This is a genomic window from Jutongia sp. (genome assembly GCF_057878315.1).
Window position 1 is genome coordinate 1 of record NZ_DBLXSO010000009.1, and the last position, 57671, is coordinate 57671.

The 57671-nt window shown below is 47.7% G+C and carries 54 protein-coding genes (1 of these 54 running past the window's edge); 43 read left to right on the top strand and 11 right to left on the bottom strand.

The features are described from left to right. Window positions 1-244: 244 nt before the first annotated feature. Window positions 245-3214, bottom strand: coding sequence for a DUF8487 domain-containing protein (locus ACZLMD_RS03275; protein WP_489495116.1), 2970 nt, complete (start codon window positions 3212-3214; stop codon window positions 245-247). 236 nt (window positions 3215-3450) lie between these two features. On the opposite strand from ACZLMD_RS03275, the gene ACZLMD_RS03280 reads away from it, so the two are divergent. The 12 genes from ACZLMD_RS03280 to proB all read left to right on the top strand — a co-directional run bounded on the left by ACZLMD_RS03280 (window position 3451) and on the right by proB (window position 16143). Continuing rightward, entirely contained in the window at window positions 3451-4248 is a 798-nt protein-coding gene (locus tag ACZLMD_RS03280) for an N-acetylmuramoyl-L-alanine amidase (protein ID WP_489495117.1), read from the top strand. A 55-nt stretch (window positions 4249-4303) separates the two neighbouring features. Further along, the gene (locus ACZLMD_RS03285) at window positions 4304-4906 is read left to right on the top strand and encodes an XTP/dITP diphosphatase (protein WP_482523324.1); all 603 of its coding nucleotides are present in this window, start codon (window positions 4304-4306) and stop codon (window positions 4904-4906) included. Between the two features lie 38 nt (window positions 4907-4944). Next, window positions 4945-5454: a metallophosphoesterase family protein gene (locus tag ACZLMD_RS03290; RefSeq protein WP_158577210.1), complete on the top strand. Its 510-nt coding sequence runs from the start codon at window positions 4945-4947 to the stop codon at window positions 5452-5454. A gap of 93 nt (window positions 5455-5547) precedes the next feature. Further along, a complete protein-coding gene (locus ACZLMD_RS03295; protein WP_482523325.1) occupies window positions 5548-5982 on the top strand; it encodes a MarR family winged helix-turn-helix transcriptional regulator in 435 nt (144 codons plus the stop codon). Between the two features lie 83 nt (window positions 5983-6065). Further along, on the top strand, window positions 6066-7475 hold the full coding sequence (locus ACZLMD_RS03300) for a citrate/2-methylcitrate synthase (RefSeq protein WP_022305411.1): 1410 nt from the start codon (window positions 6066-6068) through the stop codon (window positions 7473-7475). A 15-nt stretch (window positions 7476-7490) separates the two neighbouring features. Next, window positions 7491-8321, top strand: a complete 831-nt coding sequence (locus ACZLMD_RS03305; protein WP_486817980.1) for a deoxyribonuclease IV — start codon at window positions 7491-7493, stop codon at window positions 8319-8321. Between the two features lie 220 nt (window positions 8322-8541). After that, a complete protein-coding gene (locus tag ACZLMD_RS03310) occupies window positions 8542-9234 on the top strand; it encodes a response regulator transcription factor (protein WP_489495133.1) in 693 nt (230 codons plus the stop codon). Beyond that, the gene (locus tag ACZLMD_RS03315; protein ID WP_484107573.1) at window positions 9224-10405 is read left to right on the top strand and encodes a sensor histidine kinase; all 1182 of its coding nucleotides are present in this window, start codon (window positions 9224-9226) and stop codon (window positions 10403-10405) included. The genes ACZLMD_RS03310 and ACZLMD_RS03315 overlap by 11 nt, the downstream gene beginning before the upstream one ends. Then, window positions 10402-12756, top strand: coding sequence for a DUF8726 domain-containing protein (locus tag ACZLMD_RS03320; protein ID WP_489495118.1), 2355 nt, complete (start codon window positions 10402-10404; stop codon window positions 12754-12756). Before ACZLMD_RS03315 ends, ACZLMD_RS03320 begins: the two co-directional genes overlap by 4 nt. A 2-nt stretch (window positions 12757-12758) precedes the next feature. Continuing rightward, window positions 12759-13679: an ATP-binding cassette domain-containing protein gene (locus ACZLMD_RS03325; protein WP_489495119.1), complete on the top strand. Its 921-nt coding sequence runs from the start codon at window positions 12759-12761 to the stop codon at window positions 13677-13679. 55 nt (window positions 13680-13734) lie between these two features. Next, window positions 13735-14604 (top strand): ABC transporter permease, encoded by an 870-nt coding sequence (locus tag ACZLMD_RS03330; protein ID WP_484107576.1) that lies wholly within the window; start codon window positions 13735-13737, stop codon window positions 14602-14604. Window positions 14605-15354: 750 nt separating this feature from the next. Beyond that, on the top strand, window positions 15355-16143 hold the full coding sequence (gene proB, locus ACZLMD_RS03335) for a glutamate 5-kinase (RefSeq protein ID WP_022305651.1): 789 nt from the start codon (window positions 15355-15357) through the stop codon (window positions 16141-16143). 520 nt (window positions 16144-16663) lie between these two features. Here the strand turns inward: proB and ACZLMD_RS03340 are convergent. Further along, the gene (locus ACZLMD_RS03340) at window positions 16664-17764 is read right to left on the bottom strand and encodes a pyridoxal phosphate-dependent aminotransferase (RefSeq protein WP_022307246.1); all 1101 of its coding nucleotides are present in this window, start codon (window positions 17762-17764) and stop codon (window positions 16664-16666) included. 176 nt (window positions 17765-17940) lie between these two features. Between ACZLMD_RS03340 and ACZLMD_RS03345 the strand changes: the two genes are divergently transcribed. Both ACZLMD_RS03345 and ACZLMD_RS03350 read left to right on the top strand, forming a co-directional pair. Then, entirely contained in the window at window positions 17941-18909 is a 969-nt protein-coding gene (locus ACZLMD_RS03345; protein ID WP_455058270.1) for an AraC family transcriptional regulator, read from the top strand. A 24-nt stretch (window positions 18910-18933) separates the two neighbouring features. Then, window positions 18934-19611, top strand: a complete 678-nt coding sequence (locus ACZLMD_RS03350) for an HAD family hydrolase (protein ID WP_022307244.1) — start codon at window positions 18934-18936, stop codon at window positions 19609-19611. Window positions 19612-19624: 13 nt separating this feature from the next. Here the strand turns inward: ACZLMD_RS03350 and ACZLMD_RS03355 are convergent, their stop codons facing one another. Next, complete coding sequence (locus ACZLMD_RS03355; RefSeq protein WP_489495120.1) at window positions 19625-19903, bottom strand: hypothetical protein; 279 nt, start codon at window positions 19901-19903, stop codon at window positions 19625-19627. Then, the gene (locus ACZLMD_RS03360; RefSeq protein WP_482521920.1) at window positions 19881-20423 is read right to left on the bottom strand and encodes a hypothetical protein; all 543 of its coding nucleotides are present in this window, start codon (window positions 20421-20423) and stop codon (window positions 19881-19883) included. Before ACZLMD_RS03360 ends, ACZLMD_RS03355 begins: the two co-directional genes overlap by 23 nt. A 168-nt stretch (window positions 20424-20591) precedes the next feature. Between ACZLMD_RS03360 and ACZLMD_RS03365 the strand changes: the two genes are divergently transcribed. The 6 genes from ACZLMD_RS03365 (at window position 20592) to aroC (ending at window position 27430) form a co-directional block, all read left to right on the top strand. After that, entirely contained in the window at window positions 20592-21665 is a 1074-nt protein-coding gene (locus ACZLMD_RS03365) for an ABC transporter ATP-binding protein (protein ID WP_022307241.1), read from the top strand. A gap of 20 nt (window positions 21666-21685) precedes the next feature. Continuing rightward, window positions 21686-22513 carry an ABC transporter permease gene (locus tag ACZLMD_RS03370; protein WP_455058267.1) on the top strand — a complete coding sequence of 276 codons (828 nt, stop codon included), beginning with the start codon at window positions 21686-21688 and terminating at the stop codon, window positions 22511-22513. Beyond that, window positions 22507-23322, top strand: coding sequence for an ABC transporter permease (locus ACZLMD_RS03375; protein ID WP_482523398.1), 816 nt, complete (start codon window positions 22507-22509; stop codon window positions 23320-23322). Before ACZLMD_RS03370 ends, ACZLMD_RS03375 begins: the two co-directional genes overlap by 7 nt. Then, window positions 23319-24398, top strand: coding sequence for an ABC transporter substrate-binding protein (locus ACZLMD_RS03380; RefSeq protein ID WP_243100583.1), 1080 nt, complete (start codon window positions 23319-23321; stop codon window positions 24396-24398). The genes ACZLMD_RS03375 and ACZLMD_RS03380 overlap by 4 nt, the downstream gene beginning before the upstream one ends. An 89-nt stretch (window positions 24399-24487) precedes the next feature. Then, a complete protein-coding gene (locus ACZLMD_RS03385) occupies window positions 24488-26218 on the top strand; it encodes a methyl-accepting chemotaxis protein (RefSeq protein ID WP_118560071.1) in 1731 nt (576 codons plus the stop codon). 105 nt (window positions 26219-26323) lie between these two features. Continuing rightward, entirely contained in the window at window positions 26324-27430 is a 1107-nt protein-coding gene (aroC, locus tag ACZLMD_RS03390) for a chorismate synthase (protein ID WP_022307236.1), read from the top strand. 71 nt (window positions 27431-27501) lie between these two features. Here the strand turns inward: aroC and ACZLMD_RS03395 are convergent, their stop codons facing one another. After that, window positions 27502-27705 (bottom strand): chorion class high-cysteine HCB protein 13, encoded by a 204-nt coding sequence (locus tag ACZLMD_RS03395; protein WP_118560069.1) that lies wholly within the window; start codon window positions 27703-27705, stop codon window positions 27502-27504. Window positions 27706-27897: 192 nt separating this feature from the next. On the opposite strand from ACZLMD_RS03395, the gene ACZLMD_RS03400 reads away from it, so the two are divergent. Continuing rightward, a complete protein-coding gene (locus tag ACZLMD_RS03400) occupies window positions 27898-28071 on the top strand; it encodes a hypothetical protein (protein ID WP_022307235.1) in 174 nt (57 codons plus the stop codon). Between the two features lie 111 nt (window positions 28072-28182). Here the strand turns inward: ACZLMD_RS03400 and ACZLMD_RS03405 are convergent, their stop codons facing one another. Beyond that, on the bottom strand, window positions 28183-28389 hold the full coding sequence (locus ACZLMD_RS03405) for a chorion class high-cysteine HCB protein 13 (protein ID WP_118560067.1): 207 nt from the start codon (window positions 28387-28389) through the stop codon (window positions 28183-28185). A gap of 160 nt (window positions 28390-28549) precedes the next feature. Between ACZLMD_RS03405 and ACZLMD_RS03410 the strand changes: the two genes are divergently transcribed. From ACZLMD_RS03410 to cysK, 6 genes are all read left to right on the top strand, one after another. After that, complete coding sequence (locus tag ACZLMD_RS03410; protein ID WP_482523395.1) at window positions 28550-29860, top strand: glycoside hydrolase family 3 protein; 1311 nt, start codon at window positions 28550-28552, stop codon at window positions 29858-29860. Between the two features lie 105 nt (window positions 29861-29965). Further along, window positions 29966-31456 (top strand): amidophosphoribosyltransferase, encoded by a 1491-nt coding sequence (purF, locus tag ACZLMD_RS03415; RefSeq protein ID WP_022307232.1) that lies wholly within the window; start codon window positions 29966-29968, stop codon window positions 31454-31456. Window positions 31457-31559: 103 nt separating this feature from the next. Further along, window positions 31560-33014: an adenylosuccinate lyase gene (gene purB / locus ACZLMD_RS03420; protein ID WP_489495121.1), complete on the top strand. Its 1455-nt coding sequence runs from the start codon at window positions 31560-31562 to the stop codon at window positions 33012-33014. Window positions 33015-33137: 123 nt separating this feature from the next. Further along, window positions 33138-34415 (top strand): adenylosuccinate synthase, encoded by a 1278-nt coding sequence (locus ACZLMD_RS03425; RefSeq protein ID WP_118560061.1) that lies wholly within the window; start codon window positions 33138-33140, stop codon window positions 34413-34415. A gap of 549 nt (window positions 34416-34964) precedes the next feature. Further along, window positions 34965-35465 carry a transcription elongation factor GreA gene (gene greA, locus ACZLMD_RS03430; RefSeq protein ID WP_022307228.1) on the top strand — a complete coding sequence of 167 codons (501 nt, stop codon included), beginning with the start codon at window positions 34965-34967 and terminating at the stop codon, window positions 35463-35465. Window positions 35466-35760: 295 nt separating this feature from the next. After that, complete coding sequence (gene cysK / locus ACZLMD_RS03435) at window positions 35761-36696, top strand: cysteine synthase A (protein ID WP_022307227.1); 936 nt, start codon at window positions 35761-35763, stop codon at window positions 36694-36696. 184 nt (window positions 36697-36880) lie between these two features. On the opposite strand, the gene ACZLMD_RS03440 is transcribed toward cysK, so the two are convergent. From ACZLMD_RS03440 to ACZLMD_RS03450, 3 genes are all read right to left on the bottom strand, one after another. After that, window positions 36881-37129, bottom strand: coding sequence for a hypothetical protein (locus ACZLMD_RS03440; protein ID WP_118560059.1), 249 nt, complete (start codon window positions 37127-37129; stop codon window positions 36881-36883). 133 nt (window positions 37130-37262) lie between these two features. After that, window positions 37263-37988 (bottom strand): YoaK family protein, encoded by a 726-nt coding sequence (locus ACZLMD_RS03445; protein WP_243100582.1) that lies wholly within the window; start codon window positions 37986-37988, stop codon window positions 37263-37265. A gap of 441 nt (window positions 37989-38429) precedes the next feature. After that, a complete protein-coding gene (locus ACZLMD_RS03450) occupies window positions 38430-39887 on the bottom strand; it encodes a T9SS type A sorting domain-containing protein (RefSeq protein ID WP_482522882.1) in 1458 nt (485 codons plus the stop codon). Between the two features lie 193 nt (window positions 39888-40080). On the opposite strand from ACZLMD_RS03450, the gene ACZLMD_RS03455 reads away from it, so the two are divergent. The 3 genes from ACZLMD_RS03455 (at window position 40081) to ACZLMD_RS03465 (ending at window position 46124) form a co-directional block, all read left to right on the top strand. Further along, window positions 40081-43209 (top strand): leucine-rich repeat domain-containing protein, encoded by a 3129-nt coding sequence (locus tag ACZLMD_RS03455; protein ID WP_482522226.1) that lies wholly within the window; start codon window positions 40081-40083, stop codon window positions 43207-43209. 26 nt (window positions 43210-43235) lie between these two features. After that, window positions 43236-44963: a protein kinase domain-containing protein gene (locus tag ACZLMD_RS03460; protein ID WP_482522883.1), complete on the top strand. Its 1728-nt coding sequence runs from the start codon at window positions 43236-43238 to the stop codon at window positions 44961-44963. Window positions 44964-45026: 63 nt separating this feature from the next. After that, entirely contained in the window at window positions 45027-46124 is a 1098-nt protein-coding gene (locus ACZLMD_RS03465) for a hypothetical protein (RefSeq protein WP_243100581.1), read from the top strand. A gap of 140 nt (window positions 46125-46264) precedes the next feature. On the opposite strand, the gene xylB is transcribed toward ACZLMD_RS03465, so the two are convergent. Together xylB and ACZLMD_RS03475 are read right to left on the bottom strand one after the other, a co-directional pair. Next, window positions 46265-47794, bottom strand: a complete 1530-nt coding sequence (xylB, locus tag ACZLMD_RS03470; protein ID WP_484109031.1) for a xylulokinase — start codon at window positions 47792-47794, stop codon at window positions 46265-46267. Window positions 47795-47966: 172 nt separating this feature from the next. Continuing rightward, window positions 47967-49457 carry an L-fucose/L-arabinose isomerase family protein gene (locus ACZLMD_RS03475; RefSeq protein ID WP_118560049.1) on the bottom strand — a complete coding sequence of 497 codons (1491 nt, stop codon included), beginning with the start codon at window positions 49455-49457 and terminating at the stop codon, window positions 47967-47969. A 210-nt stretch (window positions 49458-49667) separates the two neighbouring features. On the opposite strand from ACZLMD_RS03475, the gene spoIIIAA reads away from it, so the two are divergent. From spoIIIAA to ACZLMD_RS03540, 13 genes are all read left to right on the top strand, one after another. Next, a complete protein-coding gene (gene spoIIIAA / locus ACZLMD_RS03480) occupies window positions 49668-50645 on the top strand; it encodes a stage III sporulation protein AA (RefSeq protein ID WP_022307217.1) in 978 nt (325 codons plus the stop codon). Continuing rightward, entirely contained in the window at window positions 50642-51175 is a 534-nt protein-coding gene (locus ACZLMD_RS03485; RefSeq protein WP_118560047.1) for a stage III sporulation protein AB, read from the top strand. Before spoIIIAA ends, ACZLMD_RS03485 begins: the two co-directional genes overlap by 4 nt. Window positions 51176-51193: 18 nt before the next feature. Further along, a complete protein-coding gene (gene spoIIIAC / locus ACZLMD_RS03490) occupies window positions 51194-51388 on the top strand; it encodes a stage III sporulation protein AC (protein ID WP_022307215.1) in 195 nt (64 codons plus the stop codon). 22 nt (window positions 51389-51410) lie between these two features. Beyond that, window positions 51411-51800 (top strand): SpoIIIAC/SpoIIIAD family protein, encoded by a 390-nt coding sequence (locus tag ACZLMD_RS03495; RefSeq protein WP_022307214.1) that lies wholly within the window; start codon window positions 51411-51413, stop codon window positions 51798-51800. 13 nt (window positions 51801-51813) lie between these two features. After that, window positions 51814-52887, top strand: coding sequence for a stage III sporulation protein AE (locus ACZLMD_RS03500; protein WP_489495123.1), 1074 nt, complete (start codon window positions 51814-51816; stop codon window positions 52885-52887). 18 nt (window positions 52888-52905) lie between these two features. Next, the gene (locus ACZLMD_RS03505) at window positions 52906-53505 is read left to right on the top strand and encodes a stage III sporulation protein AF (protein WP_484109028.1); all 600 of its coding nucleotides are present in this window, start codon (window positions 52906-52908) and stop codon (window positions 53503-53505) included. Continuing rightward, on the top strand, window positions 53481-54107 hold the full coding sequence (locus ACZLMD_RS03510; protein WP_489495124.1) for a hypothetical protein: 627 nt from the start codon (window positions 53481-53483) through the stop codon (window positions 54105-54107). Before ACZLMD_RS03505 ends, ACZLMD_RS03510 begins: the two co-directional genes overlap by 25 nt. Window positions 54108-54156: 49 nt before the next feature. Then, window positions 54157-54882 (top strand): SpoIIIAH-like family protein, encoded by a 726-nt coding sequence (locus ACZLMD_RS03515; protein WP_022307210.1) that lies wholly within the window; start codon window positions 54157-54159, stop codon window positions 54880-54882. Window positions 54883-55026: 144 nt separating this feature from the next. Then, complete coding sequence (locus tag ACZLMD_RS03520; protein WP_022307209.1) at window positions 55027-55407, top strand: Asp23/Gls24 family envelope stress response protein; 381 nt, start codon at window positions 55027-55029, stop codon at window positions 55405-55407. A 20-nt stretch (window positions 55408-55427) separates the two neighbouring features. Then, window positions 55428-55874: a transcription antitermination factor NusB gene (gene nusB, locus ACZLMD_RS03525; RefSeq protein ID WP_118560033.1), complete on the top strand. Its 447-nt coding sequence runs from the start codon at window positions 55428-55430 to the stop codon at window positions 55872-55874. Between the two features lie 2 nt (window positions 55875-55876). Continuing rightward, window positions 55877-57073: an exodeoxyribonuclease VII large subunit gene (gene xseA / locus ACZLMD_RS03530; RefSeq protein WP_022307207.1), complete on the top strand. Its 1197-nt coding sequence runs from the start codon at window positions 55877-55879 to the stop codon at window positions 57071-57073. A gap of 52 nt (window positions 57074-57125) precedes the next feature. Beyond that, window positions 57126-57320, top strand: a complete 195-nt coding sequence (gene xseB / locus ACZLMD_RS03535) for an exodeoxyribonuclease VII small subunit (protein WP_022307206.1) — start codon at window positions 57126-57128, stop codon at window positions 57318-57320. A gap of 63 nt (window positions 57321-57383) precedes the next feature. Beyond that, window positions 57384-57671: the beginning of a polyprenyl synthetase family protein gene (locus tag ACZLMD_RS03540; protein WP_489495125.1), read on the top strand. 612 nt of this gene lie beyond the right edge of the window; 288 of the gene's 900 nt are visible here — the first part of the coding sequence; it begins with the start codon at window positions 57384-57386; its stop codon lies off the right edge, out of view.

Consider the following 57671-nt stretch of genomic DNA (forward strand, 5'->3'; position numbering starts at 1 on the left):
CACTCCCCTGTTCGGATGATTCTTTGAAAAGCACCTGTGATGTTTCATCGCGGGTGCTTTTTTGTGCCGATTTTTGCGGAATGAAGATATTTTACAAGACTTTCTGTATTATAGCAGCTATTATACATATTATTCCGGAAAAAATGCCGAAAAGCTTTGAAACATAAGGCTTTTCGGCATTTAAGTTTTTTAAGAATATAGTCGGTTTTTATATATAGATTTTAATAAATAATATAAAAAGTCATCATTCCCCTATAAATGTTTTCCGCAGCTTCTTCATATCCAGTGTCTGGCTTGGCTTAAACGCATCGGAGCTGACATAGGATATGATGGAGCGGATAAACTGATCGACCTCCGGAAGCTTTGTGACATCGCGGTATGTGATCACTTCGTCTGTTGCGGTGATTGATTCATCGCGGGTCGGTTCTGTCAGGTTGACAAGCTCGCTGAGACGGATCGTACAAACCATCAGAGAACCGTTTCCGACCTGTCCCTCAAACAGGATGCCAAGCTTGTGGTTGCGGTCGAAGTTATCGATCATCTGAACGATCGGACGGAAGCTTTTGTCTGTCGTATCATCCAGAATCGCACAGTCACAGTGTGAAACAAGCTGATACCACTGTGGTGTTGCGTAGGAGTGGGATGGAAACTGCTTTAACGCAGGATGTTCATTCTGGATCAGCAGACCCATTGTGCCGACAGCGACCGGTTTTTTCATCCATTCGCAGATATCGCGGAACATTGGGTAGCACCAGAACTCTGTACAGTAGAAGCCCCTGAGGCTCTCCTTTGTCTCCTCCGGCAGATAAAGAACACGGCTTCCATTGGCAAGAAGTGTCTCTGCCTGATCGAAATTGTTGGTGATATATGTGGTATACTCGCCCTCGCCTACGGTTGCGACCGTCGCAGGATCGATCCGGTCGGTGACTGCAGGATACAGGAACAGTTCATATTCGTTATGAATATCTGTGCCATCAATGTCCAGAGTCAGTGTTGCCGTTCCTGCTTCAGAAACAGCCGGAACATCGATCGTGACCGCTCCGAGTTCGTTAAGACCAAGGAGCTCGTCCGGCAGGGCAACTGTATTTTCGCTTGACACCGTACCGTCTGCTAATGTGAAGCGGCAGGTTACGGACTTACCGGCAAGGCTTTCCTGACGGTAGTAGCGGATGGCGAGTGAAACATTAAAGGATGTTCCTGCGGTTAAAACATAGCTGTCAAATTCGGCAAGCAGGATCGCATCGGAACAGTACTGTGCCCACTCCTTGGTTGTGACAAGTCCTTTGCTGTCCATAAATGCATCAAGAATACCGACAAGAGCGGTGCCCTGACCGGAGAAATCCTGAATGTCGAGAATCTGATATCCGGCAAGGCTTTTGGTGCGGGCAGCAGCCTCCAGCTCTTCTTTATAACATTGAACGGCAAGCTTACCACTGTTGTAGAAAAAGTCGTCTGCCTGATCTGCCATACCCTTCTCGGTAAGGCGCTCACGGAATACCTCAAAGTTGCGTGCCTTGAGAACACCGGTGTATTTGTCGATCTCATGGAAATCCGGATAAACACAGTACTGACCGATCTCATGGGAGATAACCGGTATCTCCGGCATGAGAACCTCTGTGTTCTCGGCTGCCTTTACCTTCTTGACACCGGTACCGTACTGGATCTCAATCTCTGCTGCGTCATCACTGCTGTCTGTGCTTGTGTGTGTTGGCAGAATTGCTTCATCGTAATTCTTGCGGGTGGACGGCTCGGCACTTTGAACATGACCGAGCGGTGCATCGCACATGCCATAGGAACCACGGAAAAGACGGTTCTTGCTCAGACGGACACCAACAAAGAAATCTTCCTCCGGAAGAATGACCGGTGTATGTTGGAAGTTGTTGGAACCCTGTGTATATAAGTGGCGTGTATCCACAGCCTTGTAAGCGGCGAGAATCTCGGAAATACGCTCCTTGCTTCCCCAGAGCTCGTTACCAAGGGACATCATACAGTAGGAAGCGTGGTTTCCAAAATATTTCATCATGCGGAAGCCTTCCTCGATGAGGTATGACTGTTCTGTGTCGTTGTGCCCCTCCTCACCCGGCGCGGTCATTGTGCCCCAGAACGGAAGCTGTGGCTCCATATAGATGCCGACCAGATCAGCAGCCGTAAATGCGGCATCCGGCGGACAGCAGGTGTGGAAACGATAGTGGTTGATACCATAGCTCTTTGAGATAGAAAGAACACGGATCCATTCCTCAACGGTAGCAGGAACTGCTCCGGTCAGAGGAAAAATCAGACCGTCATGCTTTCCTCGCAGGAATGTCTTGCGTCCGTTGATCGTAAAATCAAGACCGTCTGCTTTAAAATCACGGAAGCCGAACGTTGTGACAGAAGTTTCTTCGCTGTCTGCAAAGGAGGCAGTCAGCTCATAGATCACCGGTGAATACTCACTCCAGTAAACCGGCTCCTCATTCAGTTCATATGTAATGCTTGTCACAGCCTCTCCTGCCGGAAATGGCACGTCAAAGCTCTGTGCTGCTGTTGCATGATCCTTCAGCCCGTCACGGTCACGAAGTCTGGTTTCAACCCGGATCTGCTTTGTGGCATCGGTGCCGGAGATGTTTACGGTAGTAAGCTCCAGAGTCACGGAAGCCTTTGCAGTATCCGGATACGTCTTAATATGTGAGATAAAACAGGTATCATGAATATGGAGAGAGATCTCTCCGATGATACCGTTCCAGTTGGTCTGAGTGTCAGGCGATGTCAGGTGACCGCCCTTTGTCGGATATGCCAGTGGATCTGCTTCGCCCTCTTCCGGTTTCTGGAGATTGGCAACAAGGATCGTCAGACGAAAATCCGGTTTGGTGACCGCCCCAGTCAGGTCATAGATGTGCGGTGTGTTCAGACTGTCATAGCTGCCGATCGGAACATCATCCACCCATACCTTTGTCACACGCGTGCGCTCCAGATAAAGGAAAATATTTTTGGAAAGATCGGCCTGCTCGAGATGAACCTCTTTGGAATACCAGGCGTAGCCCTCGAACAGATAAGGATCGGTCAGAGTACCGGTTTCGCGCTTGTCGGAAAATGTTCCCTTCTGTGCCATGGAGGTTGTCCCCGGCAGTGTGATCGTATCGCCAAGCGGTGTTGTATAAAATGCGTCATGAATGCCGGTGCAGCCGGCGTCAAGCCGGAAGTCCCAGACACCCTGTAAACTGATATTTTTAGTCATTCTTGTTCTCCTATTAGTGTTAAATTTCGACAGGAAAAATCCCTGCTTATGATTATACATGTTGTATCCGGCTCTTTCAATAAAAAGATGCAGGATTGCCGAAATTGCGCAATAAAGGTGTAATTGTTGGAAGCATAATAATACTGCATAAAACCGAAGACATATTTGTGGTTTTGAGTGAGCTGTGATATACTGCAAAAAAGAGGGTGAATACAGATGAGAAGAGGGATTGCTTCGTGAAGATACAGGAATGGCGCAGACTGGCGCTTTGCAGTGTCGGTCTGTTGGCGGCTGTACTGCTTGTCAGCCTGTCCGGAATGCTTCATCCACTGGCAGATAACAATCTGCCCGGAGAAGAAAACGGAACCGGGACGGCATCAGAACGGCTGCAGGATATTGCGCATGTGGAAGCGCATGGCAGAAATGAAAACAGGTCTGCGGTCACGCAGGAGCCGAGGCGGCAGTATGTGGTAGTCATTGATGCCGGACACGGCGGCGATGATGAAGGAACCGGATCGACGGACTGGAAGTACCTGGAGAAGGATTATGCACTGAAGGTGTCAGACTGTCTGAAGGAAATATTAGACGGAACGGACATTCAGGCGTATTACACAAGAACCGATGACAGGGAAGTATCCAAGGAGGATCGCGTTCGTCTGGCGAAGAAGGTCGGGGCAGATGCACTGATCAGCATTCACTGTAATGCATCGGATCCGGATGAGACAACGGCGAAGGGAGTGGAGACGCTTTATTCTTCCAGAAAGGCAGCAGCGAAGAATGGACTTTCCAGTAAAGAACTGGCGCGCAATATGCTGGAGTGTGTTTGTGAAACGACAGGCAGACAGAAGAGAAAGGTGATCCGCAGAGACCGCCTGTATCTGATGCATCATGCGGACATGCCGGTGACGATCGTTGAGATCGGCTTTATGACCAACCGGTCGGATATGGAGTATATGAAGTCCGAAGAGAACCAGAAGGCAATTGCGCAGGGAATTTATCGGGGAATCTGCACAAGCTTTCATATCTCCGAATAGAAAACAGACGATATGTCCGTGAAATGGAACATAATAAAAGGAAAAGAGGATAATCATGAAAAAAATAATCGTAGCAACCGGCAATGAAGGTAAAATGAAAGAGTTTCGTCAGATCCTGCAGGGGGAGGATATCGTATTTTCTTCTCTGAAGGATGAGAATCTGCAGGATGTAGAGATCGTTGAGGATGGCAGCACATTTGAAGAGAATGCACTGATCAAGGCACGTAAGATCTCGGAACTGACCGGACAGATCGTTCTGGCGGATGACTCCGGACTTGAGGTGGATGCACTGGATAAGGCACCGGGAATCTACTCCGCAAGATATATGGGAGAGGATACTCCGTATACAGTGAAAAATAATCATATCATCGAGCTTTTAAAGGATGTGGAGGGCGACGACCGCAGTGCCAGATTCGTCTGTGTGATCGCCTGTGTATTTCCGGACGGAAGAAGTTTCACCTGCCGCGGCGTGGTAGAAGGTCAGATCGGCTACAGTGAGAAGGGTGAGAACGGCTTTGGTTATGACCCGATCTTTTATGTGCCGGAGCTTGGCTGCACAACGGCAGAGCTTAAGCCGGAGGATAAAAATCAGATCAGCCACAGAGGGCGGGCTCTGACAGAGATGTACCGGAAAATGAAAGAATATGGTATTGTCTGATCAGAAAGCGGAAACAGAGAAAGGAATGTCAGATTAGTATGGAGAATAACGCAGCAGAACAGATCAAGGTGCTTGTGGTAAGCGATTCCCACGGAAGAAATGAGAATCTCAAAAAGGCAGTTGCAAATATGCGGGGAACTCATTGCAGGATGTTTCATCTGGGCGATTTTCAGTGCGATCCGGATGATATCTATGATCTGGCAGGCGTGCCGGTTGATATGGTGCGCGGCAATTGCGACAGCAGTCTTTGTGGTGTGCCGCTCTCAAAGATTGTGGAGATTGGCGGTTATCGGATCCTGCTGACACATGGTCATCAGTATGCAGGCTTTGACAGCATTGGAAGCATGAGTGAACTGGCGCGTGCCAATGACGTTTCCATCGTGATGTGCGGTCATACACATATTCCGCATGTGGAGCAGAGAAACGGTGTCTATGTGGTCAATCCGGGAAGTATTTCCAGACCGAGACAGGAGGGGCATCAGCCATCGTATCTTGTCATGAATATTGAACAGGGACGAGTAGATTTTGTGCCGGTGTATTTGACGTAAAAGCAGATTTCTGATATAATAGTTCTAAAATGAACTGTCTGATGCAAGGGAAAGCATCGTGTCCTGTCAATGTCAGACAATGGGGAGGGCTTCATGGATGACAGAATGGAACAATTATTAAGTGGTCAGTATTTCAAAAAGTATCAGGAAGTTATGTATTCCGAAATTACTGAAAAATTTAATATGACGATTATGGAAGTGCGTGTGCTGCTTTTTTTTGATAATCATGGAAGCCGCAACACGGCGAAGGATCTTGTGAAGATCTTTCATTTTACCAAGTCGAACGTGTCCAAAGCGATTGACAGTCTGCTGCTTCGCGGGTATTTAAAAAAGCAGTATGATGATCAGGACAGACGGTATATTCATTTGACGGTACAGCCGGAAGCAGCCTGTGTGCTGGAGATGGCAAGGCAGTGCCAGAGGGAGATGTTTCAGGAAATATTCCGGGGGATCAGCGAGGAGGAGCTTCTGGTTGTTCAGAACGTAGCGCAGAAGATTCACCAGAATATATCCGATGCATTGCAGTAATTGGGGGATGTGCATCGGAGCACGGGAAACCCGAAGGCATTTTTGAAAGGAAAGGTGATATTGTGCAGGATAATTTTGAAAAGATGATGAGCGATTTTACACACAAGTACAAGGATGTCTGTATTCAGAACAATTCCATTGACAGCAGTCTTTTTGCAGAATATGGGGTGAAGCGCGGGCTTCGTGACAAGAACGGTAAGGGCGTACTTTCCGGTATTACCAATATTTCTCTGATCAAGGCGAGTGACATTGTGGACGGTAAGGTTATTCCGTGTGATGGTCAGTTGTTCTATCGTGGATACAATATTTACGATCTGACGAACGGCATGAGAAAGGATAAACGTTTTGGGTTTGAGGAGATCACATATCTTCTGCTGTTTGGCAACCTTCCGACGAAGAGTGAGCTCGAGGAATTCCGTGGGATCCTTGCAAAGAACAGAAGACTCCCTACGAACTTTGTCCGTGACGTTATCATGAAGGCGCCGAGCCAGGATATCATGAATTCCCTGACGAAAAGTGTACTGACACTTTCTTCCTATGACGATAAGGTATCCGACATCAGTCTGGAGAATGTACTGTCACAGTGTCTGATGCTGATCAGTGTATTCCCGATGCTGTCTGTATATGGATATCATGCATATAATCATTATGAGAGAGACGAGAGCTTCTACATCCATCGTCCGGATGACAATCTGTCCGCTGCAGAGAATATCTTAAGAATGCTGCGTCCGGATAAGAAGTATACGGATCTGGAGGCAAAGGTACTCGATATGGCTCTGGTGCTTCACATGGAGCATGGTGGCGGCAACAACTCCACATTTACGACAAGAGTAGTTACCTCTGCAGGCTCCGACACCTACTCTGTTATTGCAGCCGCTCTTTCTTCTCTGAAGGGACCAAAGCACGGCGGAGCCAATATCAAGGTTGTTGAGATGATGCACGACATTAAGGAGCATGTCCGCGATACCGAGGATGAGGATGAGGTACGTGCATACCTTAAGAAGATCCTTCACAAGGAGGCATTTGACCGTCGTGGTCTGATCTATGGAATGGGTCATGCCGTATATTCCATTTCCGATCCGCGTGCCGTGGCATTCCGTGGCTTTGTGGAGAGCCTTGCACAGGAGAAGCATGAGAATAAGGATTATGCACTTTATTCCATGATCGAGAGGATCGCTCCGGAGGTTATCGGCGAGGAGTGTGCGATCTACAAAGGCGTCAGTGCAAACGTTGATTTCTACAGCGGATTTGTATACACAATGCTTGGAATCCCGACAGAGCTGTTTACACCGATCTTTGCGATGGCTCGTATCGTTGGATGGAGCGCACACCGTATGGAAGAACTTATCAATGTAGACAAGATCATTCGTCCTGCATATCAGAGTATTATGGTGCAGAAACCATATGAGAGTCTTGCGGACCGCAGTACACCAAAGTTAGACCGTAAGGGCAAGGAGCCTCTGAAGATTTCCATGAAGGATGAGAGCTGTTGATAAAGGAGGCTGACAATGTATATTGGTTCACATATTTCTGCATCAAAGGGCTTTGAGGCAATGGGAAAGCAGGCGTTAAAGCTTGGTGCCAACACATTTGCCTTTTTCACAAGGAATCCCCGTGGCGGTAAGGCAAAGGAGATTGATCCGGCAGATGTGGATAAGCTGCTCGCACTGATGGAGGAGCATCATTTTGGTAAACTGGTCGCACATGCACCGTACACGATGAATCTCTGCGCTGCCAAGGAGAATGTCCGAAACTTTTCGATGGAGATGTTTCAGGACGATCTGAAGAGAATGGATTACCTGCCGGGCAATTATTATAATTTCCATCCGGGTTCTCATGTGGGACAGGGGGCAGAGCAGGGAATCGAAATGATCGCGGAGGCGCTCAACGGAGCACTGTTTGAGGAGCAGACCACGACGGTGCTGCTGGAGACGATGGCAGGGAAGGGCAGCGAGGTCGGAAGAAGCTTTGAGGAGCTTCGCCGGATCATCGACCTGGTTGACCTTGATGATAAGCTGGGTGTCTGTCTGGATACCTGTCATATCTGGGATGGCGGCTATGATGTTGTCGATCATCTGGATGATGTATTAAATGAGTTTGATCAGGTGATCGGACTGGACCGCTTAAAGGCAATTCATTTAAATGACAGCATGAACCCGCTCGGTGCACACAAGGACCGTCACGAGAAGATCGGTCAGGGACATCTGGGACTTGAGGCGATCACAAGGATCATCAATCATCCGGCACTTAAGGAGCTTCCGTTTATTCTGGAGACGCCAAACGATGATGAGGGCTATACCAATGAGATTGCCATGCTCCGCAAGCTCCGGAAGGAGTAAGGAGCCGGGGAAGAATCTTAATAAATTTGTAATTTATGATACCTGCAGGATGTGGTATTCTATATAGAGAATCCATATACTGCGGGTGTTTTTTGTTAGCGGAGAGTGTTCTCTCCCTCATGAGCGAGGAGGGAGCCAAAGTGGGTCTGCCTGCTTGGTTCGTTTATTTTGAAACCCACTGTGTGATGATACAGAAGGAGGAACAAGTATGGGGGAAGGCATGGCAACGATTCTTGTGGCGGACGATGATCCGGATATCGCAGAGCTTGTGGAGATCCATCTTGCCGAGGAAGGCTTTCGTGTTTATAAAGCATATGATGGAAGGGAAGCACTGCAGGTTTTTGCGAGGGAGAAGATCGATCTGGCAATCCTTGATATTATGATGCCGGGCATTGACGGAATCCATGTCTGTGAGAAGATCCGTGAGGTCAGTATGATCCCGGTGATCATGCTGAGTGCGAAGGATTCCGAGGCAGACAAGGTGGCAGGGCTTGGGATCGGAGCGGATGATTATGTGACAAAGCCATTTCTGACGGGAGAGCTTGCTGCCCGTGTAAAGTCCCAGTTACGGCGTTATCAGAAGTTCGGTGTACAGGATCCGGCGGAGCGCACCGATGAGATCAGCCTGGAAAATTTACACATTGACAAAAGCCTTCATGCGGTGGAAGCCTTTGGAAAGCAGGTACATCTGACGCATCTGGAGTTTGAAATATTATATCTGCTAGCATCCCATCCAGGCAAGGTGTTTAGCACCGATGAGATCTTTGAACGGGTGTGGAAGGAGAAAAGCTACGACATGAGTAACACGGTGATGGTGCATATCCGGAGACTCCGGGAGAAGCTGGAGGGAAGACAGAGAAAGGCTCAGATCATCAAAACGGTCTGGGGAGTGGGATATAAGATTGAAGCATAGTATTTGGAAGAGCCTGAGACTGAAGCTTGTATTGTATGGGGCGGCGAGTCTGCTGCTTGCCGGAGTGACAGAGAGTATTCTCGCGATGCTTCTGTATCTGATGTCTACGGTGCTTGGGGTATCCAGACAGGATACCGTCTATCAGGCGGATGTTTCCTATGGACAGGATGCGGCGCAAATGCCATCGACTGTTTTGAAACATCTGGAACAGCTGGGCAGCGATAGTTTATATACGATGATTGCAGTTGGTATCCTTGCGGGAGTGTTTCTTTTTGTGGTCTATTTCCTGTTTCTGACAAGGGGACTGACCCGTGATCTTTCCAATCTTGCGGCGGGCATTTCGTCCATGACCATGGAACGACCGCGAAGACTTCCGGTGAAACGACAGGATGAGATCGGGGAGATCGCCCGCTCCGTCAATGAGATGACGGAGGAACTTACCAGGCTGATGGATGCGGAGAGAGAGGCACTGCAGACCAATAAGGAGATGATCGCCTGCCTGGCACATGATTTAAGGACACCTCTTACCTCTTTAAACGGCTATCTGAATCTGATGATGGATACCGACAAATATGACGCTGCGCAGAGACAGCATTTTACGGAGGTTGCCCTTCGAAAGGCTGACCGGCTGGAGGGACTGATACAGGATCTTTTTGATTATACGAAGCTGATGAGCGGGGAGATCACGCTGCACCGTAAGCAGGTTGATTTTGTTAAGCTGATCGAGCAGATGGTCGAAGAATTTTATCCGCTCATGGAGGATAATGAGTTGCATTGCTGCTTTGACAGTGCATGGAAAAGTCTGGAACTTGCGGTGGATCCGGACCTGATGGCGCGGGCAGTGCAGAATCTTTTAAGCAATGCCGTCAAGTACGGAAAGGATGGCAAGCAGATCCGGATCTGTCTGCAGGAGAGAGATGGGATCGTGTTGTCTGTAACGAATTATGGACTGATCATTCCGGAGGAAAGCCTGGATATGATCTTTGAACGTTTTTACCGGGTAGAAGGAGCAAGGTCACCTCAGACGGGAGGAACCGGACTGGGACTGAATATTGCGAGGGAGATCATTGTGCTGCATGGCGGCAGTATCACGGCACAAAGCAGTCTGCAGGGGACCATATTTGAGATATTCCTTCCATGGCAGAATGAGACGGAGGATGCAGAATTTTGAGAAAACGTTTAATGCATATAGGAAAAGTTCTTTTGATCGCGGCGATGGTCATTCTCTGTCTTGTGTTTCTGGACAGGCTTGGCAGCAGGAGGGTGGGACAGAAAAACGATAATGTGATCTCTTCCAATAAAATGGCTGTGTTTACCAGAGGAAATGTCCATGCGGAGATTCAGATCGGTGCAGCGACAAAGATACGGTACGGCAGGTATACACAGCTTACGGCCAATGTCCGGAATCTGGGGGACAGATTTTCAGGAGTGCTGCGTGTAAAGCCTGTCGGCATCAAAAACGGCACCGTCTATGAAAAGCAATTTGAACTGGCGCATTCCGGCAGCAAATCGCTGAAGCTTTATCTGCCGGTACAGACGGAAAAGGGGTACTTTAAGCTTACCTTTTTGGGGGAAGACGGTCAGGTGTTATATTCCGGTGTGATATGGACGGACGTTGACACAGAAACCGATGGGAAATATGTCGGTATCTGCAGTCGGAAGAAGGACCGGATGCGTTACATGGAGGAGAGCGGTACGAATGTAACATATCTGTCCGAGGAGGAGCTGCCGGAGGATTTTCGCGGCCTGGACTGGCTGGACGTACTGATCGCCAGTGATATAGATCTTCAGACGCTGCAGGAAGCGCAAGTGCGTGCGATCATCAACTGGGTTCGAAACGGAGGTATATTGGTGTTAGCAGACTCCGGTCAGGCAAGAGAAATCTCCCCGTTTCGCGGGAAGCTGTTTGAGTGGAAAAAGCAGGGCAGCTATGACATTGCTACGGCATTTGGCGTGACGGAAAAGGATATGAAGCAGATACGGGAGGAAGCGGTGCAGGAGGCTGCAAAACAGAAGCAGCAGGAGGTCAAGAGGTTCCTGAAAAAGAACCTTTCGGATGCAATATATAAGAAATGGGAAAATGACATTTCCGATTTGGAGAAATCTGACGAATGTATCCGGCCGGAGGGAGAGATCTATCATTATCTGAGTGGTTATTTTACACAGAGTATGCTGGATGATTTCCTGTCGATGAAGCTGACGGATGTGGAGAAAGCCGCAGTCAGGGAGAATGTTTTTTTCAAAAGAGTTCACAGGGAGCTGCAGGAGCTGGAGGTGACCGGTGGCAAAGCACTTTTGAAAACAAGGAAGGGAAAGGTGATACTTCAGGAGAAAAAAACAGGAAGAGGACGTGTGATCATAAGCGGTGTATCGTTAGGTCTATCCTCACAGTATTGGGATGTGCAGGGAAGCCGGATCCGCAACATTATATGGAAGGATTTTAGTGAGCAGGAGGGACGGCAGAGAGAATATAAAAGGAATGGTGGAGAGACAGAACAGATCTATGAAGACGGGCTGGCTGTGACTGACTGGAACAAGTTGCCGAATCTGCGGTTTTATATTGTTTTTCTGCTTGTCTATATTGTGCTTACAAGTCCGGTGTTTTATTATCTGATGAAACGGTCGAGACATCGTATGGCAGTCTGGGGGATGATCCCGGCGGCATCGGGGTTGTTTGCGGTACTGATCTACCTGATCGGCACGAGCACGAGACTGGAGGGGCAATGCATTAATTACCTGAATCAGATCGAGGTGGACAGTGAGGGAAACGGCATGCTGGAATGTCATTTCCGGCTGATCCATGATGAGGCAGGAAGCTATGAGCTTTCCGTGGATGGAGGTCCGGTTATGGAAAGCTCACAGGAACAGGCAGATGGACAGAAGAAAACGCGTCTGAGCCAGGGAGAAGGGAAGACAACGCTTCAGGTGGAACAGGCGCCGTCGTTTGAGGGAACCAATCTCCTGAGTCAGGATTCGGTGCGGCTTGACGGCTCGATCAAGGCGGATCTTTCCGTGTTAAATATGCACCTTCTTGGCAGACTGAAAAACCGCTCGGGCAGTGACCTCGAGGATTGTGTGATCTACCACAATGGAGTGATTTATCAGCTTGGGGATATTGCGGATCAGAAGACGTATCTGTTAAAGGAAAATCATTACCTGAAACGTTACTGGGTCAATGATTACAGCGGCAACTACGAACGTCTGGCAGATAAGTTATTTACGGATACGGCGAAAAGAACGCTGACCGGTGAGCAGAAGAAGAGACGATGGGCTCTTCTGGAAGCGTGCATGAAGAAAATGGGAACGACCGAGACGTTTTTCTATGGATTTGTCCCGGAGGAACAGGAGATATCCGGGTGGTATGATGTCCGGAAAGCAAAGCAGCAGAATATGCTGGGAGGCATTGAGAACATTGGCTGCCCGAAATACGGAGAAACCGGTATTATGCTGCGTATTTCCATTGGCGGACAGACGGTGTTAAACGAAGGAGACGCAAGGAATATTCTGGTCGGAGGTGACTAAGTATGCTGAAGATACATCAGGTTTCAAAAATCTATCAGAGGAAATATTTGCTGGAGGATCTGAATCTGGAGGTGGCAAATGGTGAGATATTTGGCGTGATCGGTGCACACGGCGCCGGGAAGACAACACTTTGCCGGATGGTCGCGGGGCTTATTCCGTTTGAGGGAGGAGAAATCCTGGCGGGAACCCCGGAGGTGCGGATCGACGGAGAGGGTGCTGCGGGGCTGGTCGGCTATGTCCCTGCAGAGTTTGGAAGATATCGTGATATGACCGTGGCGGAGTATCTGGAATATTATGGCGGACTGTATGGAATATCCGGATACCGGATCGACCGGCGAATGCAGGAATTGCTTCCGGCGTACAGAATGGACGGGATGGAGGTGGTGCCGGTGGCGGAACTGGCACCACACGAAAAGAAACAGCTGGCCTTAGTGAGATGCATGCTGAGAGAACCGGATGTACTTGTTTTGGATGATTTCTATCATGGCATTGACGCGGGGAAGAGACCGGTGTTGGATGAACTGCTTCATCTGCTTCAGGATACAGGGAAAGCCATTCTGGTTACCTCTGCCGGTTTCTCGCCTCTGGCGGGGAGTGGTGCGTTTCTGGGAATTCTCCAGAATGGGGCAATTGCCGTGCAGGGATCGTTAGAGGAAATCTCGGAACAGATCAATCAGACGAATCCTCTGGAGCTTTTGGTGGCAGAAAACTGTGCCGGAGCCGTAGAGGTGCTGAAGCAGGAGGAGACGGTGACAAGGATCTCGATTGATGGCGGCAGGATCCTCGCGGGCTTTCGGGGAACGCAGGAGGATCAGACAAGGATATTGCGGCGTCTTGTGGAAAATGATGTCGAACTGATCTCGTTTCAGCGAAGGAAAAGTGATCTGGAGACGGCCTTCTGGAAAATGACAGAGGAGAACTGATCAGGGTATAGGGAGATGGCCGAAAAGAAGCTTTTGGAAAATGGAGGTGATATGGATGAAGCTTAAGCTTAATCCGATTTTGCGGGAGGAGATGAAACGCTATGCGGGGTCAAGGCGGTTTTATGTCTGGCTGGCAGCGTATGAGCTGCTTCTTCTGGCTGTTTCCGGGACCGGCTATGGGATCGCACTCCGGACCGGCTGGAATCATGTGATGGATTACTCCGGGATCGCCTATGTGTATCTGGTGCTGGCGGGCATTCTTGGCAGCACGGTTCTTTTACTGGTGCCCTCCTTTGCGGCAGCAAGCATTGCCTCGGAATGGGAGGATCGCACGATGGAGCTTCTGATGGCATCGCCTCTGAAGCCGTTTCGGATCGTTGCGGGTAAGATGTTGTCTTCCATCTGTCTGACCCTTTTGTTTATTGTGGCCGGAATGCCGTTTTTGTCTCTGGTATTTGTGATCGGAGGCGTTGAGAAGCGCCATTTGCTGGAGCTTTTACTGGTGCTTGCGGTGGAGTCTGTATTTACCGGAAGCATTGGTGTTTACCTGTCTGCCTTAAGCCGGAAAACAGACACGGCAGGAATCAGGTCGTATCTGGCGGCAATGGGGGCGGGCATCGGCACGATCCTTATTGTGGCGGTTGTTTATTTTCTGCGCAAAAGCAGCGGTGGACATCCGGCAGGGGTCAGTCCGGTGAGCGCTTTTGTTCTTCTTTTGCTGGTAAATCCGCTTGTGACGTTGGCTTCTCTTCTGATGAGCCATATGGGATATACCGTGAAATTTGAACGGCTTCTGAATGTACTTGGAACACTGCCACAGGGGATTTTGACACATTGGTGCATGATCAGTGTTCTCCTGCAGCTTCTTCTTTCGGCAGTTTTTTTTGTTCTTACAGTACGCCGCCTGCAGCATTATTATCAGTAACTAAGACTTCCCATACCAAGGATAGAAATCCGCCCATAATATTTCTTATGTCAATAACGTTTGAAAGTGATTTTTGCCATATAGATTCTTAAAATCTCTGGGAGATCGTGCCTGAAAATTGACTTGTCGTTCTACGGTTTTCGCAAAATCTAAATGCTTTGCTGTTTCGATGTTTGATGAACGTGTCTTTCCGTACTCGCCTCAGGGTGGGATTCAGGTGTTTCAAAGGGTACTTGCGCTCGCCACTACTTGCACCTTGTTTTTTAAGGTGCTATGTAGTGTTGCATAGCGCAATGTAGCGAAAGCGTGCCCACTGAAATAGCTGAGCCCACCCATGAGGCTCAGTCGTCCAGACACGTATTTCATCGAAACATTGCAAAGCAAAGATTTTGCAGAAAACCTAACGATCTGCGTCAATTTTCAGGCACAGTCTCCCAGAGTTAGTTAAATTCAGAGGCAAAAATCACAATGAAATTTACAATACATAAGAAATATTATGGGCACACATCAATTTGAGGTATGGGAAGTCTTAGTCAGTAAGACACAAAGACAGCGTATTTTGTGAAATTGCAGAAGTTCCTGACAGGGGAATGTGAAAATATTTTTCTGTGGAATTTCTATTGACGAGTGTTATTGCAGGGGGTAAGATAGACGGGTGATATTTACCGGAAGATATGCGAGCTGTGCTTCGGAAGATGTACAGTGATATCAGTGGGGCTGTCACAGAACCGATAGAAGAGGAGAACAGACGTGAGAAAAATCAGTGAGAGAAAAAGAGTCGTTGTAAAGGTGGGAACCTCCACATTGACACACCGTACCGGACGATTAAATATCCGCCGTGTGGAGAATCTGGTCAAGACCCTTGCAGATCTTCAGAATGCCGGTCATGAGATTGTGCTGGTGTCCAGCGGAGCGATCGCACTTGGCATGGGAAAGCTTGGCATGACCAAACGACCGCAGGATACGCCGGGCAAGCAGGCATGCGCTGCGGTGGGACAGTGTGAGCTGATGTATATGTACGATAAATTTTTTGCCGAATACAGTATTGTTGTGGCACAGGTGCTTCTGACCAAATATGTGCTTCTGGAGGACCGCAGACAGCATGTTGTGAATTCGATGGAACGTCTTTTGTCACAGGGAGTGATCCCGATCGTCAATGAGAATGATACGGTGGCAATCGATGAGCTGGAGCTTGAGGTGGGAGAGAATGATTCTCTTGCAGCCAATGTTGCAACGATCGCCAATGCAGATCTGCTGGTGATCATGTCTGATATTGATGGTCTGTATGATAAGGATCCGCATGTCCATGAGGACGCCAGACTGATCCCGGAGGTCGGCAAGATTACGGACGATATCAGAGATCTTGCGGGAGGTGCCGGATCGGCACTGGGAACCGGTGGAATGGCAACGAAGATAAAGGCGGTTGAGATCGCACATGCTGCCGATATTGACGTGGTGCTTATGAACGGAAAGAATCCGCGCAAGCTGTATGATCTGTTTGAGGATAAACCGGTAGGAACCATATTTGCGAAGCAGTAAATGATAAAGCTCTGTGTTGGATGCATTTTATCCGGCACAGAGCTTTTGTGAAAATAGAGAAAGGACAGTGGTGAACAATTTACACCGCTGTCCTTTTTGTCGTTAAAATTTAGATACTAAAACTTCCCATACCTCAAATTGATGTATGCCCATAATATTTCTTATGTCCGGTTATTTAGAAATCATATTTTGCCTGCCAATATATTAAAAATCCGTGAGCTATGACTAAAAAATTGTCTTGTCACTTACGGATTTCGAAAAATCAAATTGCTTTTCTGCTTTGATCTTCGATAAACGCATCCTGCCGTACTCGCCCCGAGGTGGGCTCAGTCGTGCGGATGCGTATTTATCAAAGCATTGCAAAGCAAAGATTTTTCGGAAATCCTACTGATCTGCGTCAATTTTTTAGTCATAGTTCACGGATCAAGTGATTTCTCAGGCAAAATTGATATTTTATTTTCCGGACATAAGAAATATTATGGGCGGATTTCCATCGTTGATATGGGAAGTCTTAGTCATATTATTTGTTCAGCTGCTCGAACAGGACGTCCAGAAGAGCATCGTTATCCGCCGGATTCATGAAACAGAAACGGATATATTTGTTGTCCAGAAATGGGAATGTTGAGCAGTCACGGATCATCAGTCCCTTTCGGATCGCTGCCTCAAACAGATCCATGGAGGTCACATCATCCCGGAGGATGCGGACGAGAATGAAATTGCCGTGAGGCGGATAATATTTGATGTTCGGACACTTGTCAAGGATACCGCAGATCCGGCGGCGCTCGGAGGAGATTAACTCCTTCGTGTCGTGGATATATTCCTTATCCTGAAACATGATCTCTCCGGCAACCGCGGCAAGTGAATTGATCGTCCATGGATTCTTCTTGCTGTCGATGTCCTGCAGAAGCTGGTGGTTGCCACAGATGGCATAGCCAAGGCGCAGACCCGGCGCTGCGAAGAATTTGGAGATGCCGCGCAGGATAATGATATTATTATAATAGTTGGTTAGAGGGATCGAAGTGATCTCATCCGCTTTCTCGGAAAACTCCACATAGGTTTCGTCTACCATGACAAAGATTCCTTTTTCCTTACAGGTATCCAGAATGATCCGCATGCTCTGGCGGTCAATCTGGGACGAGGTAGGATTGTTTGGATTACACAGAACGAGAAGATCAATATCGCGGTCCAATGCCTGTGTCAGCTCATCGATATTCAGTTTGAAGTCATCACTTTCCTTCAAGCGGAAATAGTGGGAGCGGCCGCCCTCGAGACTCAGTTCGTGTTCGTATTCGGAATAAGTCGGTCCGACGATCAGTGCCTTTTTGGGATGCTTTAACTGGATCACCAGCGAGATCAGTTCGGTGGAACCGTTTCCAACGAGAATGTTGCGATAATCTGTGCCGGTATATTCGGCAATACATTTGCGCAGGCTTGTATATTCACGGTCAGGGTAAGAGGTGATGGCATCGATATGTTCCATCAGACCCTCGCGGAGCTTATAGGAGATACCGAGAGGATTGACGTTGGCGGAAAAGCTTGTGATGTCCTCCTTTTTGATGCCGTAGGCAGCTTCTATCTTTTCGAGATCACTTCCGTGAAAATGTTCCTTGTGTTCAATCATAATCTGGCCTCATTTCTATCATTTGTTATCGAACGTTGCACACAGTATACCATTTGACAGGGGTGTTGTAAATGTTGCGTTGAGTTTTTGGCGGTTATCCTCTATAATAAAAGAAATTGACGATATGCGGTCTGTGACGGCAGGCGGCATGCAGAAATTATACGGAGGTAGTACGGATGGCAAGGAAAAAGCAATACGAAGAAAAGCAGCAGCACGGCACGGTCGAGCTGCCGGTCGGACTGCATAAAATGAGCTATCCGGCCGGCACGGATGCGATCTTTTATCTTCACTGGCATCAGGAGTTTGAAATCCTGATGGTGACGGAGGGAGAGATCAATTTTGAGATCGAGGAACGCAAATATCTGCTGCAGGAGGGAGACGGTGTATTTATTAATTCCAATCTTCTTCATTCGGCAAGGGCAGTGGACGGAAAGCCATGCAGCTTTTTCGCGATCGATTTTCATTATCAGTTTCTGCATGAGGACATTCACAGCCGGTTCGGCAGAAAGTATCTCAAACCGGTGTTGGATGGTAAGATCATTTTCCCGGAGTTTATCTCCATGCGTTGCCCGGATGAGCCGTACCGGCCGGAGTTTGCGGATACCGGCAACCGGAGAAGGACTCCTGCACAGCCGGAGCTTGAGGCAGAGTGGGACGATGGAGGCTGGCAGAAGCAGGTGCTCAGGCTGCTTCGGGAGCTGTATGCATGTCCCGAGCATGACACGGAGCCGTACGAGCTGATGATTCGAAGCCATATCATGGGGATCTGGGACCGGCTGAACAGACAGAGTATACGCGTGTCGAGAAGGGATGAGCCGGGGGAGACAGGAAGGCTTGAGCCTGTTGTGAAGTATATGAAGGACAACTTCGCTTACGAGATCACATTATCGGAGTTAGCGGAAATGCTTCCGATGAGTGAGGGACAGTTTTGCAGGATCTTTAAGCAGACGATGAAGATGTCGCCGATGCAGTATCTGATGCGTTACCGGATATTGCAGAGCTGCCGTCTGCTGCAGGATACCGACAAGAAGATCGGAGAGATCGCCAACCTGTCCGGGTTTAACAATATCAGTTATTTCAACAAGGTATTTTTACAGACGATCGGATGTACGCCGAGAGAATACCGCAGCACCGGAAACTATTAGCCGGGAAAGGAATGTATCATTATTATGAGAGATTACCACAATATTTTGGACGCCGCACAGAGCTTTGAGAGTGCCTGGGGATTTATTTTTGACATGGATGGTCTGATCTTTGACACGGAGAGATTGTTTATGGAGCAGCTTGCCGTTGTGATGGCAGAGCGCGGATACCGCCTCAGCAGGGAGGTTTACTGCAAGAGTCTCGGGCTTACCGGTAAGAGTCTGGAGAAGCTGATGCTGACAGAATATGGTATGGATTATCCGTTTGCACAGCTTGGCAGAATTGCAAGAGAGCACGTAGATGCGATCGCAGCAACGGTCGGTCTGGAGTTAAAGCCTGACATTGTGACGTTGTTACAGTGGATCCGCCGTCAGGGACTTAAAGCTGCCGTGGCATCCTCTACCAGATCCGATATCGTGGAACGTTATCTGGAGGGTGCCGGCATCCGTAAGTATTTTTCGGTGATCGTGGGCGGAGAGATGGTAGAGAGATCTAAGCCGGAGCCGGATATTTTCCTGAAGGCAGCGCATCTTTGCGGCTTAAAACCGGAGCAGGCTGTTGTTCTTGAGGATTCCGAGAACGGTGTGCGTGCGGCTGTTGCCGCCGGCATACCGGTAATCTGCGTTCCGGACCTGAAAATGCCGGAGGACGAAGTGCGCAGGATGGCAAACATCGTTGTGACACCTCAGCTTCCGGACAAATAGAGCTTGGATATTATTATCGGTTGAAATTTTTATGAAAAGAGGAATTCTTAATAAATTCAAATTGTCTTTTCTGCTGCGGTGAGAGCTGCGCAGAAAAGATTTCTGTCAATATCTGATTTTCTTCCTCCGTAAACTGAATATTTTCCCGCTGCATCGTCTGTTTCCACTGCATCAGCAGAGGAAGTGCCTCGGTTAATTTTTTTCCCTGCAGGGAAGCGGCAAGTTGCTCGATCATTTTCTGCTTGGCAGGCTCCATCGAGCGGAATGCCTCATTCTGATGCCATGGTTCCATAATCTGCCTCCTTTTCTTCACCGGATGTCTGGGTGAAGCTCTTTAGCTGTTCGAAAAGCTGCTGTTGTTCCGGGGAAAGCTGTGTGATCAGAAATTCCATCAGATGGTTGGAGCTTCCCATACCGCCAAAGCCGCCCAGGAGTTGCAAAAGCATCTGGAGTGGATTGGCAGATGGGGAGGAAAATCCGGCAGCATGCAGATCCGGATTTCCATCGGGACCTTGTTGTGCCATGAAATCCCGGTAATTCTGGAACAGATGGCCGGCTTTGATGAAATTCAGGATCATCTGTACGAGATCGGCTTCCCGCGGGGTGCAGAATTCCTGCATGTGCATCAGCATTTCCTCGGGCCGGGCTGTCGTTTCGCATGCTTCCAGATCGCCTGTCATGCCGCCACGCGCCGTTGATAACAGTGTATTTGCCTGTAGTACAAGGTCGAGTGCGTACCGCTGACGCCCGGAGGTGTAGGGCTGTGCTGCACGCAGCATCGCCATACGGCGGTCTCTTTCTTCTGTGGTCATAGGATCGTCTCCTTTCTGTAAATGCATGATTTCGTGTTGTTATATGAATATGCATCCGCATGGGAAATATGATTGACAACCAATGCAGAGATTGTATAATTAAAATGTTATGCAGATGACGCGGGAAATGTATAAGAAACTGGATCATAGCAGAGAAAAGAGGCATAAATGGCAAAGAAATTGATAGACTTGATCGGTATCTCCAAAAGCTATGGAGATAAGGTGATATTAGACGACTTAAATTTATATTTAAACGAGAACAGATTTCTTACGATACTGGGACCGAGCGGTTGCGGAAAGACGACAACGCTGCGCATCCTGGGTGGCTTTGAGACGCCTGACAAGGGAAGAGTGATCTTTGAGGGCAGAGATATTACGTCACTGCCGCCCAATGAGCGTCAGGTCAATACGGTTTTTCAGAAGTATGCACTGTTTACCCATATGAATATTGAGGAGAATATCGCATTTGGTTTAAAGATCAAGAATAAGTCCAAAAGTTATATCAGAGATAAAGTAAAATATGCATTGAAGCTCGTCAATCTGGACGGCTATGAGAAGCGGATGCCGGATTCGCTCAGTGGCGGACAGCAGCAGAGAATTGCAATCGCCCGTGCAATCGTGAATGAACCGAGAGTCCTGCTTTTGGATGAGCCGCTTGGAGCACTGGATCTAAAGCTTCGCCAGGACATGCAGTATGAGCTGATCCGTCTGAAGAATGAGCTCGGGATCACGTTTGTTTATGTGACACATGATCAGGAGGAGGCTCTGACGATGTCCGATACGATCGTGGTCATGAATCAGGGCTACATCCAGCAGATCGGTACGCCGGAGGATATCTATAATGAGCCGCAGAATGCATTTGTGGCAGATTTTATCGGAGAGAGTAATATTATTGATTCTACAATGGTAGAAGATCGTCTGGTGGATATTCTGGGTACGAAATTTGTCTGTGTGGATGAGGGTTTTGGCAGGAACCAGCCGGTGGATGTGGTGATCCGTCCGGAGGATATTGTATTGACAGAACCATCAAAGGGAATTATCTGCGGGCGCGTGACCTCTGCAATCTTCAAGGGTGTTCATTATGAGATGGAAGTGCAGGCGGCCGGCTTTGAATGGCTTGTTCACAGCACCGTTTTGAAGGAGCCGGGCACCGAGGTGGGAATCTGGGTAGATCCGTTTAATATCCAGATCATGCATAAGCCGGAGTCGGAGGATGAGGAGCAGGAGCGTACGCTCGAGTAGATCGGAATGGAGGAATTGACATGAGAAGATTAGGCAAAAAACTTCTTGCGGGACCATATCTGATGTGGATGCTTCTGTTTACGGTGGTTCCGCTTATATTGCTTGTATATAATGCATTTACGGCATCGGACGGATCCTTTACACTTGCCAATGTGGCTGCGATCCTTGATCCGGTCAATGGAAAGCCGTTTTTACGCAGTATCGGAATGTCACTTCTGGTGACAGGGATATGCCTGGTGCTGTCCTTTCCGCTGGCACTGATCCTGCGTAAATATTCCAGCAACAAGAACAGCTTTATCGTAATGATCTTTATTCTGCCGATGTGGATGAATTTCATGCTTCGTACTCTTGCGTGGCGGCTGATCCTTCTGAACAATGGAATTTTGAATCAGATACTTACATCCCTTGGCTTTGGAAGAGTTCATCTGATGAATACGATGTGGGCGGTTATTTTAGGTACGGTTTATGATTATCTGCCGTTTATGGTGCTTCCGATCTATAACGCCCTTGTTAAGATTGACAACGATGTGATCAGCGCGGCACAGGATCTTGGTGCAGGACAGGGGACGATCCTGCGTCGGATCATCATCCCGCTCAGCATTCCGGGGATCGTCAGCGGGATCACGATGGTCATGGTGCCTTCAATCAGTGAATTTGTCATTGCATCCATGCTGGGCGGCGGCAAGGTTTATCTGATCGGAAATGTGATCGAGCAGGCATTTAATTCCGGTTATGCAGATATCCATGCGGGCTCCGGTCTTTCCCTGAGTCTGATGGTTCTGATCCTGATCAGCATGGTAATCTACCGGTTCTTTGATGGAGAGGAGGGGGAAAGCGGCATATGGTAAAACAGAAAGTGACGGACGTAGCATCCAGGATCTATCTTGCATTTGCACTGATCCTGCTTTATCTTCCAATCCTGATACTTATTGTATCCTCGTTTAATGCTTCCCCGCGTAACAAGGCGGTCTGGGGAGGATTTTCGTTGTCCGGATATACAAAGCTGTTTGGAAATGACATGATCATGCAGGCACTCGGCACAACGATCCTGTTAGCGGCAGGGGCTGCGTTTGTGTCTACGATCCTTGGAACCATGGCGTGTATCGGTATGCTTGGTATGCGCAAACGCACCAAGACCTGGATCATGGGGCTGACCAATATTCCGATGCTGAATGCAGATATCGTAACCGGTGTGGCGTTGATGCTGTTATTTTCAAGATTTATCAGCTTGAGCTTCTGGACTATGCTGATCGCACATATCACGTTGATCATTCCTTATGTGGTTCTGTGTGTACAGCCAAAGGTCATGCATCTGAATATGAGTATGTATGAGGCGGCGCTTGATCTTGGGGCATCCCCTTCCTATGCATTCTGGAAGGTTGTGCTGCCGGAGCTTGTGCCGGGAATTATGGCAGGCTTTATGCTCTCCTTTACGATGTCTCTGGATGATTTCTCGGTAACCTATTTCACGAAGGCACCGGGTATTCATACGATGTCAACCATGATCAATGCGGAGTACCGCAAGGGTATCCAGACAGAGCTGTATGCGCTGTCCACGATCGTGTTTGTGCTGGTGCTTCTGGTGCTTTTCCTGATGAACCGGAAGGCATGGCGTACAACGAAGAAGGCAGAACGGAAAGGGGGCGGGCTTTCATGAGGAAAAGAACAATGTTAAGCCGGCTCACGGCGGCAGGACTGGCGGTGCTATTGTCGGCATCCGGTCTGCTGACGGCATGCGGCACGACGGAGAAGAAGTCGGACAAGCGGATCGTTGTGTTTAATTACGGAGATTATATTGACCGTGATGTGCTAAAGCAGTTTGAGAAGGAAACAGGCATATCCGTAGCGTATGAGGAGTTTCTGACGCCGGAGGCAATGTACACAAAGTTTAAGAACGGAACGATCCATTATGACCTGATCTGCTGTTCGGACTATATGCTGGACAAAATGATCCAGGAAAAGGATGTGCGTAAGATCGATATGAAGCAGCTTTCCAACGCACACAATATCGGTGATACCTATTGGAAGCTGTCACAGAACTTTGATCCGGATAATGCGTATAGTGTACCGTATTTCTGGGGGACCGTCGGAATATTATACAATCCGAAGCTGCTTGACTTTAAGCCGGACAGCTGGAAGGATCTGTGGAGGAAGGACTATAAAGATAATATTATTATGCAGGACAGCGTCCGTGACAGCTTTGTGCCGGCACTGTGCCAGCTTGGTTATTCGATCAACACCACAGATAAGAACGAGCTGCAGCAGGCCAAAAAGCTGCTGATCGATCAGAAGGAGCTGGTACAGTCTTATCTGGTGGATGAGGTCCGTGATGATATGGCAAACGAGCAGGCGGCGATGGCAGTGATCTATTCCGGAGAGGCAGGGCTTGCAAGAGACTACAATGAAGATCTCGAGTTTGTAGTTCCCAAGGAGGGCTCGGATGTATGGATGGACAGCTGGGTGATCCCGAAGGATGGTGAAAACTACGAGGGTGCCGTGAAGTTTCTGGATTTCCTGTGCCGCGAAGATATTGCTATGCAGAATTTTGAGTATGTATATTATTCTACACCGAATACGGCAGTGTTAGATGAGATCGATCCGGAAGAAAAGGAGGATGATCCGGTGATCTTCCAGTCGGAGGATGTAGTAAAGAACTGTGAAATGTTCCGCTATCTCGGCAAGGACATGGAGGAATATTACAACTATATGTGGAAGGAATTGAAAGCATATTAATTGATTCGGAGACACAAAAGGGGATTGAAAAGCCATGGACAGGCGTGGTAAAATATATGTAAATTAAGTAATTCTTTGGAGGTAGTATTATGGGAAGAAAAAAGAGCACAAAAAAGGAGAAAAAGGAGAGACAACAGGATAAAGTGGGGTTTATCCATTCGTTGAAGTTCCGTATGACCGTGCTGATGATCTGTGCTGTGATCGTGACATGCTCCGTGATCCTGGCTCTGATCATCCCGGCCGCACAGAGGACGCTGCTGGATCAGACGATGAATTATCTGCAGGATGTGACGGTAAGCGACGGATCGAAACTGGAGGTGCTTCGTAAGCAGATTCAGAACAAGAACACGGATTCCCTGCGTTCTTCATTTAAGGACGTTGGCATCGAGGGCGTTGCTTCCAGCTATGCCTATGTTGTGGATTCGACCGGAACAATGAAGTATCATCCGACCGAGGAGAAGATTGGCAAGCCGGTGGAGAACGCTGTGATCAAGGGGGTTGTACAACAGATGGCGCAGAAGCAGCGCCCGGAGTCGAAGGTAGTTACTTATGACTTTAACGGAGTGAAAAAGTACGCGTCCTATTATGTGGATGAGGCATGTGATACCGTGCTTGTAATTTCTGCCGATGAGTCGGATATTCTGGCGCCGTTACACAGAGTCGTTTATATCAGCATTGGAGCGGCGGTTATTGTAGACATCTTTATGACGATCCTTTCATTGATCCTGATCTCAACGAATCTGCGTCCGATCGGTCGGATATCGGATATTGTCAGCAAGATGGCAGGGATGGACTTTACGCCGACACCGGGAGCGGAGAAGTTAGTGAAGCGCAAAGATGAGACAGGAGTGATGAGCCGGTCTGTGGCAAATCTTCGGAAAGAGCTTGTGACGATGGTCGAGGAGATCCAGAGCAAGAGTAACGATCTGTTCAGTGCATCGGAGCGACTGGACCGGGATGCATCCGATACGGCAAAGACCGTAGAGCAGGTTGGAAATGCTGTTGGTGATATTGCAAGCGGTGCGACCAATCAGGCACAGGAGACACAGAACGCGACAGAGCATGTTATTGATATGGGGAATATGATCGAAGCAACCAACAAGGAAGCGGAGATTCTGGAGAATAATTCCCAGAGCATGAAGAATTCCAGTGATCATGCGATGGCCATCCTGAATGAGTTGATGGCAGTCAATGAGAGAACCAAGGTTTCCATTGAGGAGATTTATGAGCAGACGAACATCACGAATGCATCTGCACAGAAGATCAAGGATGCAACCTCACTGATCGCCTCCATCGCGGAGGAGACGAATCTGTTGTCTCTGAATGCTTCCATCGAGGCAGCGCGTGCCGGAGAGCAGGGAAGAGGTTTTGCTGTGGTTGCTTCACAGATCCAGAAGCTTGCGGAGCAGTCGAATGAATCAGCAAGCCAGATCGATGATATTACATCTGCATTGATCAAGGATTCGACCAGGGCAGTTGAGACGATGCAGCAGGTACGCAATATCATGGATGAGCAGAGTGACAAGATGACGCAGACAGATCAGATGTTCCATCAGGTGAACAATGGTGTTGCAAATGCACTGGAAAGTGTGGTACATATTACAGGTAAGACAGAGAATCTGGATGATTCCAGAGAAAAGGTAGTCGATGTGGTTCAAAACCTTTCTGCGATCGCAGAGGAGAACGCTGCAAGCAGTGAGGAGACATCCGCTTCCGTGGCAGAGGTTACCAACATTGTACAGGATATTTCTGAGAATGCGGCACAGCTTAAAGAGATTGCATATGGACTGGATCAGAGTGTGAAAAAGATCCGTCTGTGATCAGGATACATGATAATGGCAACGCAGCAGGAAACTGCTTATACAGAGTTTCTGCTGCGTTTGTCTGTATAAAACTACAAGAAATGAAGAAAGGCTTGGTAAGAAATGGCAGGATCGACATTTGGCAGTATATTTAAGGTGACAACATGGGGAGAGTCCCACGGAAAGGGCGTCGGTGTTGTGGTGGACGGCTGTCCGGCAGGACTGGCACTGGATGAGCAGACGATACAGAAGTATCTGAACCGGAGAAAGCCGGGACAGACCAGATATTCCACACCGCGTAAGGAAGAGGATCTGGTGGAGATCCAGTCAGGCATCTTTGAAGGAAAAACCACAGGTACACCGATCTCACTGGTGGTTTACAATAAGACACAGCGTTCGAAGGATTATTCTGAAATTGCAGGCTATTACAGACCAGGGCACGCGGATTATACCTTTGATGAGAAGTATGGCTTCCGGGATTATCGTGGAGGCGGACGTTCCTCAGGAAGAGAAACGATTGGCAGAGTTGCTGCCGGAGCAATTGCCGAGGAGTTGCTGAAAAGCCTTGGAATTCATGTGCAGGCATATACAAGGTCGATCGGTGGGATCGACATTGATGAAACGAAGGCTTCCATGGATAATATCATGAAAAGCCCGCTTTACATGCCGGATCTTGATGCATCTGAGAAAGCAGAGCTCTTGCTGGAGCAGAAGATGAAGGAACAGGATTCTGCAGGCGGCGTGATCGAATGTGTTGTCCGGGGCATGCCTGCCGGGATCGGAGAGCCGGTTTTTGAAAAACTGGACGCTAATCTGGCGAAGGCTGTGATGTCCATCGGTGCAGTTAAGGGCGTGGAGATCGGAGATGGCTTTGCTGTGGCTTCTGCCTTTGGCTCTGACAATAACGACAGCTTTGTGGCAGCAGAGAATGGAAGCATTGCCAAAAAGACGAACCATGCAGGAGGAATCCTCGGTGGAATGAGTGACGGCAGTGATATTATATTGCGGGCGGCGGTGAAGCCGACTCCGTCCATTGCACGTAAGCAGCAGACGGTTAATCGTGATGGCGAGGACATTGAGATTTCTATTAAGGGAAGACATGATCCGGTGATCGTGCCGAGAGCGGTTGTGGTTGTGGAAGCAATGAGTGCACTCTGTGTGCTTGATATGGTGCTTCTTGGAATGACATCAAGACTGGATAAGATTCAGGAGTTCTGGAAACGGCAATAAAAATACCGGCAGATCCGAAGAAACTGCCGGTGGACCAATTTGGTCTGCTCGTTTAAAAGGAAACGATATGTTTAGAATCCGTTTCCACAGCAACAGCAAAGGATCAGGATCCAGAGAATGGAATTGCATCCGCATCCATCTCCGCCAAAACCGCCGAAGCCGTTGTTGCCATTACCGCAACAGCAGCAGAGGAGAAGAAGGATAATGATCCAACTACATCCTCCGTTGTCTGATGAACATCCGCCGCCGCAACCGGTTGCTGCTAAATCACTCATGGTAACCTCCATTCTGTCAGAAGATCTGACAGTCAAATTTATTTACATTGTTATAGTATGTATCAGTGCTTGGACAGTTTCCGGCAGTTTGTCAAAAGGAGACAGAATCTTTTCTGATGCATATGATGAAGTAACTCCATTTTACATAAACATCCACCGGAGTTTAATTCCGGGGATAGAATGGAGGGTATTATGAGATACTTTTATTACGGACCGGAAAAGGCAAAAGAGACGGCAGTTGAGTCATCCGAGGAAGACCGGAGACAGAAACAGGAGGATGATCTTGTGATCGAGGAGGATACGATCTATGAGATCGACCGGGAGTGTGAGGCGTGCCGGAAGAGAATTTCAAAGGGACAGTGGTAAAGCAGTTATGAAGAACGGTACTGAAAAGGAAAAGGCTGCCCCGTAAGGGCAGCCACGTAAGTAGTTGTGACCGCCGGCAAATGCCATTAACGGTCAGGGTCTGCACGGTTGTCAGAAGCCGTTACCGCAGCAGCACAGGATAAGTAAGATCCAGATGATGGAGCTGCAGCAGCTGTCGCCGCCAAAGCCGCCGAAGCAGTTGTTGCCATTTCCACAACAGCAGCAGAGCAGAAGGAGAATGATGATCCAACTACATCCACTATCATTTCCTCCGTTGCTGCATCCACATCCGCAATCGGTTGCTGCTAAATCACTCATGAAAACCTCCGTTCTGTCATTATCAGTGACAGGATATATTTACATTTTTAACCTATGCAGGGCGGCTTGGACAGTTTCCGAAATAATCAAAAATGATGCAAAGGGCAAAATACCTTTGATTCCAATATCATAAAATAAAAGAAAGGCATGGAAGATCACAATGAGAGATCAACACAAAAGAAAAGACGTATGGCACCGGAAAATGAGATATGGAAAGAAATTATGTGCAGCGGGTCTTAGTATTTGTCTGCTTCTGACAGGATGCTCCGGTCTGCCGTTTGGCAAAGATAAAAGCCGTGACGTATATACGCCGCCGAAATCTACAGATGTAGAATGCACGCGGGAGCCGGAAGTAATCGGGATGAGTGACGAAGATGCAACCTATGCCTCTCTGGAATATCTGAACCTGATGAGTGACGAGGAGAAGGTCGGACAGCTTTTCAATGTCAATCTGGAACTTTTAGACCAGACGAAGGGACAGTATTACGAACATAAAAAGCTTACAAAAGCAATGAAAGAAACACTGGAGCAGTATCCGGTCGGTGGAGTTACATTGTTTTCCAGAAATATCTGGAACCGGAAGCAGACCAAAAAGCTGATCCGCAAGCTGCAGAAGAATTCCTCAACACCGCTGTTTGTGTGTGTGGATGAGGAAGGCGGCGATGTGGCACGAATCGGAAATAACCCGAAAATGAAAACGGACACATTTCCGAGTATGGAAGAGATCGGTAAGACAGAGGATGCCGATTATGTATATTATATGGCTGAGACGATCGGCAGCCAGATTGGAGAGCTTGGTTTTAATGTCGATTTTGCTCCTGTAGCAGACGTTAAGACGACCGAGATGAACAGTGAGATCGGAACGCGCTCCTTTGGTGATGATCCGAAAAAGGTGGCAGAATATGTCAGTGCCTATGTAAAGGGGCTTGAGAGCCAGAATATCTGCTCCACGCTCAAGCATTTTCCGGGACAGGGTTCCTCCAGCGGAGATACCCATCAGGGAAGTGTCGACATTGACAGCAGCATATCAAAACTGCGACAGATTGATTTTGTTCCGTTTGTAAACGGAATGGATGCAGGAGCGGATTTTGTGATGATCTCCCATATTTCGGTGAGTCGCGTTACCGAGACGAGCGAACCGGCAAGCCTGTCAAATCTGATCATGACAACGATCCTGCGTGAGGAGTTAAATTACAGCGGACTGATCATTACCGATGCATTCGATATGGCATCGATCACGGACAAATATTCTGCCGGAGATGCCGCAGTCAAGTCCTTCGAAGCAGGGGCAGACATTATTCTGATGCCGGAGGATCTGCCGGGGGCGTTCGATGCTGTTTTAAAACGTGTGCAGTCAGGAAAGATCACGGAGAAACGGTTAAATGATACGGTTCAGCGTATTCTGAAATTAAAGTTTCAGAAGGGAATTATGACTCTCGAGGATACCGCACAGAAGAAGGAAGCAGAGTAAATCACAAAAAGTTACAAACAAGTCTTGAGATTTTCCGTGAAATTGATATAATATATCTTGTGTTATTAGGGTGTTTAGGACAATTGCATAGGAATGGAGACAAAAATGAGTGAGCATACCAAATGTAACAAACAGACATCATGTGAGAAATGCCATTGTTCCGGCTGCCTGCTTGCACAGGCGGAAGAACCGAAGCTCGGGGAAGAGTGCGGAGTATTCGGAATGTACGATATGGAAGGCAGGGACGTTGCGTCTACCATCTATTATGGACTGTTTTCCCTCCAGCACAGAGGACAGGAGAGTTGCGGTATTGCAGTGAGCCGTACAGACGGTCCTCAGAGGAATTCATCCTCCGTCAAGGGAATGGGACTCGTCAATGAGGTATTCAATGCTGAGAATCTTGGCAAGATGAAAGGTGATATCGGAGTTGGTCATGTGCGTTATTCGACAGCAGGAGCAAGTGTTGCCGAGAATACACAGCCGCTGGTTCTGAACTATATCAAGGGAACCCTTTCACTGGCACATAACGGCAATCTGGTCAATGCACTGGAGCTTCGCCGCGAGCTGGAGCTGAGTGGTGCGATCTTCCAGACTACGATTGATTCAGAGGTGATCGCATATCTGATCGCGAGAGAACGTCTGAAGGTCGGCAAGGTAGAGGAAGCGGTCAAGGAAGCCATGAAAAAGATCAAGGGAGCTTATTCTCTTGTAGTGGCAAGTCCGCGTAAGCTGATCGGAGCAAGAGATCCGTTTGGATTCCGTCCGCTTTGTATCGGCAAGAGAGACGGGGCATATATCCTGTCCAGTGAATCATGTGCACTTGATACGGTTGGCGCAGAGTTTATCCGTGATGTGGAGCCGGGGGAGATCGTGACGATCACGCCGGAGGGAATTTCTTCGGACAAGTCTCTGATGACAGGCAGTCATGCAAAATGTATTTTTGAGTACATTTATTTCGCAAGACCGGACAGTTACATAGATGGCATCAGCGTTCACAGTTCCCGGATTACAGCCGGAAGGATCCTGGCACAGACACATCCTGTCGACGCCGATATCGTTGTGGGTGTACCGGAGTCCGGTAATGCAGCAGCGATGGGCTTTGCTCTGGAATCCGGCATTCCGTACGGAACGGCTTTCGTCAAGAACAGTTATGTGGGAAGAACCTTCATTAAGCCAAAGCAGTCGGCGAGAGAGTCGAGTGTTATGGTTAAGCTGAATGTTCTTCGTGAAATCGTTCGCGGCAAGCGTGTTGTCATGGTTGATGATTCCATCGTCCGTGGAACGACAAGTGCGCGTATTGTGAAGATGCTCAAGGATGCGGGAGCGAAGGAAGTGCATGTGCGCATCAGTTCTCCACCATTCAAATATCCATGTTATTTTGGAACAGATGTACCGTCCAGTGATCAGCTGCCGGCATTCAGCCATACGGTAGAGCAGATCGCAGAGATGATCGGTGCAGATTCTCTGGGATATCTTGATCTTAACAGGCTCAGTGAACTGATCGATGGAGATCAGGGGTACTGTAATGCCTGCTTCTCCGGAGATTATCCGTTAGATCCTCCGAAGGAAGATATCCGTGGAGATTACGACAAATAATACAGGTGTTGTGGGTATAGGTTGAAGCGGTTCTGTGCCGGATCAATTTGTACTGAACATATAAAACAAAGGTGTGCGAAACAGCACAGAAATGAGGTTAGATATGAGTAACGACAGATACACAAGTCCACTGTCCGAGAGATACGCCAGCAGAGAGATGCAGTACATATTCTCTCCGGACAAGAAATTCAAAACCTGGAGACGTTTATGGATCGCGCTTGCCGAGGCAGAGAATGAACTTGGACTTCTGGATGAAAACGGAAATCCTGCTGTGACAAAGGAGCAGATCGAGGAACTGAAGTCTCAGGCAGATAATATCAATTATGATGTTGCCAAGGAGAGAGAGAAGCAGGTTCGTCACGATGTTATGTCACATGTATATGCTTACGGTGTTCAGTGTCCGAAGGCAAAGGGGATCATTCATCTGGGAGCTACCTCCTGTTATGTCGGAGATAATACCGATGTCATCATTATGACAGAGGCGCTTCATCTGATCCGCAACAAGCTGATCAACGTAATTGATGAGCTGTCCCGTTTTGCGATGAAGTACAAATCACAGCCGACACTTGCGTTTACTCATTTTCAGCCGGCTCAGCCTACAACTGTAGGTAAGAGAGCAACTCTGTGGCTGCAGGAATTTCTGATGGATCTGGAAGATCTGGATCATGTCATTGATCATATGAAGCTTCTCGGTTCCAAGGGAACAACAGGAACACAGGCAAGCTTTATGGAGCTGTTTGACGGCGATGAGGAGAAGGTTAAGAAGCTCGACAAGATCATTGCCAAGAAGATGGGCTTTAAGGAGTGCTTCCCGGTATCCGGACAGACCTACTCCAGAAAGCTTGATACAAGAGTTGTAAATGTACTTGCAGGCATTGCAGCAAGTGCACACAAGTTCTCCAATGATATCCGTCTTCTTCAGCATCTGAAGGAGATTGAAGAGCCGTTCGAGAAGAATCAGATCGGTTCCTCCGCAATGGCATACAAGAGAAATCCAATGCGCAGCGAGCGTATTGCATCTCTTTCCCGTTATGTGATGGCTGATGTCACCAACACAATGTTCACCTCGGCATGTCAGTGGTTTGAGCGTACGCTGGATGATTCCGCCAACAAGCGTATCAGCGTACCGGAGGGATTTCTGGCAACAGATGGTATCCTTGATCTGGTATTAAATGTTGTGGATGGTCTTGTCGTATATGATAAAGTGATCGAGAAACGTCTGATGGCCGAGCTGCCGTTCATGGCAACCGAGAATATCATGATGGATGCCGTCAAAGCAGGTGGAGACAGACAGGAGCTTCATGAGAAGATCCGTCAGCTCTCTATGGAAGCAGGCAAGAATGTTAAGCAGGAAGGAAAAGAAAACAATCTGCTGGAGCTGATCGCTGCAGACGATGAGTTCCCGATGACACTGCCGGAGCTGCAGGCATTGATGGAGCCATCCAGATATACAGGACGTTCTGCTTCACAGGTAGAGGAGTTTATTCAGGAGATTGTTCAGCCAATTCTGGATGAGAATCAGGAAATCCTTGGAATGAAGTCCGAGATAAACGTGTAGGAATCAATTACCGGAAGTATGCTTCTATGAGTGAACCGAAGTAAGAAGTATTTTCCATTCCCGTGTCGTTGTGCTGCCAGGCATGGGAACCAGGTCAGGGCAGTACAGAAATGGGGGCTATTTATGGTTACAGCAATCGTTGGAGCAAACTGGGGCGATGAGGGAAAAGGAAAGATCACCGATATGTTAGGTGAGAAGTCCGATATCATCGTACGTTTTCAGGGAGGAAGCAATGCAGGTCACACCATCATCAATGATTATGGTAAGTTTGCACTGCATCTTCTGCCATCCGGTGTATTTTACAATCACACCACAAGTGTTATCGGCAACGGTGTTGCACTGAACATTCCATATCTGTTTAAGGAGATCAATTCCTTAGTAGAGCAGGGCGTGCCAAAGCCAAAGATTCTGGTATCTGACAGAGCACAGATCCTGATGCCGTATCACATCCTGTTCGATCAGTATGAGGAAGAGCGTCTCGGAAAGAAATCCTTCGGATCCACAAAGTCCGGAATCGCTCCGTTCTATTCTGATAAGTACGCTAAGATCGGTATTCAGGTATCCGAGTTGTTCGATGATGATGTGTTAAAGGACAAGATCGCACGCATCTGCGAGCAGAAGAACGTTACACTGAAATATCTTTACAATAAGCCGGAGCTTGATCCGGATGAGCTTTTAAATACACTTCACGAGTATCGTGATATGGTCGCTCCTTATGTCTGCGACGTATCTGCTTTTCTTCGTCAGGCGATCAAGGAAGGCAAGGGTATTCTGTTAGAGGGACAGCTTGGTTCCCTGAAGGATCCGGATCACGGTATTTACCCAATGGTTACTTCTTCCTCTACATTGGCTGCATACGGCGCAATCGGCGCAGGTATTCCTCCATATGAGATCAAGAGAATCGTTACTGTTGTAAAGGCCTATTCCAGTGCCGTTGGTGCCGGCGAGTTCGTCAGTGAGATTCACGATGAGGTAGAGGCTGAGGAGCTTCGTAAGCGTGGCGGAGACGGTGGAGAGTACGGTGCAACAACAGGACGTCCACGTCGTATGGGCTGGTTCGATGCAGTAGCATCCCGTTACGGCTGCCAGATCCAGGGTGCAACAGAAGTAGCACTGACTGTTCTTGACTGTCTCGGATATCTCAAGGAGATTCCGGTCTGCGTTGGTTATGAGATCGATGGAGAGGTTGTAAAGGACTTCCCTGTAACCGCAAAGCTTGCTAAGGCAAAGCCTGTTTATGAGACACTGCCGGGCTGGAACTGCGACATCAGAGGTATTACCGAGTATGACAAACTTCCGGAGAACTGCCGTCGTTATATCGAGTTCATCGAGAAGGAGATCGGTGTGCCGATCACAATGGTATCAAACGGACCAAAGAGAAGCGAGATCATCTATCGCTAATTAAATTTATGGAATAATCGTGCAGGAGGCTGATCCACTGATGGGTAGCCTTCTGTTTTGTTCTGGTATAGGAAAATGCTCGTAATGTGGTGGGAAGCAAGGATGAAACGCTGGTTTCGCTCTTTTGTTCTAAATTTTTAATTCTTTATGAAAATATTGTAATGTGGAATATATGTATTTTCGTTTTAACTTTTTTTGATCTTTGGTGGAATTTGTGTTTTTTATATAAGCAATATATTCATTGATGTATTTACTTTGTAAAAATGGGAGAGTAACAACTCTCCCATATAGATATCATCACTCGGTCACTTTTTGTTTACCGAGGTGTCAGAACCGTCACACCTCTCATCGCTCTGTCATTTTTTGATTAATGTCCTGTCAGAACAGTCACAGGACTCATTGTGTGATGAAGAAATCAATTCAGATTTCTTATATATATTATATACAGCATGTGATAAAATATCATTGTCAAAAATAAACAAAAAACATATAAATATCTGTTTGTTTTGCATAGAAGATCTTTTTTGCAATAAAAGGGAGGATGAAACAATGTATGATCGATTAACCAGACAGGATGTTGAAAAGATGGAGAAGGAGTTGGAGCATCGCAAGCTTGTCGTGCGTAAGGAAGCCCTGGAAGACGTCAAGGAGGCGAGAGCGCAGGGAGATCTCAGCGAGAACTTTGAATATAAAGCAGCCAAGAAAGTGAAAAATCGTAATGAGAGCCGGATCCGCTATCTGGAGCGGATGATCAAGACGGCTCAGATCGTGGAGGACGATGCCGGTGAGGAGGAGCTTGGACTCAATGATACCGTTGTCGTTTATGTCCCGGAGGATGACTGCGAAGAAGAGTATAAGATTGTCACAACGATCCGTGCAGATGTAATGAATAATATGATCAGCATTGAATCACCCATGGGGAAATGTCTGTTGAAGCATCGTGTGGGCGACACGGTTACAATAGAGCTGGAAAATGGAGTAAAATACGATGTTGTCATCCGTGAGATCCGTAAAAGTGATGATGAATCGGAGGAAATCAGCCGATTCTAAAATGAAGAGAATTAATATCAGGACTGGCATACTGGCTGTAAAACAGAGAGTATGCCAGTCCTGATTTGTTTTCGAATTGAGCATAACGACAGATTTTTTCAGAGATTTTATAAATTCCTATTGACAGATAGGAATTGAAGGAATATAATACCATTATAAAATCAATTCATACAAACACAGTATGAATAGTATAATTAAAGAAAACAACTGATTATCCAAGATTTCAGACAGGATTGTTTCTGAAGAGGGAGGGTCAGAGAAGCAGAATGTTTAGAGAATGAAGGAGGACATTATTATGGCAAAGATTAAAGAGAGTGCAGTAGAACTGATCGGAGGAACCCCAATCTTAAAGGCAAGCAAATACAGTGAAGCAGCAGGAGTTACAGATGCAACGATCCTGACAAAGTTAGAGTATCTGAATCTGACAGGATCTGTTAAGGATCGTATCAGTCTTGCAATGATCGAGGATGCAGAAAAGAAGGGTATCTTAAAGCCGGGTGCAACAATTATCGAGCCAACATCCGGTAATACAGGAATTGGTCTTGCCGCTGTTGCTACAGCAAAGGGATATCATGCAGTGCTTACTCTTCCGGATACCATGAGCATCGAGCGTCGTACATTATTAAAAGCATATGGAGCAGAGCTTGTTCTGACAGAAGGTGCAAAGGGAATGAAGGGAGCTATCGCAAAGGCAGAGGAGCTTCAGGCAAACACACCGGGCTCTGTTATCCTTGGTCAGTTTGACAATCCGGCTAACCCGGCAGCACATAAGGCAACAACCGGTCCTGAGATCTGGGATCAGACCGATGGCAAAGTAGATATTTTCATAGCAGGTGTTGGTACAGGCGGAACAATCACAGGTATCGGCGAGTACTTAAAGGAGCAGAATCCAAATGTCAAGATCGTAGCTGTTGAGCCGGAGACCAGCCCGGTTCTTTCCGGTGGAGCACCGGGAGCACATAAGATTCAGGGTATTGGCGCAGGCTTCGTGCCAAAGGTACTGAACACAGATGTATATGATGAGATTCTCCCGATCGCGAACGATGATGCATTTGTCGAGGGCAAGAAGTTTGCCCAGAGCGAGGGTATTCTCGTTGGTATTTCTTCCGGAGCAGCATTAAAGGCAGCAACTATTCTTGCAGCCCGTCCGGAGAACAAGGGCAAGGTGATTGTAGCACTTCTCCCTGATTCAGGAGACAGATATCTTTCTACACAGCTCTTTGCCGACTAATGGATCAATCAATAAAATTTCATGGATAAACAAACAGGGAGCAGCCTGTAAACGTGGGCTGCTCTCGATTTGTTTTGATCGTTTCATCGGTCAGATAATTAATTTCCCGACAGGTAAAAATATATGAATTGGCGGATCTGCAGAGAGATATTAGAAAAGGTCAATTGGCAGAAACGTCAATCATCTATCCCTGAAAAGATTTTGTGACGATGCGTCCCTCCAGCTGGCTGATGCCGATATCCCTGTCCCAGAGCTTGTCATCCTGGTGACTGATCAGATTCTGGGCGATACACCGATGCTTATCCTCGTCGGGAAGTGCTTCAAAACGCTTGCGCTCATCCTCCGTCAGATCATCGAGAAACTCAAGACCTTCGGCAAGCTGACGTTTGTTCATATGGTTTAGACCGGTCGTACCGTTTTTATCGTGGCTCATACTATTGCTCCTTCCGAAATGAAGTCTTAGTAAATAATTTTCGGGGTACTGTAAATAGTATGGATTGTTTTCAAAAAATCATGCAATCATGTTATTGACACAAATCGGGTTAATATTCGCCACACGCACCTTCTCAATGCCCATGCGGAATCCGTTCCAGAGCACCCTTTTCGCGTTTCAGATCCGCATATAAAAGATCGATAAACACGATCATCAGAGGAATCAGTGCGGCAAAGATCGCTTTGCCAAGGAAAAGATTACAAAGAATCGTGGATATCACACCGCCGACCACGAACACAAGCAGCATACAAAGATGCTGGGACATGCGGGGCAGATAGGCAGTATCCCGGTGACGGATAGCTTTCGTCAGTGCGATCGCAACCTGACGCCAGTGATTGGTACAAAAGGTCGTTGCCATCGGAACACTCCTTGCCTGCCGGAAGGTGTTATACTGCATCGAGCAGATGAAGTTGATCGCAACCTGTGAGATCTGAACCGGTGCACTCTCCGGCAGAAGCCCGAGAAAGACGACAACGATCATTTCAATCATGATAAACAGCGTATCCCAGCGAATAAACTGCAGCTTTTTGATGCTGCCGGGCAGCGCCTCGGAGATCACGGCACCAAGGAAATAGGCACTCATTGGGATCAGAAAGTAGAGGGCGTGTTTCCACTGGGCGTTGCCGAGTGCCATTGCAAATAAAACGAAATTGGCGGTCTGTGCATTACAGAAAATGCCCCCGCGGATAGAGTAGGTGAATGCACCAAAGAAGCCGGCGACTCCCATCAATACGAAAAAGATGTGCCTCCGTTCACAGGTGAGATATTCTTCTTCAAACATGTTATCGGATTCGTTCATGATAAATCATTCCTTTAAGTAATTATAAGATGTTGGGTTCGAACGTTATTTTGTTCTAACGGCTGGCGCAGATTGCGCTTTAAAGCTTTGCTGCTTTTGAATGCGTAACTATATGATATAGCACTATCTACTATTATAATCGTTGAAGAAAGCAGTGACAAGCATAAATTCCAATACGGTAAAAAGCTGCCGTGAAAGCATATCTTAAAAGTAAAAAGCTTCGGTCATTCTCAGAGATGAAAGACCGAAGCTTTTTAGTATCTTTTGGTAAATTTTTGATGATATAATAACTCCAAAATCCAGCTGCTTTGCAGCTGTCGCGCACTGCGCTTTAAGATTTTGTCGTTCACAAATTCTGCGCAAGCCAACAAGCTCCCTTGCGTTGCAAATTTGTGATACAATGACTGTATAGAGGAAAAGAATTAACGGATCTTTCTCTGATTACAGACGTTTCGTTTTAATTTTTACAATATTAGACTTTTTGCCGTACCAGCGGTTGCCAAAGGCATCGGTAACATATGGTCTTACCTGAATATAATAGGTGGTCTTGTAATAACCATAATAATCAATATCCAGTTTTTTGACAGCATTAAATTCCGCAGAAGATGCATCGGACATATTTTTTTTGCGGGAAATCTTAACCAGATACTTTTCTGCATTTTTGGCGCGTTTTCCTAATTTAATGTATTTGATAATGTGTTTTCTGGAAAGCTTTGCTTTTTGTATCTTTGTTTTGCCGGAAATATTATAGTTTTTGCGGCTCAGACGGAAGGTATAGTCTTTATTAGAAGCTCCCCAGCTATCCGTGATCTTTAGATAATAGGTTCCCTTTTTGAGAAGCGAGGTGACATCCTGTGTGGTTTCTGTCTGAAGAAGAGATGTTTCGTTGCCGCTTGCATCCACGAGTGTCAGATTCCATTTTCCGGTATTTGATATGTCAACCGGTCCGAAATGGATCGTCACTTTGCCGGCGGCAGGATTGGTAAAGCTATAATAATCCACATCATCTGCGGAGGAGTTGATGACGCCACAGTAATCGGTGTTATAAGCAATGCTGTCGGCATTGGCAGCACTGTCATTTGGCTCGCTTTCGAAGGTGACTGATGGTGTAAATGATGCTGTTAAGGTGTAAAGCTGACGGTCATCGCCATAGTTTGCCGTAAGCTTGATATAAAGTATAGTTCTAGGGGCAAAGCCGTATTTGATCGTATTGATCGAAGAACCATTGTATTTGCCGTATACTTTGCCGGATGCGTCCTGAATGGTCATTGTCCATCCGCCTTTCTCGGCAATGTCCGGATGAACCAGTGAAAAGGTAACATAGCCGGCGGCAGCCGGAGTTTCCAGCTTGAACCAGTCGCTGCCTTCGTTTTCTACCATACCATTCATCGGACTGTCACAGGCTAACGGTGTGGCAGTCTCCTGATTATCATTTTCTTCCCGTTCCCAGTTGGGATCGGCAGTCTGGGTGACGACAAGCTCATAGGCTTGTTTGCTGGAACCATAGCTGTCGCTTAGATCAATATAATAGGTTTTGCCTTTGACACAGGGCCATTTATGTGAGGTGATAGAATCTCCATACATGGTTTCGTAGACATAGCTTCTGTCCTTGTTTCGCAGAACCATACACCAGCGACCGGTTTGTGTAATATCTTTGTGTTTGATATTGATTGTAAAGTAGCCGTCCTCCGTGGACTGGAAGGTGTAATATTTGATATTGTCCCCGGTAATGTCAGTGACAGGGGTGTTTACCGGAAGGGTTTCTGCAGTTGTGAATTCCTGGGCCTGTACATCTTTTGGTACAGATGGCTGGCAAAGAAATGCCTCTGTGATCATGAAAGTGATAGCAGTGAACACGGATAACCATGTTTTTCTGGAAAATAAATGTCTCTTTTTCATAATTTCCTCCATTTCGCCATTCAGGCAGTTATTTTCTTTGTTTTCTACATTATACCAGTCGGATCAGACGTGTTTTAAACGAACTGACCGATGATGAAACGGGGGGGAAGAAAAGGGGGATACTTTCATTTTGACAGAGAACGGGAAAGATATTATCATAGACATAACAGATTATACAGGAATGGAGAAAGTGATGAAAATACGAAAGCATTACAGGAATAAATTTTGGATATGGGCGCTTACTGTAGCGCTGGTGATCGGAAGTCTGGGTGGTGCCGGAGGTGCGGGAAGAGTAAACGGCATTCCAACGGCAAAGGCAGCAGTTACGATGCTGCAGAGCAGTGACGGACAATGGAAATACCGCAAATTGACGGAAGATAAGCTGGTACTGACAAAGTATCTGGGAGAAAAGGTCGAGAATACAGTGAACATTCCGCAGACAGTGGACGGAATGACGGTAATGGCACTGGATACTTATGGAGAGGATGATTTCTGGCAGTCTTCTGCAGGACTGCAGAGTGTTGTGATTCCGGACAGCGTGACAAGAATTGGAGAAGCGGTGTTTCAAAACTGCAGGGATCTTCAGCGGGTGACGCTGGGGAATGCAGTAAAACGTCTGGGCACTTCGGCGTTTTCGGGATGCATCAGTCTGGACAGCATTGATCTTAAAAATGCCGAATACATTGGGGCAAATGCATTTGCAATGTGTTCCTCATTGACGGAAATAGATATGAACGGCAGTGTAAAGAGCGTCGGTGCGTATGCATTTGTTAATTGCAATAACCTTGTTAAGGTAACTGATTCTGCAAATGTAGTACATTATGGAGAGGGCGTCTTTTTTGGAACAGGGATAAAGAATATGAAACTTTGTGCCTCGATTACAAAGCTTCCCGATATGATGTTTCAGGATTGTGCATCTCTGGAATCAGTCGAGCTTGTCAGTTCGGATTTGCAAGAGGTTGGGGAATTTGCATTTATGGACTGTACATCGCTGACAACGGTGACAGGACTTGATCGTGTGACGAAGAAAATAGGCAAATATGCATTCTGTGGCTGTACCGGATTAGGGACACTTGCAGACGCGCAGGATGGACTTGTGGGAACATTGATATCAGAGAAGATTGGGGAATTTGCATTTTATGAGACAGCCATTACAGAGCTTACTCTACAGTCTGCGGGAGTGATGACAATTGATCCGTATGCATTTCAGAAAAGTGCACTGACGAAGGTTCATTTTCTTTCGCCGGTGAATATCGGGGATGAGGCATTTGCAGACTGTACCAATCTGGTGACGCTGGAAGCTTTGGAGGAATGTTATCAGAAAAGCGGCAGTCATTCTTTTCGGAATACGCCATGGGTGACACAGAAATATGAGAATGGTCTGGCGATACTGGATCATGCGATTGTTGATACGCAGGATGACTATTCCTTTGGAAATCTGACAATCCCGGAGAGTGTAAACAGGATCACGGACTGTGCGTTTCAGGATAATACAACACTGACGTCCGTTGTGATGCCGGACGGCGTAACACAGATCGGAGATGAAGCGTTTGAGGGCTGCGATTTATTGGTACAGGTGGAATTTGCGGATACGGATACAGAGATTGGTAAAAGGGCATTTGATGGAACGAAATGGCTTGCTGATCTGACCGATAAATGGGACAGTGGGTTATTGATCATTAATGATACGGTTCTGGTAGATTGCAGTACGGATATGGCAGGAGAGGTAGTGATTCCTCAGAAGGTGAGAAGAATAGAGGAAAATGCTTTTGCACACTGCAGGAATATTACCTCCATTTCCTTCGCAGAGGGAAGTCTGCTTCATAATGTGGATGAGCAGGCATTTTATAACTGTACTTCTCTGGAGTCCATCGCATTTCCGGATCGTGAGATCTGTGTGGAAATTCCAGATGAGGATTCAGAAAATAAAAGTGTATTTTATGGCTGCAGTGCATTGCAGCAACTGACAATCCCGGAAGAGATGGAGCCAAGTCGGTCGCTGACGGCGGACATGCTTGGTAATCTTTTTGAAAAATGTGATTCGCTCAAGACGCTGACAATTCATTCGAATGCGTTTATGCCGGAGGGAAAGGGAAAGAAATCGACGGTCTGCGGTGTGGAAAATATTATTTTGGGGGAGAAGATTACAGGCGTGCCGGACTATGCATTTTCGGAGTGCTCTTCTCTGAAAACACTGCAGTATTCGGAAAATCTGACACAGATAGGAGACTATGCTTTTGACAGTAACTGTGAATGGGTGACAAACAGCAGCGAAAGTCAGGGCTGCATCAGTGTCAGTGATACGCTGGCGGCAGTGAATGAGGACAAGCTGCCGGAGCAGATCCGGGAGGAGAACATATGGAATCTGTATCTGTATGGTGTGACACGGATTTCCTCCGGTGCATTTGGCTCAGAGGAGGCAGAGTGCATTATACGGATCAGCGTGGATGTAATCTATATCGGACCGGGGGCGTTTAAGCCGGGAACACTGATCGTGGCAGAGCCGGGCAGCTATGCAGCAAAATGGGCAGAAGAAAATGGATATGACTGGGTGACACCAAAGGATATGGGAAGCAGTTATTTTCCGTTTTACTGGGGACCGGATCGGATGCAGACGCCATCACCGGAGCCAACTGCATCGGCAGCAGTGCCGACGAGTGTACCGCAGACAAGCACACCGGTACAGGAGACGGCATTACCACAGGGGACAGCGGTTGCCGGAATAAAGACAGTGGCAGTCAGCGGTGTTAAAGTTTCCGACTGCAAAGTTATGGGAAAGAAAGCATATATTTCCGCACTTCGGATTACCTGGAAGAAAGCGGAAGAGGGGGAGTATCTGATTTATCGTTCTACGCAGAAAAGGACAGGTTATGTTCTGATAAAAAGCACATCTGCTACTAATTATGTGGACCGTCAGGTCAAAAAGGGAAATGTTTATTTTTATAAGGTTAAGGCGGGAAATGATTCGCTGGAACAGCCGAATCCGCTGTCTGCTCCGGTCAGAGCCGTTGTTGCCCGCAAGCTGATGAAGCCGGAGATGGCATTGACGGAAAAGGGTACAAATTATGTGATTTCTCTTAAGAAGGCAGAGGGAACCAGATATGAATTTCAACTGAAGTTGAAAGGCTTTCATGGTGGAAAATGGTTTAGTCGTAAACGATACCAGGGGAATATTCGTAAAAAGATTATAATGAAAAGAAATTCAGGTGGTACCGCACAGTTTCGGATGCGGATACGGACGAGTATGAAGGTAAAAGGAAAGTGGCAGAAGAGTTCATGGTCCAAAACAGTTTCGTATTCCTCCGGAAAGAAAAATGCCTGAACAAAAACAGGTCAGATGGAGGCAGCATGAACGGACAGAAGCGTTGTTATAATTGTATGAGGATTCTTGAAGAAGAGAAACATCAGGAGATTTGTCCTTGGTGTGGATTTGAGGAGAAGAAATATATTGCGGGCGGACAATGTCTGCCGCCGGGAACGACTCTGTTAAACGGAAGATATCTGATTGGCAGAAAGCTTAGTCAGGGCGGATTTGGAATTACCTACATAGGATGGGATAATGCCCTTGAGCACAAGGTAGCAGTCAAAGAATATTATCCGTCGGAGTTTGTAGAGCGGGACACGACCAAGTCTTACAGCGTATCGGTTCGAAAGCAGAGTGATCTGGTAAGCAGGGAGCGGGATAATTTTGTAAAAGAAGCCAGAATTCTGTATTCTCTTTCTTCCTGCCCGGGAATTGTACATATCGAAAATATCATTGAAAATGAGAATGATACATCCTATCTGATCATGGAACTGCTGGAGGGTGTGACGTTGAAGCAGTACAGAGATGAACATCGGAATCAACAGCTTGATCCCAAGGAGGCACTGGAGCTAATGAAGCCGGTGATACGGTCTATGCAGGAAGTCCATAAAATGGGACTGTTGCATAGAGATATCAGCCCGGATAATATTATGCTATGCAATGATCTTGAGGTGAAGCTTCTGGACTTTGGAGCGGCGAGAAGTCAGGATAGTACGCAGTTTACCACGATTATGAAGACGGATTTTTCGCCGCCGGAGCAAAGATACCGCAAGCCGGGGGAGGGGGAACGCAGCAAGGCGCTTAAGCAGCAGGGACCATGGACAGATGTGTATGCGGTATGTGCAACTCTCTATTACCTGATCGCCGGAAAAGCAGCACAGTCGTCACAGGGAAGAGTGTGCAGTTTGTTAGAGACCGGGGAGGATTCGCTGACGCCGTTGTCTGTATGGAATGAAGATGTGACACCGGAGCTGGAGAGGGCAGTCAGCCATGGGATGGTATTGAAGATTCAGAAAAGGACGGCATCCATGGAGGAATTATACCGCGATTTATATGAGTGTCCACAAAATGGGACAACTGAAGAAGCTGTAGAAGAAAAGGCACATCGATGGAAATGGATGGCAGGGATATTTTTGGCAGGACTTTGTATGGTTGGTATCGTTCTGGCTGGAATATATATGAGATCATCGAAAACATCAGTCGCGGGAAAGTTGGAGGATATCCGGAAGGAGAAGCCGGTAGAAACGATCAAATCTAAGTCCAAAACATACCGGATGATCCGAGTGGAGGGGATGAAACGAAAGGAAGCGGCTGGTGCACTGCAGCAGCTCGCAGACTCCTCTCTAGAAATTATCTGGAAAAGAAAATACAGCTCAACTGTAAAGAAGGGAGAAATTCTGTCTCAGAGCATTGCGCCGGGGACGGAGTGGGAGGCTGGATCTCTCGGGAAGCTGACAATTTACGTCAGCCGGGGAAGAAAATATTGTCGTGTTCCGGTCGTCCGGGGCGAGGCGGAGCAGGAGGCACGCCGATTGCTTAAAAAGGCAAAGCTTCGGATCTGTGTCATGAAGGAGTATCATGAAACCGTACCGGAGGGGCTTGTAGTGGAGCAGTCGGTGAAGGCTGGACGCCGTGTCAAAAAGAACACAAAGATTACGGTGATCGTGAGTAAGGGCAGTAATCCAGCGGCAGGACAGTCAGAGTTGAATAATAGTACAAAGACGATCAGAGGATCCCGAAACGGACAAAATAAAGTGGTGCCACCGATGTAGAGGTGCATGTGGCAAAAGAAACAGTGAGCGGAGTGTGGATAGAGATAAAGGATGGAAGATGTCATGACAGAGATTTCGAAAATATTAATGGAGGAATTAAATCGCTGTAGCAGGGATGAAGAGCTTCTGGATTTTTTGCATTATTATGAATCAAAGCAGAGAAACTGGAAGGAATTTATGCAGGAGCAGTTGTTTGATCTGGAGCTTTCTTATGAAAAGTTTGGAAAACGCTGTGGCTTCAGCAAAAACACAATCCGGAGCTGGTGTGTGGACGGTGTGCTTCCGCGAAGCAGAGAGCATTTTATTAAACTTGGCTTCGGACTGGATATGAATGAAGAGCAGTTGAATCGGCTTCTGCAGGATTATGGTGGCTATGCGTCATTGTACGCAAAGGATGTCTATGATGCAATCTGTATTTATGTGATCCGGCAGAGAAAGGAGCATCCCGGGGATGAGGCGTATTCGTATCCGGCATTAGTGCATTACCGGGAAAGGTATGAAGCGATGTGTCAGGGGCATAGCTTTGATCAGGAGTATCGTGACAGGGTGACTACCGGAGTGATGCATGAGAAGCTTCTCTTGATTGCGGATGAGTGGGAATTTGATGCATTTATGACAGAGCATATGGATATTTTCCGGGGAACACATTCAAAGCTCATTGACTATATGGAAAATTACATTAAAATGCGTGGAGGTGCACGGTATGAGGGAGAGGAAGCGCAGAGTCTTCATCAGTTAGCCAGAAGATTTGAGAAGCCACAGGGCTTTGAGGTGGCGTACTCAAAGTTAAAGCGTCATGGAATTTTACCGGAACGGAATATGCTGATTGATTTTGGAATAGGAATGACAATGACACTGGCAGAGATCAATCAGCTTCTGGAGTTGGCACAGATGCGTCCTCTGGACGTCAGAAATCGTTACGAATGCATTATGATCTATTTGTTTCACAATCATGAGAATGCAAATCCAATGCTGTCTCTGGACAATGCATACAGCATGAAGGAGGTCACGCAGAATCCGGAAATACTTAAGCGCTGTGAGGAGATTATTACATATTTCTATCAAATGGAGGAAGAGGGGATACTCGAGGAGGAGGGCGATGACGACAAGAGTCTTCGAACCTTATACGAGGATTACCGGGAAAGATACGGGAAATTTTAGACGGCAGAAAATACCGGTCTTGCAGGATGCTCAAAGCGTTGAGGATAAAACATTTTTTGTGAATGAACAGGAAAGAAAAAGGGTTCTGTGTGAATGAAGCTTCATTCACACAGAACCCTTTGGTTTATCAGGCTTTATTATTACAGAGTAGCAAGTGTCTGATAATCATCCTTCAGATCATCGTACAGCTTCTTGTAAAGCTGATGGAACTTGTCGTACTCCTTGGTAGCAGCTGCGTCCGGATGACATTCCTTCTCAGGATCCGTATGGATCATCTTGCGGCATGCTGCCTCAACGCTGTCATAGATACCTGCACCGACACCGGCAAGGATTGCAACACCAAGTGCAGGTCCTTCGGTAGCGGTTACGGTCTTAACGTCACAGCCGAACATATCTGCCATCATCTGACGCTGTACGCCGTTCTTGGCGCCACCGCCACATGCCATCATCTCGGTAACGTTGATACCCATCTCGCGGATGATATCGTTACAGTCGGTCAGAGAGTAGCTGATACCCTCCATAACGGCACGAGCCATGTCAGCAGTTGTGTGCATGCTGGAAAGACCGAAGAATACACCACGGCAGTTTGCATCCAGATGCGGAGTACGCTCGCCATTCAGATATGGGAGATAGATCAGACGGTTCGCACCGATCGGTGTCTTTAATACGTCTGCATTGATCAGATCAAATGCACCACAGCCCTGCTCCTTTGCCTTGCGTGCATACTCTGTTCCGATGTTGTCCTGGAACCATGCCAGAGAATATCCGGCTGCCTGGGTAACACCCATAACATGCCATGCACCCGGAACTGCGCAACAGAAGGTATGTACACGTCCCTTTGGATCGATGGAGATATCGCTGGAATGTGCAAATACAACGCCGCTGGTACCGATCGTGGTAAATGCCTTGCCATCCTCAACAACGCCTGTTCCAACTGCTGCAGCGGCATTATCGCCGGCACCGCCGACTACAACTGTAGAAGTAGAAAGACCTGTCTTTGCTGCGATCTCCGGAAGGATGGTACCTGTTACCTCAGGAGACTCATATACCTTTGCCAAAAGGCTCTTGTCAATGTCGAGCTTTTCGAGAACCTCATCAGACCACTGACGCTTTGGTACGTCAAGAAGCTGCATACCGGAAGCATCGGAAACCTCTGTTGCGAACTCGCCGGTCAGAATGTAGCGGACATAATCCTTTGGAAGGAGGATGTGCTTACATTTTGCATAATTCTCAGGCTCATGATTGCGAACCCAGAGAATCTTGGATGCGGTGAAGCCGGTCAGAGCAGGGTTTGCTGTGATCTCGATCAGACGCTTTGCACCAACCTTCTCGGTGATCTCCTCGCATTCCTTCTCGGTACGCTGATCGCACCAGATAATGGAAGGACGGATAACCTCACCGGCCTCGTCAAGCATAACAAGTCCGTGCATCTGTCCGGAAATACCAAGACCCTTGATGTCGTCAGCGGCTACGCCGGAATCTTTGACAACCTTTGCGATTGTCTCCAGTGCAGCGTCACGCCAGTCTTCCGGCTTCTGCTCTGCCCATCCGTTGTTTGGAGTGTAGAGTGGATAATCCTTGCCGGCAGAGGCGATCACGGTACCTTCCTCATCAAAGAGAACTGTCTTGGTAGAGGAAGTACCTAAATCAATACCAATTAAATAATTCATAGATAATATCCTTTCTTACTGTAAGTGATGAAAATGAACTTAGGAATAATGTCCCAATGGTTCATATCCGTTTCATAGAAAAGAGCGGCGGCATCGTGCCGCCGCTCTGGCATATAGAAGCGGCAGAGATGATCCTGTCAGCTTCTTAAGTGTCAGTTTAATCCGGTTGTTCTTATGAGAATGGATTCTCTGTCTTGTACAGAACACCCTTTGGCTGATTGTAGCCGATCTCCTCTACATCAACACCGATGTATTTGAATACCTCATAGAGCTGCTTTCCGAAGTGACCGAAAGCAACAGCACCATGATGAGGGAAGTTCTTCTCGATCAGTACGTGACGGTAGAAACGACCCATCTCGTTGATCGCGAAAATACCGATCGCACCGAAGGAACGTGTTGCAACAGGGAGAACCTCTCCGTTCGCAATGTAAGCACGAAGCTTTGCATCGGCAGTGCTCTGCAGACGGAAGAATGTGATATCGCCAGGAACGATATCTCCCTCGAGAGTACCGTTTGTTACCTCTACCGGAAGAGAACGAGCCATGATCATCTGGTTCTTCATCTCGCAGAAGGAAAGCTTTGTAGATGCTGTATTTCCACAGTGGAAGCCCATGAAGATATCCTTCTGTGTATAATCGAACTTGCCCTTGATCTCCTCGTTGTAGATGTCTGCAGGAACGGTATTGTTGATATCAAGCAGTGTAACAGTATCATCGCTGACAACGGTACCGATGAACTCGCTGAGTGCTCCGTAGATATCTACCTCACAGGATACAGGAATGCCTCTCTTGGTAAGACGGCTGTTAACGTAGCAAGGTACGCATCCGAACTGTGTCTGGAATGCCGGCCAGCACTTTCCTGCCAGTGCAACGAACTTACGATATCCTCTGTGCTCCTCGATCCAGTCAAGAAGAGTGATCTCGTACTGTGCAAGCTTGTTTAAGATCTCAGGCTTCTTGTTGCCGGCACCAAGCTCTTCCTCCATATCCTTAACAACATCAGGGATACGTGGATCATCTGCATGCTTGTTGAATGCCTCGAACAGGTCAAGCTCAGAGTTCTCCTCGATCTCTACGCCGAGGTTGTAAAGCTGTTTGATCGGTGCATTACATGCAAGGAAGTTCAGTGGACGTGGACCAAAGCTGATGATCTTCAGGTTGTTAAGAGCATATACAGCCTTTGCGATTGGAAGGAACTCATGGATCATATCAGCACATTCCTCTGCAGTTCCAACCGGATAATCAGGGATGTAAGCCTTTACGTTACGAAGCTTTAAATTGTAGCTTGCGTTGAGCATACCACAGTATGCATCACCTCTGCCCTGGATCAGTCCGCCGTTTGCGGAAGTCTCCTCAGCAGCAGCTACGAACATCTTAGGACCATCGAAGTGCTTTGCAAGAAGTGTCTCAGCGATCTCAGGACCGAAGTTACCAAGGTATACACAGAGAGCGTTACAGCCGGCTTTCTTGATGTCCTCAAGAGCCTGAACCATGTGGATCTCACTCTCTACGATACAGATCGGACACTCATAAATGTCCTCTGCGTCATATTTAGCAGCGTATGCTTTTACAAGGTTTTCTCTTCTTGTTACAGAGAGCGACTCCGGGAAACAGTCCCTGCTCACTGCAACAATACCGATTTTCATTTTTGGCATGTTTTCCATTGTTGTTATCATCCTTTCTTTTCTTGTATATAAATCGTGAATAACATTGCTTTCGGCAATGTTCCTTCTTGAGGTTTTTTTTCACCTCACATAGTTTTATTTTATTACATTTTATCACTATTTGCAATCAAAGTTTTGCAAACATTCTGCAAACATTTTGGAATATCTGCCTGTCCCATACATATATTGAAAAAGAATGGAGGATGAGATATGGGACAGAGAGATCAGGTACTTCGTGTGCTGGCAAAGGATCTGCGCCGTTACATGGAAAAGCTGGACATTGATTACCGGCTTCTTCAGGAAATACGCATCCGGGCAGATGCGCCGCTTATGGTGGTATATCATGGAAAAGAATATTTTGTCGGCCGCAGCGGCTGTCTGACCACGGATCCGGAGGCACCGGTCATGGCAGAGCGGCAGGATGTGAAGGAGACGATGGAGCGCATCAGCAATTATTCGATGTATGCCTTTGAGGAAGAACTCAAGCAGGGATTTATCACGATACAGGGCGGTCATCGCGTCGGCGTGGCGGGGAAAATTGTGTTGGAAAAGGATCAGGTGAAGAATCTGCGTTACATATCATTTATCAATATCCGGCTGGCACACCAGCTGTTAGGGTGCGGGGACAGAGTACTTCCGTATCTGATCAACGGGGAGAGCATTTATCATACGCTTATCATATCACCGCCGCGCTGTGGGAAGACAACGCTGCTGCGTGATTTGATACGACAGCTGTCGAACGGCAGTGCGAAAAGGCATGGCATGAATGTGGGCGTGGTCGATGAGCGATCGGAGCTCGGAGCCTGTTATCAGGGGACACCGCAGAATGATCTGGGCTATCGTACGGACATTCTCGACTGCTGCCCCAAAAAGGAAGGAATGATGATGCTGGTGCGTTCCATGTCGCCCAACGTGATCGCAGTGGATGAGATTGGATCAAAGGAGGATGTGGAGGCACTGGAATATGTGATGAACTGCGGTGTGAAGATATTAGCAACCGTGCATGGAAAAAGCATGGAGGAGATCCGCAAAAAACCGATTCTTGGCAGGCTGGTACAGGAGAAGGTATTTCAGCGGTATGTGCTTTTGTCTGCCAGTCAGATCGGCAGGGTAGATGCTATTTTCGATGAGCGTGGGACGTATCTGGCACATCCGTGTGGGGATGTGCAGGAAGGAGGAGAGGCATGAATCTGCTGCGGATGATCCTGAAAATGACTGGAGGCGCAATGGTGTTTGCCGGAGGCAGCGGTTTTGGTCTTTGGCTTGCCGGCAAACGAAAAAGAAGGATCGAGATCCTGCGGGAGCTTGCGCAGGTGCTGATCCTTCTGTATGGGGAAGTGGAGTATGCGGCGGTAGATATGGTGGAGATCTTTCAGAAGCTTTCCGGAAAGACATGCTATTTCCGGGGATTTTTCGGGAATATGTATGAAGGACTTTTGCGGGCGGAGGATGTGAGCCTGCAGGAGCTGTGGGAAAACGGGATCATGGCAGATAAAACGGCAGGCATGCTGGACAGAGAGGACGTCATGCTTTGGAGAGAGATCGGAATGCATCTGGGAACACTTGACCGGCAGACACAGCTTCAGACGTTACATGTGCTGCAGGACAGGCTGGGAAGGAGTATACAGGATGCCGAGACAGAGTATCAGTCGCAGGCGAAGGTATATCGGCTGGTGGGGATCACAGGAGGGATATTCACTGCGATACTACTCTTGTAGAATGAGAGGAGAAGATGGATGAGTATAAATTTGATATTTCGGATCGCAGCAGTCGGAATTCTTGTATCTGTTCTGGGACAGGTGCTCAAGCATGCGGGCAGAGAGGAGCAGGCATTTCTTGTCAGTCTGTCCGGACTGATCCTAGTGCTTTTGTGGGTGATCCCTTATATATTGGAGTTGTTCCGGTCGATACAGGAGCTGTTTACCTTGTAGCCGGACAGAATGGAGAGGCACAATGGAAAAGATTATTATGATCGGCATCATGGCGGTGTTTTTGGCAATCCCGCTCAAAAAGGACAAAGCAGAATTCGGCATGCTTCTGATCCTGACAGCGTGTCTGCTGATCAGCTTTCTGGCGTTGGGACGGATCGGCGAGCTGCTCCGGTATCTTAAGTCTCTGCAAAAGTATCTTGGCGGTGGAAGTATATATATGAAGGTTCTGTTCAAGATGATCGCTGTGACATATATGGCGGAGCTTGGAGCGAATCTGTGCCGGGATGCCGGTTACAGTGCCGTGGCGGGGCAGATCGAATTTTATGGGAAACTGATGCTTCTGGCGGTCAGCATTCCGGTGTTAGCAGCGCTTTTTGAGGTGCTGATCCGGTTTGTGCCGTCCGGCCTGTGAGGGAGGTGATGAGGTGAGTGGAACTAAGGAAGGTGCCGGGCTTTATGACAGTCTGGCGAATGAACTGTCGTATGACCAGATACAGCAGATGATGGATCAGCTTCTGGGAGAAGAAAGCTTCGGCTTTGCGGACATGGTACAAAGCATGATCCGGAATGGAAAAGCGGACACGGTGGGGGATTTACTGCATTCGTTCCGGAAAATTGTGCTTTCTTCCTTTAGCAGTGACCGCAAAATGTTTGTTTCGCTGATCGCTGTGGCGCTGGTGGGAGCGGTGTTTTCAAACTTCTCCAAGGTGCTTCACGGCAAGGAGGTGGCAGGAACCGCATTTTATATTGTATATCTGTTATTTTTTTCAATCCTGGCAACTTCGTTTCTGCAGATCGCGCAGCTTGCCGGGCAGACGATGGAGAACCTGCTTGCGTTTGTGAAGGTATTGATCCCGGCTTTTTTTATCAGTCTGTCCTTCACGCAGGGGGGCGTTGCAGCAGGGGCGTATTATGAGTTCGCGCTTGCGATGATCATGGTGGTCAACTGGCTTTTGGCGGGACTTGCCCTGCCGGCAGTCCATCTTTACTTTTTCCTGCAGGTTGTCAACCAGCTTTCGGGGGAGGACATGTTTTCCAAGATGGCAGATCTGATCCGGGACGGCGTCCGCTTCGGCGTGAAGGCGGTGTTTGGCCTGATGATGGGGATGAATGTCATACAGGGGCTGATCATTCCGGTGAGTGCCGAGGTCAAAAACATGACGATGGTGCGGTTGTCAAGCTCGATACCGGGTGTAGGCAATTCGGTGGGGAATGTTTTGCAGACCGTTTTGTGTGCCGGTAAGCTCGTCAAAAACGCCGTGGGTGTGGCAGGTGTGATTGCCGTGTTTTTCCTTTGTGCGGTGCCGTTATTGCAGATGATCGTGAGCCGGGTTCTTTTTCAGATTGCGGCGGCAGTGGTGCAGCCGGTGTCGGACAAAAGGCTGATCCGTGGACTTTCCGGAGCCGTTCGGGCGGTGGATCTGTACATATATACAGTTGGTGTCGGGGCACTGCTATTTATCTCATCGATCGCGATGATCAGTGCCTTCACCACATAACATAGAAAGGCGGTAACAATGCTGCAGCAGATGATCCGGAATATTCTGGTATATGTGATCATGATCAATATTTTACAGGGACTTGTGTCCAGCGAAAGCTTCCGGGGGATTTTCCGGTTTGTCGGAGGAATGATACTGATCGTTTTATGCATCAGTCCGGTACTGTCCAATATTTCGGACGCGGATATGATCGGAAAATATCTGCAGGAGCAGTTGTTTCAGGGAGAATTGGATCAGTTGAAGCAGGAGACGGCACTGGCACAGGGAAATATGGAAAATGTGATGCTTGACGAGTGCCGCAAAGAGCTGGAGCGGCAACTGACACAGATTGCCGGACAGCAGGGGGAGGAGAATGTTCAGGCTTCTGTGTCCCTGAAAAAGGACAGTGATGGAATGCTGAAGCTGAAAAAGGTTACGATGATCCTTCCGGAAAATGCCGTGCAGACCACGGCAAAGGGTGACGAAAAATCGATCCATGTGGAGGATATTGTGATCGACGGAGGCAGTCAGAGCGGGGAGACGGATTCCGGGACAAGAAAGCTGAAACAGACAATCTGTGAAAAATATGAGCTTCCGGGAAAGAAGGTGATTGTATGGAGAAAAAGTGGAGAAAATTAATAGAGAGCCTGCGCCGTCAGGAAAAGCAGCAGGGAGGAAAAAAGGAGCCGGATGTGTCAAAGCTCATCATTCTTTTTCTGGCGGGAGTCTTTCTTTTACTTCTGTCGCTGCCAACAGGAAGCCTGTCCGAAAAAAAGGACAGTACGCAAAAAGGGACAGACAAAAAGCGGTCACAGAGCACCGTGCAGGAAACGGCGGTTTCGGCGATGGAGGAATATGCCGGAAAGCAGGAACGGGAGCTGGAAAAAGTATTGTCGAAGGTCAAGGGGATCGGTGATGTTGACGTGATGGTAACGATCGCTTCCTCGGAGGAAAAACGCACCCTCAAGCAGGAGGATTCCAGTAACAGCAGCACCAACGAATCGGACAGCACCGGTGGCAGCCGGACGCAGAGTGAGAGCAGCACGAAGACGGAGCCGGTATTAGTGGGGGAGGAAGGAAAAGAACCTTATATCATACAGATTGCATCCCCGCAGATCGAGGGCGTTCTTGTTGTGGCACAGGGGGCAGGAAGCGGAGCAATGGATTCTGAAATTATTGCAGCAGTAGAGGCATTATTTCCTATAGAATCACATAAGATTAAAGTAATGAAAATGAGGTAGTCCTTAACAGGTGTTTCTCTATCGTCAAAGAAAGGAATGGAGGATTGTTATGAAGAAGTTTGCACGGAAAAATCAATGGATCATTACGGCGCTTGCGGTGCTGATCGCTGTGGCGGGGTATTTGAATTTTACCGGACAGGAGATTGACAAGAACGGATGGAAAAGCGTGATGTCTCTGAGCGGAAAGGAAACAGCGGCGCCACAGGAAAATGCGGATGCTGTCCGGGAGAATGCGGATGCGGCGGCACAGGAGGAGACCGGCGATCAGAAAAAGGAGAGCAAGAAAACCTCTGCGGATACGACGCTTGATATTTCGGCAGAGGAAGACGGCGGTGACTATACGGTGGCTGACAGCGGCGAATTAAAATCCGCGTCCGAGGAAAATCCGGGCGAAGCAGTCATGGTTTCCAATTCGCTGGGCGCAGATTATTTTTCTTCCGCAAAGCTGTCCAGAGAGCAGAGCCGTGCGAAGAATAAGGAAACGCTGATGACGATCATCAATAATGATAAGATCGCATCAAAGGATAAGAAAAGCGCGATCGATCAGGTGGCACAGCTTACAAAGGACGCACAGTTAGAAAGTGCGGCAGAGCTTATGCTGGAGGCGAAGGGCTTTACGGATTCTGTTGTCAGCATTGAGAAGGGGAGTGCAGATGTGATCGTGAACGCAGGAGAACTGACACAGCAGCAGTTGGCGCAGATCACCGATATTGTTACGCGCAAGACGAAAATTTCTGCGGACAATATTGTGATCACTCCGGTGGCAGTGAAATAAAATCACAACACAGCAATAAAGTTAAAATGTGAAACGGCGGTATCGTGAAATCGTGAAGTCTGCTTGCAAATATGGTGAGATTTGGTATAATAAACTAGAATAATTGGCAACATTTTATAAAAAGAACAAAGGAGGTAGTGTGTCGTGTCAAAGGAGCAGACTTCGAGAGAATATATTACGAAGAAAAAAGAGCTGGGCGAGGTTAGGATCGCATCGGACGTTGTTGCAGCGATCGCAGCACTGGCAGCCACAGAGATAGATGGCGTGTATTCCATGGCTGGAAATATCACAAACGAACTGATCGGCAAACTGGGGATGAAGAATCTTTCCAAGGGAGTAAAGATCCTGATGGAGGGCGGCATTGTTCGTGTGGATATGATGGTTGTCGTTAATTATGGTTACAGTATCCCGGAGGTGTCTGAGCAGGTTCAGGAGAGAGTCGGCCAGCAGATCGAGAATATGACCGGATTATCTGTTTCCGAGGTGAATGTCCGCATCGCCGGAGTTAAGCTCGAAGAAAACTAATAAAGGTAAGGGTAGAGAACATGACAAGAAAAAAGGTCAGAGAACATTTATTCCAAATGCTGTTTGTACTGGATTTTTATCCGGCAGAAGAGTTAGACAGCCAGGTTGATACATTTCTGGAAGGACTTGGCAGCCACTCTGAGTCAGCAAAGGGAGAGTCCGAGGAAGGTCTTGAAAAGGTGCGTGCAGAGCTGAAGCAGAAGTTTTATGCGGTAGCAGAGCATCAGGAGGAGATTGACAAGAAGATCGAGGAGAAGTCAAACGGCTGGTCTTTAAAGCGTCTGGCAAAGGCTGATGTCACAGCACTTCGTCTGGCGATTTACGAGATCCTGTACGATGAGGATGTGCCGGCAGGAGTCGCAGTCAATGAGGCTGTAGAGCTTGCTAAGCGTTTCGGAACGGATAAGTCACCATCATATGTCAACGGAGTTCTTGGCTCTGTTGTCAGAGACTGCACGGAGGAGTAGACATGAGCAGGGCAGTGACAGTGTCTCAGATCAACCGGTATATTGCCAACTTGTTTAAGCAGGACTATACATTGTCCGGGATTCAGGTGAAGGGCGAGATATCCGGCTGCAAGTATCATTATTCCGGTCATATTTATTTCACGCTGAAGGATGCCGGAGCGGCAATTTCCTGCGTGATGTTTTCCTCTCAGCGTAAGGGACTTGACTTTACATTGGAGGATGGTCAGAGTGTGATCGTGACCGGACAGATCAGCGTCTTTGAGAGAGACGGCAGATATCAGCTCTATGCCCGCAGCATTGCTCAGGATGGTGTAGGCCGATTATATGAAGAATACGAGAAACTTAAAAAGCGCCTCTTAGCAGAGGGGCTTTTTGACGAACAAAGGAAAAAACCAATCCCGAGGTACGCCTCAAAGATCGGTGTTGTCACGGCAGAGACCGGAGCGGTGATACAGGATATCTGTAATGTGACATACCGCCGCAATCCCTATGTGCAGCTTTATCTCTATCCGGCAAAGGTACAGGGAGAGGGTGCCGCACAGACGGTGATCGAAGGCATCCATTATTTTGAACAGACCGATGTAGATACGATCATTATAGGACGTGGCGGAGGCTCTGTGGAAGACCTGTGGTGCTTTAATGATGAAATGCTGGCCAGGGTGATCGCAGACTGTACGAAGCCGATCATTTCCGCAGTTGGTCATGAGACGGATACCACGATCTCGGACTATGCCGCGGATCTGCGGGCACCGACACCATCCGCGGCAGCCGAGCTTGCGGTATATTCGTGGCGGGAGATGGAGATCGGTCTCAGGGAGTACCGGAATGATCTGAGGCAGGCGATGCACCAGATCCTGAAAGTGCGTAAGCTTGAATTACAGAAATATATGGTGCTTTTGCAGCATGTGAGTCCGGAGGATATCCTGCGGCAGAAGCGTCTTGTTCTTGCGGACAGCCAGGAGCGTCTGCAGAGGCTGATGGAGAAACGGCTCACCGATGCAAAGCACAGGCTGGCACTGTATGCGGAGGAGATGAAGGGATTATCGCCTCTTCAGAAGCTGCAGAGCGGATACACCTATACAGCAGACGAGGCGGGTAATCATATTGATTCCGTTCAGAGTCTTGAGAAGGGACAGCATCTGACGTTGACCTTTGCGGATGGACAGGCAGATGTCACGGTGGACGAGATCAGAGAGTAGGGCAGGCCTGCGGCGGAACGTTGGCGGGCTGAGAAAGGAATAGTAGTGTATTATGGCAAAAAAGATCATATTAGAGGAATCCTTTGAACAGCTTGAGACGATCATTGCGGAGCTGGAAAAGGGAGATATGACGCTGGAGGATTCCTTCAAGAAGTACGAGGAAGGCATGAAGCTTATCAAAAACTGCAGCAATTCGATCGACCGCGTTGAGAAGAAGCTGATCGTATTGGAAAACGGAGAAGAATAACAGAAGAATTTGCAAATACAGCGGCTGCGGAAACGGCGGGTTGCGGGAAGGCATGGTTTTATCATGAATAAAGAAAAATTTGAAAAAGAATTTAAGGAAAGACAGCAGGAGGCAGAGAAGATACTGACCGGGTATCTTCCGGACAGGGAGGGACTCCAGAAGACGATATTTGATGCGATGGAATACAGTCTGATGGCGGGTGGCAAGAGAATCCGTCCGATCCTGATGAGGGAAGCCTACCGGCTTTTTGGCGGTGAGGATATGAAGGTGATCGAGCCGTTTATGGCAGCGATCGAGATGGTACATACCTATTCGCTGGTTCATGATGATCTTCCTGCGATGGACAATGAT

What these genes read in the sequence shown, in the direction of transcription:
- ACZLMD_RS03275 (WP_489495116.1), bottom strand. Translation starts at nt 3,214, where the DNA reads ATGACTAAAAATATCAGTTTACAGGGTGTCTGGGACTTCCGGCTTGAC.
- ACZLMD_RS03285 (WP_482523324.1), top strand. Translation starts at nt 4,304, where the DNA reads ATGAAAAAAATAATCGTAGCAACCGGCAATGAAGGTAAAATGAAAGAG.
- ACZLMD_RS03290 (WP_158577210.1), top strand. Translation starts at nt 4,945, where the DNA reads ATGGAGAATAACGCAGCAGAACAGATCAAGGTGCTTGTGGTAAGCGAT.
- ACZLMD_RS03295 (WP_482523325.1), top strand. Translation starts at nt 5,548, where the DNA reads ATGGATGACAGAATGGAACAATTATTAAGTGGTCAGTATTTCAAAAAG.
- ACZLMD_RS03300 (WP_022305411.1), top strand. Translation starts at nt 6,066, where the DNA reads ATGATGAGCGATTTTACACACAAGTACAAGGATGTCTGTATTCAGAAC.
- ACZLMD_RS03305 (WP_486817980.1), top strand. Translation starts at nt 7,491, where the DNA reads ATGTATATTGGTTCACATATTTCTGCATCAAAGGGCTTTGAGGCAATG.
- ACZLMD_RS03310 (WP_489495133.1), top strand. Translation starts at nt 8,542, where the DNA reads ATGGCAACGATTCTTGTGGCGGACGATGATCCGGATATCGCAGAGCTT.
- ACZLMD_RS03325 (WP_489495119.1), top strand. Translation starts at nt 12,759, where the DNA reads ATGCTGAAGATACATCAGGTTTCAAAAATCTATCAGAGGAAATATTTG.
- ACZLMD_RS03330 (WP_484107576.1), top strand. Translation starts at nt 13,735, where the DNA reads ATGAAGCTTAAGCTTAATCCGATTTTGCGGGAGGAGATGAAACGCTAT.
- ACZLMD_RS03340 (WP_022307246.1), bottom strand. Translation starts at nt 17,764, where the DNA reads ATGATTGAACACAAGGAACATTTTCACGGAAGTGATCTCGAAAAGATA.
- ACZLMD_RS03345 (WP_455058270.1), top strand. Translation starts at nt 17,941, where the DNA reads ATGGCAAGGAAAAAGCAATACGAAGAAAAGCAGCAGCACGGCACGGTC.
- ACZLMD_RS03350 (WP_022307244.1), top strand. Translation starts at nt 18,934, where the DNA reads ATGAGAGATTACCACAATATTTTGGACGCCGCACAGAGCTTTGAGAGT.
- ACZLMD_RS03355 (WP_489495120.1), bottom strand. Translation starts at nt 19,903, where the DNA reads ATGGAACCATGGCATCAGAATGAGGCATTCCGCTCGATGGAGCCTGCC.
- ACZLMD_RS03360 (WP_482521920.1), bottom strand. Translation starts at nt 20,423, where the DNA reads ATGACCACAGAAGAAAGAGACCGCCGTATGGCGATGCTGCGTGCAGCA.
- ACZLMD_RS03365 (WP_022307241.1), top strand. Translation starts at nt 20,592, where the DNA reads ATGGCAAAGAAATTGATAGACTTGATCGGTATCTCCAAAAGCTATGGA.
- ACZLMD_RS03370 (WP_455058267.1), top strand. Translation starts at nt 21,686, where the DNA reads ATGAGAAGATTAGGCAAAAAACTTCTTGCGGGACCATATCTGATGTGG.
- ACZLMD_RS03375 (WP_482523398.1), top strand. Translation starts at nt 22,507, where the DNA reads ATGGTAAAACAGAAAGTGACGGACGTAGCATCCAGGATCTATCTTGCA.
- ACZLMD_RS03380 (WP_243100583.1), top strand. Translation starts at nt 23,319, where the DNA reads ATGAGGAAAAGAACAATGTTAAGCCGGCTCACGGCGGCAGGACTGGCG.
- ACZLMD_RS03385 (WP_118560071.1), top strand. Translation starts at nt 24,488, where the DNA reads ATGGGAAGAAAAAAGAGCACAAAAAAGGAGAAAAAGGAGAGACAACAG.
- aroC (WP_022307236.1), top strand. Translation starts at nt 26,324, where the DNA reads ATGGCAGGATCGACATTTGGCAGTATATTTAAGGTGACAACATGGGGA.
- ACZLMD_RS03395 (WP_118560069.1), bottom strand. Translation starts at nt 27,705, where the DNA reads ATGAGTGATTTAGCAGCAACCGGTTGCGGCGGCGGATGTTCATCAGAC.
- ACZLMD_RS03400 (WP_022307235.1), top strand. Translation starts at nt 27,898, where the DNA reads ATGAGATACTTTTATTACGGACCGGAAAAGGCAAAAGAGACGGCAGTT.
- ACZLMD_RS03405 (WP_118560067.1), bottom strand. Translation starts at nt 28,389, where the DNA reads ATGAGTGATTTAGCAGCAACCGATTGCGGATGTGGATGCAGCAACGGA.
- ACZLMD_RS03410 (WP_482523395.1), top strand. Translation starts at nt 28,550, where the DNA reads ATGAGAGATCAACACAAAAGAAAAGACGTATGGCACCGGAAAATGAGA.
- purF (WP_022307232.1), top strand. Translation starts at nt 29,966, where the DNA reads ATGAGTGAGCATACCAAATGTAACAAACAGACATCATGTGAGAAATGC.
- purB (WP_489495121.1), top strand. Translation starts at nt 31,560, where the DNA reads ATGAGTAACGACAGATACACAAGTCCACTGTCCGAGAGATACGCCAGC.
- ACZLMD_RS03425 (WP_118560061.1), top strand. Translation starts at nt 33,138, where the DNA reads ATGGTTACAGCAATCGTTGGAGCAAACTGGGGCGATGAGGGAAAAGGA.
- greA (WP_022307228.1), top strand. Translation starts at nt 34,965, where the DNA reads ATGTATGATCGATTAACCAGACAGGATGTTGAAAAGATGGAGAAGGAG.
- cysK (WP_022307227.1), top strand. Translation starts at nt 35,761, where the DNA reads ATGGCAAAGATTAAAGAGAGTGCAGTAGAACTGATCGGAGGAACCCCA.
- ACZLMD_RS03440 (WP_118560059.1), bottom strand. Translation starts at nt 37,129, where the DNA reads ATGAGCCACGATAAAAACGGTACGACCGGTCTAAACCATATGAACAAA.
- ACZLMD_RS03445 (WP_243100582.1), bottom strand. Translation starts at nt 37,988, where the DNA reads ATGAACGAATCCGATAACATGTTTGAAGAAGAATATCTCACCTGTGAA.
- ACZLMD_RS03450 (WP_482522882.1), bottom strand. Translation starts at nt 39,887, where the DNA reads ATGAAAAAGAGACATTTATTTTCCAGAAAAACATGGTTATCCGTGTTC.
- ACZLMD_RS03455 (WP_482522226.1), top strand. Translation starts at nt 40,081, where the DNA reads ATGAAAATACGAAAGCATTACAGGAATAAATTTTGGATATGGGCGCTT.
- ACZLMD_RS03460 (WP_482522883.1), top strand. Translation starts at nt 43,236, where the DNA reads ATGAACGGACAGAAGCGTTGTTATAATTGTATGAGGATTCTTGAAGAA.
- ACZLMD_RS03465 (WP_243100581.1), top strand. Translation starts at nt 45,027, where the DNA reads ATGACAGAGATTTCGAAAATATTAATGGAGGAATTAAATCGCTGTAGC.
- xylB (WP_484109031.1), bottom strand. Translation starts at nt 47,794, where the DNA reads ATGAATTATTTAATTGGTATTGATTTAGGTACTTCCTCTACCAAGACA.
- ACZLMD_RS03475 (WP_118560049.1), bottom strand. Translation starts at nt 49,457, where the DNA reads ATGGAAAACATGCCAAAAATGAAAATCGGTATTGTTGCAGTGAGCAGG.
- spoIIIAA (WP_022307217.1), top strand. Translation starts at nt 49,668, where the DNA reads ATGGGACAGAGAGATCAGGTACTTCGTGTGCTGGCAAAGGATCTGCGC.
- ACZLMD_RS03485 (WP_118560047.1), top strand. Translation starts at nt 50,642, where the DNA reads ATGAATCTGCTGCGGATGATCCTGAAAATGACTGGAGGCGCAATGGTG.
- spoIIIAC (WP_022307215.1), top strand. Translation starts at nt 51,194, where the DNA reads ATGAGTATAAATTTGATATTTCGGATCGCAGCAGTCGGAATTCTTGTA.
- ACZLMD_RS03495 (WP_022307214.1), top strand. Translation starts at nt 51,411, where the DNA reads ATGGAAAAGATTATTATGATCGGCATCATGGCGGTGTTTTTGGCAATC.
- ACZLMD_RS03505 (WP_484109028.1), top strand. Translation starts at nt 52,906, where the DNA reads ATGCTGCAGCAGATGATCCGGAATATTCTGGTATATGTGATCATGATC.
- ACZLMD_RS03510 (WP_489495124.1), top strand. Translation starts at nt 53,481, where the DNA reads ATGGAGAAAAAGTGGAGAAAATTAATAGAGAGCCTGCGCCGTCAGGAA.
- ACZLMD_RS03515 (WP_022307210.1), top strand. Translation starts at nt 54,157, where the DNA reads ATGAAGAAGTTTGCACGGAAAAATCAATGGATCATTACGGCGCTTGCG.
- nusB (WP_118560033.1), top strand. Translation starts at nt 55,428, where the DNA reads ATGACAAGAAAAAAGGTCAGAGAACATTTATTCCAAATGCTGTTTGTA.
- xseA (WP_022307207.1), top strand. Translation starts at nt 55,877, where the DNA reads ATGAGCAGGGCAGTGACAGTGTCTCAGATCAACCGGTATATTGCCAAC.
- xseB (WP_022307206.1), top strand. Translation starts at nt 57,126, where the DNA reads ATGGCAAAAAAGATCATATTAGAGGAATCCTTTGAACAGCTTGAGACG.